General features: G+C 46.2%; 41 protein-coding genes and 1 riboswitch (1 of these 42 running past the window's edge). Of the genes, 35 read left to right on the top strand and 6 right to left on the bottom strand.

The genetic code is table 11. The features are described 5' to 3' along the window. The 12 genes from putA to E2I14_RS16885 all read left to right on the top strand — a co-directional run. A protein-coding gene (putA, locus tag E2I14_RS16835) for a trifunctional transcriptional regulator/proline dehydrogenase/L-glutamate gamma-semialdehyde dehydrogenase (RefSeq protein WP_133330675.1) crosses the window boundary here: on the top strand, positions 1-2,644 show its 3' portion. It extends 986 nt beyond the left edge of the window; the window shows 2,644 of its 3,630 coding nt (coding positions 987-3,630); its start codon lies beyond the left edge, outside the window; it ends in the stop codon at positions 2,642-2,644. A 313-nt stretch (positions 2,645-2,957) separates the two neighbouring features. Beyond that, a complete protein-coding gene (locus E2I14_RS16840) occupies positions 2,958-4,223 on the top strand; it encodes a hypothetical protein (RefSeq protein WP_133330677.1) in 1,266 nt (421 codons plus the stop codon). 50 nt (positions 4,224-4,273) lie between these two features. Continuing rightward, positions 4,274-5,599 (top strand): cytochrome P450, encoded by a 1,326-nt coding sequence (locus E2I14_RS16845; RefSeq protein WP_227544773.1) that lies wholly within the window; start codon positions 4,274-4,276, stop codon positions 5,597-5,599. 48 nt (positions 5,600-5,647) lie between these two features. Further along, positions 5,648-5,992 carry a hypothetical protein gene (locus E2I14_RS19360; RefSeq protein ID WP_165967875.1) on the top strand — a complete coding sequence of 115 codons (345 nt, stop codon included), beginning with the start codon at positions 5,648-5,650 and terminating at the stop codon, positions 5,990-5,992. A gap of 219 nt (positions 5,993-6,211) precedes the next feature. Then, complete coding sequence (locus E2I14_RS16850) at positions 6,212-7,108, top strand: DMT family transporter (RefSeq protein WP_133330679.1); 897 nt, start codon at positions 6,212-6,214, stop codon at positions 7,106-7,108. 503 nt (positions 7,109-7,611) lie between these two features. Continuing rightward, positions 7,612-9,027, top strand: coding sequence for a mannose-1-phosphate guanylyltransferase/mannose-6-phosphate isomerase (locus tag E2I14_RS16855; protein WP_133330750.1), 1,416 nt, complete (start codon positions 7,612-7,614; stop codon positions 9,025-9,027). 248 nt (positions 9,028-9,275) lie between these two features. Further along, positions 9,276-10,250: a hypothetical protein gene (locus E2I14_RS16860; protein WP_133330681.1), complete on the top strand. Its 975-nt coding sequence runs from the start codon at positions 9,276-9,278 to the stop codon at positions 10,248-10,250. Positions 10,251-10,256: 6 nt separating this feature from the next. Further along, the gene (locus E2I14_RS16865) at positions 10,257-11,051 is read left to right on the top strand and encodes an ABC transporter permease (protein ID WP_133330683.1); all 795 of its coding nucleotides are present in this window, start codon (positions 10,257-10,259) and stop codon (positions 11,049-11,051) included. Continuing rightward, complete coding sequence (locus tag E2I14_RS16870) at positions 11,048-11,698, top strand: ABC transporter ATP-binding protein (protein ID WP_133330685.1); 651 nt, start codon at positions 11,048-11,050, stop codon at positions 11,696-11,698. Before E2I14_RS16865 ends, E2I14_RS16870 begins: the two co-directional genes overlap by 4 nt. 686 nt (positions 11,699-12,384) lie before the next feature. After that, complete coding sequence (locus tag E2I14_RS19515) at positions 12,385-13,344, top strand: glycosyltransferase family 4 protein (RefSeq protein ID WP_206105667.1); 960 nt, start codon at positions 12,385-12,387, stop codon at positions 13,342-13,344. Between the two features lie 26 nt (positions 13,345-13,370). Then, a complete protein-coding gene (locus E2I14_RS16880; protein ID WP_133330689.1) occupies positions 13,371-14,354 on the top strand; it encodes a glycosyltransferase family protein in 984 nt (327 codons plus the stop codon). Positions 14,355-14,434: 80 nt separating this feature from the next. Beyond that, positions 14,435-15,490 carry a tetratricopeptide repeat protein gene (locus tag E2I14_RS16885; protein WP_133330690.1) on the top strand — a complete coding sequence of 352 codons (1,056 nt, stop codon included), beginning with the start codon at positions 14,435-14,437 and terminating at the stop codon, positions 15,488-15,490. A 214-nt stretch (positions 15,491-15,704) separates the two neighbouring features. Here the strand turns inward: E2I14_RS16885 and E2I14_RS16890 are convergent, their stop codons facing one another. Both E2I14_RS16890 and E2I14_RS16895 read right to left on the bottom strand, forming a co-directional pair. Further along, positions 15,705-16,982 carry a hypothetical protein gene (locus tag E2I14_RS16890; protein ID WP_133330692.1) on the bottom strand — a complete coding sequence of 426 codons (1,278 nt, stop codon included), beginning with the start codon at positions 16,980-16,982 and terminating at the stop codon, positions 15,705-15,707. Positions 16,983-17,242: 260 nt separating this feature from the next. Beyond that, a complete protein-coding gene (locus E2I14_RS16895) occupies positions 17,243-17,554 on the bottom strand; it encodes a hypothetical protein (RefSeq protein WP_133330694.1) in 312 nt (103 codons plus the stop codon). 73 nt (positions 17,555-17,627) lie between these two features. Continuing rightward, a riboswitch (cyclic di-GMP riboswitch) is annotated at positions 17,628-17,726 on the bottom strand. 818 nt (positions 17,727-18,544) lie between these two features. On the opposite strand from E2I14_RS16895, the gene E2I14_RS16900 reads away from it, so the two are divergent. The 5 genes from E2I14_RS16900 to E2I14_RS16920 all read left to right on the top strand — a co-directional run bounded on the left by E2I14_RS16900 (position 18,545) and on the right by E2I14_RS16920 (position 23,660). Next, entirely contained in the window at positions 18,545-18,820 is a 276-nt protein-coding gene (locus tag E2I14_RS16900) for a hypothetical protein (protein WP_165967876.1), read from the top strand. 177 nt (positions 18,821-18,997) lie between these two features. Continuing rightward, the gene (locus E2I14_RS16905) at positions 18,998-20,194 is read left to right on the top strand and encodes a polysaccharide biosynthesis/export family protein (RefSeq protein WP_133330698.1); all 1,197 of its coding nucleotides are present in this window, start codon (positions 18,998-19,000) and stop codon (positions 20,192-20,194) included. A 28-nt stretch (positions 20,195-20,222) separates the two neighbouring features. Next, entirely contained in the window at positions 20,223-21,389 is a 1,167-nt protein-coding gene (locus E2I14_RS16910) for a glycosyltransferase family 4 protein (RefSeq protein ID WP_227544774.1), read from the top strand. After that, entirely contained in the window at positions 21,379-22,452 is a 1,074-nt protein-coding gene (locus E2I14_RS16915) for a capsular polysaccharide export protein, LipB/KpsS family (protein WP_133330700.1), read from the top strand. The genes E2I14_RS16910 and E2I14_RS16915 overlap by 11 nt, the downstream gene beginning before the upstream one ends. Beyond that, positions 22,449-23,660, top strand: a complete 1,212-nt coding sequence (locus E2I14_RS16920; protein ID WP_133330702.1) for a capsule biosynthesis protein — start codon at positions 22,449-22,451, stop codon at positions 23,658-23,660. The genes E2I14_RS16915 and E2I14_RS16920 overlap by 4 nt, the downstream gene beginning before the upstream one ends. Before the next feature lie 110 nt (positions 23,661-23,770). Here E2I14_RS16920 and E2I14_RS16925 read toward each other — a convergent pair whose 3' ends face one another. Further along, the gene (locus tag E2I14_RS16925; RefSeq protein WP_165967877.1) at positions 23,771-25,960 is read right to left on the bottom strand and encodes a xanthine dehydrogenase family protein molybdopterin-binding subunit; all 2,190 of its coding nucleotides are present in this window, start codon (positions 25,958-25,960) and stop codon (positions 23,771-23,773) included. Positions 25,961-25,971: 11 nt separating this feature from the next. Then, the gene (locus E2I14_RS16930) at positions 25,972-26,421 is read right to left on the bottom strand and encodes a (2Fe-2S)-binding protein (RefSeq protein ID WP_133330705.1); all 450 of its coding nucleotides are present in this window, start codon (positions 26,419-26,421) and stop codon (positions 25,972-25,974) included. 922 nt (positions 26,422-27,343) lie between these two features. On the opposite strand from E2I14_RS16930, the gene E2I14_RS16935 reads away from it, so the two are divergent. From E2I14_RS16935 to E2I14_RS17005, 15 genes are all read left to right on the top strand, one after another. Beyond that, positions 27,344-28,105 (top strand): sulfite exporter TauE/SafE family protein, encoded by a 762-nt coding sequence (locus tag E2I14_RS16935; RefSeq protein WP_133330754.1) that lies wholly within the window; start codon positions 27,344-27,346, stop codon positions 28,103-28,105. Between the two features lie 133 nt (positions 28,106-28,238). Then, a complete protein-coding gene (mnmG, locus tag E2I14_RS16940; RefSeq protein WP_133330707.1) occupies positions 28,239-30,182 on the top strand; it encodes a tRNA uridine-5-carboxymethylaminomethyl(34) synthesis enzyme MnmG in 1,944 nt (647 codons plus the stop codon). A gap of 2 nt (positions 30,183-30,184) precedes the next feature. Then, entirely contained in the window at positions 30,185-30,832 is a 648-nt protein-coding gene (gene rsmG, locus E2I14_RS16945) for a 16S rRNA (guanine(527)-N(7))-methyltransferase RsmG (RefSeq protein ID WP_133330709.1), read from the top strand. A gap of 58 nt (positions 30,833-30,890) precedes the next feature. Beyond that, on the top strand, positions 30,891-31,664 hold the full coding sequence (locus tag E2I14_RS16950) for a ParA family protein (protein WP_133330711.1): 774 nt from the start codon (positions 30,891-30,893) through the stop codon (positions 31,662-31,664). Positions 31,665-31,718: 54 nt separating this feature from the next. Next, positions 31,719-32,603: a ParB/RepB/Spo0J family partition protein gene (locus E2I14_RS16955; protein WP_133330713.1), complete on the top strand. Its 885-nt coding sequence runs from the start codon at positions 31,719-31,721 to the stop codon at positions 32,601-32,603. A gap of 510 nt (positions 32,604-33,113) precedes the next feature. Then, positions 33,114-33,452: an ATP synthase subunit I gene (locus E2I14_RS16960; protein ID WP_133330714.1), complete on the top strand. Its 339-nt coding sequence runs from the start codon at positions 33,114-33,116 to the stop codon at positions 33,450-33,452. A gap of 4 nt (positions 33,453-33,456) precedes the next feature. Beyond that, positions 33,457-34,278: a F0F1 ATP synthase subunit A gene (atpB, locus tag E2I14_RS16965; protein ID WP_133330716.1), complete on the top strand. Its 822-nt coding sequence runs from the start codon at positions 33,457-33,459 to the stop codon at positions 34,276-34,278. A 115-nt stretch (positions 34,279-34,393) separates the two neighbouring features. Continuing rightward, a complete protein-coding gene (gene atpE / locus E2I14_RS16970; RefSeq protein ID WP_133330718.1) occupies positions 34,394-34,633 on the top strand; it encodes a F0F1 ATP synthase subunit C in 240 nt (79 codons plus the stop codon). A 62-nt stretch (positions 34,634-34,695) separates the two neighbouring features. Then, the gene (locus E2I14_RS16975; RefSeq protein WP_133330720.1) at positions 34,696-35,166 is read left to right on the top strand and encodes a F0F1 ATP synthase subunit B; all 471 of its coding nucleotides are present in this window, start codon (positions 34,696-34,698) and stop codon (positions 35,164-35,166) included. Between the two features lie 2 nt (positions 35,167-35,168). Then, the gene (locus E2I14_RS16980; protein WP_133330722.1) at positions 35,169-35,702 is read left to right on the top strand and encodes a F0F1 ATP synthase subunit delta; all 534 of its coding nucleotides are present in this window, start codon (positions 35,169-35,171) and stop codon (positions 35,700-35,702) included. A 57-nt stretch (positions 35,703-35,759) separates the two neighbouring features. Next, positions 35,760-37,301: a F0F1 ATP synthase subunit alpha gene (atpA, locus tag E2I14_RS16985; RefSeq protein ID WP_133330724.1), complete on the top strand. Its 1,542-nt coding sequence runs from the start codon at positions 35,760-35,762 to the stop codon at positions 37,299-37,301. Positions 37,302-37,347: 46 nt separating this feature from the next. Beyond that, complete coding sequence (gene atpG / locus E2I14_RS16990) at positions 37,348-38,217, top strand: F0F1 ATP synthase subunit gamma (RefSeq protein WP_133330726.1); 870 nt, start codon at positions 37,348-37,350, stop codon at positions 38,215-38,217. Positions 38,218-38,293: 76 nt separating this feature from the next. Then, on the top strand, positions 38,294-39,679 hold the full coding sequence (atpD, locus tag E2I14_RS16995; protein ID WP_133330728.1) for a F0F1 ATP synthase subunit beta: 1,386 nt from the start codon (positions 38,294-38,296) through the stop codon (positions 39,677-39,679). Positions 39,680-39,757: 78 nt separating this feature from the next. Then, the gene (locus E2I14_RS17000; RefSeq protein ID WP_133330730.1) at positions 39,758-40,180 is read left to right on the top strand and encodes a F0F1 ATP synthase subunit epsilon; all 423 of its coding nucleotides are present in this window, start codon (positions 39,758-39,760) and stop codon (positions 40,178-40,180) included. Between the two features lie 243 nt (positions 40,181-40,423). Continuing rightward, a complete protein-coding gene (locus tag E2I14_RS17005) occupies positions 40,424-40,678 on the top strand; it encodes a hypothetical protein (RefSeq protein WP_133330732.1) in 255 nt (84 codons plus the stop codon). A 253-nt stretch (positions 40,679-40,931) separates the two neighbouring features. On the opposite strand, the gene E2I14_RS17010 is transcribed toward E2I14_RS17005, so the two are convergent. Beyond that, positions 40,932-41,195, bottom strand: a complete 264-nt coding sequence (locus E2I14_RS17010; RefSeq protein WP_133330734.1) for a hypothetical protein — start codon at positions 41,193-41,195, stop codon at positions 40,932-40,934. Beyond that, the gene (gene nhaR, locus E2I14_RS17015; protein WP_133330736.1) at positions 41,182-42,084 is read right to left on the bottom strand and encodes a transcriptional activator NhaR; all 903 of its coding nucleotides are present in this window, start codon (positions 42,082-42,084) and stop codon (positions 41,182-41,184) included. The genes E2I14_RS17010 and nhaR overlap by 14 nt, the downstream gene beginning before the upstream one ends. 141 nt (positions 42,085-42,225) lie before the next feature. Between nhaR and E2I14_RS17020 the strand changes: the two genes are divergently transcribed. The 3 genes from E2I14_RS17020 (at position 42,226) to metH (ending at position 47,455) form a co-directional block, all read left to right on the top strand. Continuing rightward, on the top strand, positions 42,226-42,414 hold the full coding sequence (locus tag E2I14_RS17020; RefSeq protein ID WP_133330738.1) for a hypothetical protein: 189 nt from the start codon (positions 42,226-42,228) through the stop codon (positions 42,412-42,414). A 2-nt stretch (positions 42,415-42,416) separates the two neighbouring features. Further along, entirely contained in the window at positions 42,417-43,373 is a 957-nt protein-coding gene (locus tag E2I14_RS17025; RefSeq protein ID WP_133330740.1) for a TerC family protein, read from the top strand. Between the two features lie 368 nt (positions 43,374-43,741). Continuing rightward, positions 43,742-47,455, top strand: coding sequence for a methionine synthase (gene metH / locus E2I14_RS17030; RefSeq protein ID WP_133330756.1), 3,714 nt, complete (start codon positions 43,742-43,744; stop codon positions 47,453-47,455). Positions 47,456-47,884 lie beyond the last annotated feature (429 nt).

Below are 47,884 nucleotides of genomic sequence, written 5' to 3' on the forward strand. Positions count from 1 at the left end.
TCAAAAGCGCTGCCCCTATGTGATCGATTATTTGATCGATTTGGCGCGCCGCAGTCAGCAAAAATTTATGATTCGTTTGGTCAAAGGCGCGTATTGGGATTCCGAAATCAAACGCGCACAAGTCGATGGTTTGTCCGATTATCCGGTCTATACGCGCAAGGTGTACACCGACGTTTCTTATCTGTTCTGCGCGAAAAAATTACTCGCCGCCACCGACGTTATTTATCCTCAATTTGCCACCCATAATGCGCTGACTTTATCGGCTATTTATACATGGGCGCAAGAGCAAAACATCACTGATTATGAATTCCAATGTCTACACGGTATGGGCGAAACCTTGTACGACAAAGTGGTTGGCGCAGATCAATTAAATCGTCCATGTCGTATCTATGCGCCGGTTGGCTCGCACGAAACATTGCTGGCTTATTTGGTGCGTCGCCTATTAGAAAACGGCGCCAATTCATCCTTCGTCAATCAAATTGTGGACGAATCGATTTCGCTCGATTCTTTAGTCGAAAATCCGGTTTCTATTGCCGAAAAATTAGCCGGGCTGCCGCATTTTGGCATTAGCTTACCGAGCGCTTTGTTCGGCCACGAGCGTAAAAATTCGGCTGGATTTGATTTCTCTAACGAGCAAGTCCTACGCGAGTTGTCGCGTGATATTACTCAATTTTCAGCGCACAAATGGCATGCCAAGCCACTGCTGCACGGAATCGCTAGCGCACATGTTAGCGAAGTCGTTACCAATCCTGCGGTGCATACCGACATCGTCGGTCATGTGATTGAAGCCACTAGTCACGACGTAGAAACAGCCTTGGTTGCTGCTGAAACTCACGCCTCCGAATGGGCCGCTGTAAGTACTGCTGAGCGTGCTAAGTGTTTGAACAAAGCAGCAGATTTGCTTGAAACTAATCGCATTGAATTTATCGCCTTAGCCATTCGCGAAGCGGGAAAATCGTTCCCCAATGCAGTTGCCGAAGTACGCGAAGCGGTTGATTTTTTACGCTATTACGCCGCGCAAATTATCTCGACAGAATTGTCCGCCGCTTTGGGTCCCGTCGTTTGTATTAGCCCTTGGAATTTCCCGCTCGCGATTTTCTTGGGCGAAGTATCCGCCTCGTTAGCTGTGGGTAATGTGGTGCTCGCCAAACCGGCTGAACAAACGCCGTTAATCGCTTTCCGTGCGGTGCAGATATTGCATAAAGCGGGCGTGCCAACTTCGGCGCTGCAATTCTTACCGGGTCGCGGCGAAACAGTTGGCGCTAAATTGGTGGCTGATTCACGTTGCAAAGGCGTGATTTTTACCGGCTCAACCGAAGTCGCACAAATCATTAATCAAACTTTAGCTAAACGTTCTGCCGCGGAAAAACAAGACATCCCATTGATCGCTGAAACTGGCGGACAAAACGCCTTAATCGTCGATAGCAGCGCGTTACCAGAGCAAGTCGTTATCGACGTATTGAACTCCGCCTTTGATAGCGCTGGGCAGCGTTGTTCAGCACTGCGCGTGCTGTGCTTGCAAAACGATATCTTTGATAAAACGATGCAAATGCTGCAGGGCGCGATGCAAGAACTGCGGATCGGTAATCCAGATCGCTTATCGGTGGACATTGGCCCAGTGATTGATTTAGAAGCTAAAAATAAATTATTAGCGCACATCGCCAATTTAAAAACGCAAGCTAATTCGTTCCATCAATTAGCGTTGTCGGAAGAATGCAATCTTGGTCATTTCGTCGCGCCCACCGTGATAGAAATTCCTTCCATCGCTGCGCTCAAGCACGAAGTCTTTGGCCCTGTTTTGCACGTTGTCCGTTATAAACGCGATGAGCTACCGCAATTGATCGAGCAAATTAATCAAACCGGTTATGGCTTAACCTTGGGCGTTCATTCACGTATTGATGAAACGATTCAGTTTGTGATTGATCATGCGCACGTGGGTAATATTTACGTCAACCGCAATATCGTGGGCGCAGTCGTGGGTGTACAGCCGTTTGGTGGCGAAGGCAAATCAGGCACGGGGCCAAAAGCTGGTGGCCCGCTTTACCTCAAACGCCTGCAACGCAACAGCACGGACCAAATCGGCGGTCACTCGGTGTTCGAGCGTTCCGCCCCTGCGTTGTTGAACGATTTAATGGTTTGGTTTAAAACCCACGGTCACGATAAAAATGCCGCATTGGCGGAACAATATGCCTTATCGTCGCCACGTAAAATGTCCTTGGTCTTGCCAGGGCCAACCGGTGAGCGCAACACTTTATCGTTTGCACCGCGCGGCAATATTTACTGCGCTGCACCCGATGTGACGACGTTGCTCAACCAATTGGCAGCAGTGCTGGCTACCGAAAATTGTCCGGTGATGTCGAAAGCCACATTCGGATTAATTCCCGCGAGTTTGCCGGCATCGATCAAATCGCTAATTAAAATCAATGAAGTCGATAACGTGCATTCTCAAATCGCGTTACTCGATAAATCGTTGTCGAACTCACTCAAAACGATCATCGCGTTTCAAGACGAGTTCATCACCAGCATCATCGAGACTTCCGAGAACGAACCAATCCCGCTCTGGCGCTTGCTAGCAGAACGCGCCGTTTGTATTAACACGACTGCCGCCGGTGGTAACGCTAGTCTGATGACATTGGATAGTTGATTAGTTTCTGGTCGAATTAAACCCTCAAAAATAAACGCCCTAAGGTCGCATGCTCGTGCTGATCTTGGGGCGTTTTTTGTCAATTTAAAACTCACTGTACAAAATAAAGTGCAAGCTGCTCGCGTTTAAATTGCAAACGAAATTAACTCCATCAAAAGTCGATTTAACAGATGTTGGGAAAGTGGTCTCACCACCAAACTAAAACATCACTTCATCCCAAAATTTATTCTTTAGTCCGCCAATTTAGCGTTTAATTTAAACGACTCGCCTGTCCACGCACCAAGAACATCTTCCACGCCGCTAGGAGCTTATCTTGACCGTCAAGCATCGCCAAATCTATTTCATGAGCGGCTTTGATCCGCGCGGGGTGTCGCACTATTACCGACTTTACCGCGACCAAGCAATGCAGCAGCAGAAGGCGGGCGGGCTGCGCTTATCGGTCGGTCCATTGCAGCGCAATTTAGATCGTTTTGTCAGTCATTGGGAAATACGGGATTTGTCTATAAACCATATGGCAAGCGATACTGCAAATCACGAAGAGAAAGAGCATGCAAATGGTAACGCAATTGAGTGGACGACCATCAGTACTTACCATTTTTTGCACTGGGATGACATCGTCCGCAAGCATTGGCTGCGCGATGACCTCACGGTGGCACTGAACTATTTACATACATTTTGGGTGTATTTATCTACAGGCACGCTTAGTCAAATTGCCAGACTCGCGTGGCCGCCTTTCATCACCGCCATCGCACCGCTGATCATGTTATTGATGCTATTGATTTTCGGCTTAGCGTCGATTTCATGGGTAAGTCCGACCGTACCAAACGTTTGGCTAATAATTTCGATCAGGGGAATATTGGTGCTAGTTTTTTTAGTCTTTACACATAAAATTATTCAACAACTCAACCTACGATATAAAATTTTTTGGCTGCTGCGGATCTACTATTTTGCAGCCCAGCAAGCTCACGAAAGGGTGACCGAACTAGCACAACGCTTGGACTATTTTGCGCGATACATTGTGGAGCATGCAGAACCGACGACAGATGAAATTCTCATCGTTGGCCATAGCATTGGCAGCATTATGGTGACCGATTTAATCGGATGTATCTTGCAACAGCAGGTCAACTTTTGTGCCAGCGGGATGCCACGACTTAGTTTGATGACCTTGGGTGAATGTATTCCGATTGTGAGCCTCATTCCCAGCGCAAAAAGATACCGTGATAATTTAGTTCGTATTCGCGATTGCCAGCAACTTGAATGGATTGATTTTACTGCCCCGACCGATGGCATCTGCTTTGCATTAACTGATCCACTTAGCGCATCGGGATTGAAGCAAAGTCAGCCGAATCACCCCAAACCAAAATTGCTTTCCCCGCGTTATGCCCAATTATTTACAGCACATACCTACTCAAGCATTCGGCGCAATTGGTATCGGAATCATTTCCAATATTTGATGGCAAGTGAAGTACCGGGTACCTATGATTATTTCGCTATCACCGCAGGCAAATTAACGCTAAGGCAGCGCTTTATTGATATCCCATCTGTGACTGGCTATAAGACGCCGGTTCCATTGTTATGACGCGCTTTTGTCCTGTCTATCCGACGCCAAAAGCAAGGCGTGCATCCTTATTGAAGCTGTTTTTTAGCGCACGCTATTCATGGCTAGATAGCCTGTTTGAGCGCAGCTATACGATGCATTTGGGCGAAGTGCATTTACCAAGCCTAGATTTATATATGGTTAATGAGCCAGCACTGGTGCATCGAGTGTTGATTGAAGAAGTTCATCATTTCCCCAAAAGCGCCTTGTTGGATGCCGCCTTAAAACCTTTACTCGGGGACAGCATCTTTACGACTAATGGCGCGCAATGGGAGCGACAACGCCGCATGATGGAGCCATCATTTGAGCAGGCTAGGCTTAAGTCAGTCTTCGCATCGATGTCAGCGGCAGCACATGTCATGCAAATGCGACTACAACAACTCCTTGACCGCGCTAACGTCGACGTTGAACAAGAAATGACATTGGTCACTGCTGATATTATTTTTAGGACGATTCTTTCGACCTCGTTAAATGAGGGTGACGCTGGCCAGATTTTTAACGCGTTTAAGCAATTTCAACGGCACGTACCGAAATTAATCAGCCATCGGATTTTTGGGATTCCCAGCGTATTCAGTCCACTCCTAACCAAGCATCGCGCCGGCATTTTTGCACAGCAAATACGCAGCTTACTGGGGCAAGCGATCGCACCGCGATTTGCGGCCTTTCACGCTGGTATGCCAGATCCGCATCAGGATATTCTTAGCGAACTCTTAAAGGCCAGAGATCAAGCTACCGGACAGAGTTTTAGTTCGGATGAGCTGCTCGATCAAGTGACTATGCTTTTTTTGGCGGGCCACGAAACCTCTGCCAGCGCGTTGTCGTGGGCGTTGTATTTGTTAGCCAATAGCACTGAGGTACAAGCGCGTTGCTATGACGAGGTGATTGCAATGCAAGTCAACGACCAACTTACTTATGCAACTATTCGCAAACTTCAACTCGTCCGCAATGTAGTCCGCGAAACTCTCAGGCTATATCCGCCAGTAGGCTTTTTTGCGCGGCAATCACAGGTAACGACAATGATGCGCGATAAGGTTGTGCGGCGCGACGCGGCCATCGTAGTCGCTCCTTGGCTCATCCATCGACATCGCACACTGTGGGATAAGCCCGATGAATTCAATCCTGATCGATTTGCCTGTAACGACGCGCGTGAATCGATCAAGAATGCATATCTCCCGTTCGGCTTAGGGCCACGGGTATGCATCGGTGCGTCGTTCGCGCTCCAAGAAGCTACCCTAATTTTGGCAACGCTTATCAAACATTTTCGCTTTGAGGCATTAGCCAACGTCCAACCCAAGCCGGTCGGAAGATTAACGATTCGATCCGATAACGGCATTCAATTGCGCGTTTGCCGACGTTAAGAAACTCGCTTGATCAGTTTCCGATTATTTATTAGAAGGACTAGTTTTGTGAAAGAAAGAGCTGCTGGATTTTTACTTATGTGCGGAATCGTTCCATTAGCTTTGCTCGGCTACCTAATCATTGTTGCCATTGGTTTTTGCGGACCAGTCAGCCGCGCCCGCGCTGGAGTTAGGGCGCTCGACCATTTCGTCAACGCATCAGTATTGAATGGCTACGCGTGGGAATCGGTGTCCTCGCATGCTTGGCGCGAGAGGGACAAATTATGGGCAAAGTTGATAATCCGCATCGCGGACTTAATTCAACAAGGACACTGTGAACGGGCTAACAAACGGGAGCAAGCGTTGGTGGATTTTGCGCTCGCTCGTGGATTGGAGCAGCCAACGATCAAATAAATATTTCATGTTGAACAAAGCTATCAACCTCAACTCCAACAGATCAACTTTTACAAAAACAATTAAGAAGCTACTTGTAAATCAATTAGCATTTATTTACTATCACCGCTCTGCTGTTATTGATGCACACCGCATCAACGACAAAATTTCACTCTACATAAAAGCAATGCTCTACCCGTCGCTAGAAAATCCACATCACCTTTAAATTAAGAGAATTACATGGCAACAAAAATTAGTAGCGGCGGCAAGCCAAACGGTGTTTGGCTGGCTGATTTGATGTTATTCGCGGTAGCCATCGTTTGGGGTACTAGTTATGGTGTCACCAAAGGCGTGGTGGCGTTCTATCCAGTTTTAGGATTTCTATCTGTCCGATTCATCTTAACGTTTGTTCTCTTGCTGCCCGTTTGGAAAAATAGTCAAAGCACACAGATCAAAGAAACCGTACAAATTGGTGTTCCCCTAGGACTAGTTTTACTGTCTGTTTTTGCCTGTGAAACTTTCGGAGTAGGGCTAACTACCGCCTCAAACGCCGCCTTCTTAATAAGCATGTGCGTAGTGTTCACGCCGTTTGTCGAGTGGCTCGTTTTACACGTGCGCCCGTCCTTGGCGAGTTGCATTGCTACGCTGATCTCTTTAATCGGTGCGTTGATTTTGACATCTGGAATTACGCTGTCATTTAATTTAGGCGACGCACTATTACTCGCTGCCGCAATGCTACGTGCCTACATGGTGACGCTAACGAAGAAGCGTACGTCCGGAAAGCAAATTAATTCCTTGGCATTGACTGCGGTTCAATGTGGCGTTGTAGGAATCGGCTGCCTAGTTCTCGCACTCCTTACTTCAAACGGGAGTATGCCGCCGCTACCGCTGCGAAATGAATTCTGGTTCGCCACAATCTACCTCGTATTGTTTTGCACCATCTTCGCTTTTTTTGCCCAGAACTATGCGGTACGCCAAACGTCTCCAACACGCGTGCATTTATTGATGGGAATGGAACCGGTTTTCGGTGCGCTGTTTGCCATGTATTGGTTAGGTGAACAACTCACACCATTTGCGTGGCTTGGAGGTCTGATGATTGTTGGGCCGTCGCTTTGGGCAACTTTACACAAACCGTAAAATTCTCAACTTATTTTTGGATGGATTTTTGTGCATCGGCTGAGCTTTTTTTGGTCGATTTTTTCATTCAACTTAAGACCTAAAATGAACCGTACTGTGTGATATTTTTTGGCAAGTCCGTTTGATCAAGATGCATATCCGATTAACCGCAAATCACAAATTCCCACCCCAATCTCTCGTTAACAAAGCTCACATTCTTTGAAAATAAAAGACAAACTTTGCGCTTCAGATGCGACACTTTTTAATTCTTCCGTGGTTTAAAACAAGATTTATTGACGATTACGTATCGCCATACTTATGATGAATTGACGACGCGATGCTGATTTAAAAAAACTTCAGCCTCCAAAAATAGTTCGAAAAATATGTCGCTCTGATCGGAAATAAGTAACATTAAATAACGCACGAAATCTCTGTGTGCACTAGGCAGTTTGGTCTACACCAACGCGTTAATTGGTTTGATCGCCAACGGAAGTAGTCATTGGTTTGGAAAGGGGTGTTTTATGGTGCAATTCGTACCTACCATCTTATGCGGCGGTGTCGGTTCGCGCCTTTGGCCGATCTCACGACAACATCATCCCAAACCATTTATACGCTTATCTGACGGCCAAAGCTTGCTGCAAAAAGCCATGCTGCGCGGTGCGAAATTAGACGGCGCTATTGAAGTATTAACTGTCTCTAACCGCGAACTGTTATTCAAACTCGAAGACGAATACCGCGAAGTTAATCACGCGCAGATTGACACCTCTTTCATCCTTGAACCGTTCGGCAAAAATACCGCTGCAGCAATTGCTTGTGCGGCATTGCATATTGCTGACGTACACGGGCCAGCTACGATATTGCTGATTCTACCCGCTGATCATTTAATCTCTAATCAAGCTGCTTTCGAACAGGCGACCAAGCAGGCAATTCACCTCGCCAATGACAATCGACTTGTCACCTTCGGCATCAAACCAGATTGTCCGCAGACTGCTTATGGTTACATTGAGGCGAGCAAAAATAACGTGCTGCGCTTTATTGAAAAACCTTCCAGAGAAAAAGCACAAGCCTACTTTGAATCAGGAAAGTTTCTCTGGAATTCGGGCATGTTCTGTTTTAAAGCCAGCACGATGATAACGGCCTTGCGCGAGCATTGTCCTGATATCTTGTCCGCAACCCAGCGCTGCATAGAACAATCACCGCTTGTTAAAGGACGTAGTTTTAGCCAGTTAGCACTCGATGCCGCTAGCTTCGATTTAATTCGGGATGAATCCATCGATTTTGCGGTGATGGAAAAAGCGTCCAACGTCGCCGTCGTTCCATGCGACATAGGCTGGAGCGACATCGGTTCGTGGGACGCATTTAGCGAGTTGCTCGATGGTGACGAAAACGGTAATCGAATTGACGGACATGCCATCACCCACCACAGCGCGAACTGCTACATCAAATCCGATAGCAGAATTGTCGGTGCCGTTGGGCTCAACGACTTGATCATCGTCGATACGCCTGACGCGCTTTTGGTCGCGGACAAAAATAGATCACAAGATGTGAAGCACATCTTTTCTGCCCTGAAATTACAAAATCACGATGTACACAAAAATCACACTACCGTACACCGGCCTTGGGGCACTTATACGATTTTGCAAGAAAGCGATAACTTCAAAATTAAACGTATCGAGGTCAAACCGGGCGCATCACTTTCATTACAAATGCACCATCACCGCAGCGAGCATTGGATAGTCGTTAGTGGCATGGCTAGGGTAGTCAACGGCAGCGAAGAGATTTTTGTACGGGTGAACGAATCGACTTATATCCCAGCGGGACATCAACATCGTTTAGAGAATCCTGGCTTACTCAATTTGGTGATGATCGAAGTACAAAGTGGTCAGTATTTGGGTGAGGACGATATCGTGCGATTTAGCGATGTGTACGGACGGGCTTAAGAAGCGTTGTGTTTTAAGTTGATCGATTAGCGATTTATTTCGAAGTAAAGGAAGTCAACTTGACGACTACTCTCAATCTCAGTAACAGCCAAAGACTTAGCCCTACAAACGCACCCAGAGTATGGCGGTCACGGTTAAAAAAAATTAATGGGCTATTTGTAGCGACTGTCGTTATTCCAACGTTATTGGCGATAATTTACTGGGGATTCATTGCGTCAGACGTGTACGTTTCGGAATCACGATTTACTGTGCAAGCGCCCAGACCTAAGCAAAGCAGCACAGGCATTGGGGCCATCTTGCAAAGCGCGGGCGCAGGACATGGGCAAGAAGATAGTAACGACGTAGAGAGTTTCATCCTGTCACGCGACGCCTTGCAGCAATTATCGAAACAAATGCCAGTCCAGCATGCGTACGCCGATCATCATATCGATCTATTTAGCCGGTTTGCTGCGCTGGATGGCGACACGAGTTTTGAAGCTCTGTACCGCTATTACTTAAAGCGGATTGAAATCGACCTCGATCCTGTTTCGGGTATTCCCTCGCTCAAGGTGTCCGCTTATAGCGCCGAAGACGCATACCAAATCAACGAAAAGCTGCTGCGTTTGGCTGAAGAAATGGTTAACAAAATGAGCGCTCGGGCACGAACAGAAACGATAGGCTTCGCCCAAGCCGCGGTCGACGAAGCGCAAGATAAAGTAAAAAAAACAGGCGCGGCATTGTCGGCATTTCGGCAAAAAAAATCGTTGTTCGACCCAGAACATCAATCCACAGCCCAGCTAGCAATTATTACCAAAATCGAAGAAAGCATTATCACGACCAAGTCGCAGCTAGAACAGTTCACCACATTCGCACCGAGCAATCCGCAAGTTCCATCGCTAAAAAAACAGCTCGCTAGTTTGCAGGCAGAAATGAAATTACAGATGGATAAGGTCGCTGGATTAAGTGCATCACTAACGACAGAATCGCCTGAATACGAGCGTCTAACGTTAGAAAAAGAATTCGCCGCCAAACAACTACAAGGCGCAGTGGCTTCACTAGAAGAAGCGCGGATCGAGGCCGCGCGCAAACAGCTTTACTTAGAACGCATCGTCGAACCCATCACGCCCGACATGGCAATGGAACCTCGACGCAGCCGCAATATTATCGCGACTTTATTACTTGGCTTAGTGGCTTGGGGCGTCTTGAGTATGCTGTTAGCGAGTGTTAGGGAACATCAGGATTGAGCGCGTATGAACGATACGACCACCTTTAAGCAATCACTCACGATTAATCTGCGCGTCATCGGAGCACTGTTGATGCGCGAGATAATTACCCGCTATGGCAGACACAATCTGGGCTTTTTATGGCTATTTCTCGAACCGATGATGTTCACCTTGGGCGTGACAGCAATTTGGTCATACACGCATGCGAATCACCTTGGTTCAACTTTGCCCATCGCCGCTTTTACGCTCACCGGATACTCGACCATCCTTTTGTGGCGCAACATGCCAACCAGATGTGTGAGCGCTGTCATTCCCAATTTAGGGTTGATGTACCACCGTAATGTTGTGTTACTCGATATTTTTGTTTCGCGCATTGTGCTTGAGGTCACGGCAGTTACCGCTTCATTCAGTACTCTGGGCATTCTGTTTTTTAGCAGTGGTTTAATGAAAGCCCCGGAGGACATTGTTCCTGTGTTGATCGGCTGGATGATGTTGGCGTGGTTCGGCGCCTCTATGTCTCTGTTCGTAGGCGCGTTGGGAGCTCGCTCTGAGGTGATCGAAAAAATTTGGCACCCGATTTCTTACCTCACATTTCCCTTATCTGGTGCGGCATTCATGCTGGAATGGTTGCCTGCTCCGGCTAGAGCAGTTTTGATTTGGATGCCTACGGTGAACTGCTGCGAAATTATCCGACAGGGTTTTTTTGGTCCCATGGTGCATGCCCATTACGACATGAGCTACGTAGCAATTTTCAATACTTGCTTGATGTTGCTGGGCTTAGCTCAAGTGCGCTTAGTCGCAGAAAGAATCGCTCCACAATGATTACGCTTGACCAATTAGTGAAGCAGTATCCCACCAGACAAGGATTAAACACCGTGCTTAATGGCATCAACCTAAACATTATGGCAGGTGAAAAAATCGGTATTTTGGGTCGCAACGGTGCGGGGAAATCAACACTGATTCGCTTAATTAGTGGCGCAGAGCATCCTACCCGCGGTCATGTGCGCCGCACCATGAGCGTATCTTGGCCGTTGGCCTTTACAGGCGCGTTTCAGGGTTCACTCTCTGGCCTAGATAACCTGCGCTTCATCTGCCGCATTTACGGTAAAGACTGGAAAGAACGTGTGGGCTATGTAGAAGACTTTGCCGAGCTAGGTAGATATCTGCGCGAACCGCTAAAAAACTATTCGGCTGGCATGACCGCCAGATTGGCCTTTGCAATTTCTATGTCAATTGAATTCGATTGCTTTCTGATCGACGAAACCATCTCCGTCGGTGATCGCCGCTTCCAGGATAAATGTCATACCGAACTATTTGAAAAACGCAAGGACCGCGCCTTAATCATGGTCTCGCACGAAGCACACAACATCCGTGATCACTGCCGCCGCGGCTGCGTAATCAACAACGGCAAGCTGCATGAGTTTGACGAGGTGGATTCGGCTTACGCTTATTACAATGAAAATTGCTGAAATGGAGATGTTTGGCTATGTTTAAGAAAAACAATAAGGTTAAAGTGCTGCTCGAAATGCGGCCAGCGTTTGAGGGCTTTGCCGGGATACCACAAGAAGTCCGATTACTTTTCCGTGGATTGCGCAAAATTGATTCAGTCGAGGTCGAAGGAATGCTGCAAACATCGCGACGAAGGCTCGCGCGAGGAACCATTAATAAAGAAAATTTTTTTTCCAGAAGATTATCTAGTGCGCGTCGTTTCGCCCGTTATTCCAACGTCATTATTTCGCTGATAGAAAAACCTCAACGTAATTTACTCGACTCCCTTACGGAATATTTCAGCCAAAGAGCTGAGCTGCTCGCTCTCCAACTGTCGCTGCTAGTTGGATTTGGATCAATCAAGCTGTCTTCTTTTAAATCACAATCGTTTGAGGATTTCACTTGGCGCACCCTGTTTTCTAAAACTCTGCCAGCATCTGATTTTAAATTGGTCGCCACCGCAAATCACAAAATTTGCTCGATTTCGTGGCACACACTTCATATGGTTGGACTAGGCACCCTGACGTGGCGACTGAGCAGTAAGGCCAAATACCCCAAGATTGACACATCCGGATTTGATATCTTTATTGGACAAACTCCTTATCCTGGACGAGTGACAGGCCGAACACAGCTAATCATTCGGTACCACGATGCGATTCCAATCTTCATGCCACATACCATCTCGGATAAGTCGATACACCAAGCCACGCACTTCTATGCCTTACTCGATAACGTCGATCAACGCGCATGGTTTGCATGTGTATCCGAAGCCACCCGCCAAGACTTGATTCGCGTTTTTCCTGCCGCAGAGAGCAGGTCCGTGACGATTCATAATATGGTTTCGCATCACTATTTCAACGAGGATTCCTCACCAGCTTTGGTAGCAGGAATCATCAGAGCGCGGCTTTACGGCAATGACCAAGACGGCAAATACGACAATGATAAAAATCTGATTGGACTAGAGCCTAATTTTCTAACCCTTAGGGAACAAGAAAATTTTTACACCAAACATTTATCCTCTAAGCCGCTCAAGTATTTATTAATAGTCTCCACCATAGAACCACGCAAAAATCACATTCGACTGTTAGCCGCTTGGGAAATCATCAAAGCCGATATTGATCGTGATCTGAAATTGGTCATCGTCGGCACACTTGGATGGGACTACAAGCAAATTTTTAGTGGCTTTAAAAGTTGGATTGATCGCGGAGAGATATTCATGCTCAATGCCGTTCCGGCACCCGATTTACGGGTGTTATACCGGCACGCAGCCGCAACAGTTTGCCCTAGCGTGGGCGAGGGCTTCGACTTCTCTGGTGTTGAATCTATGGCCTGCGGAGGCCTCACGGTTGCGTCCGATATTGCCGTGCACGTTGAAATTTACGACGATGCCGCTGAATATTTTGACCCTTATTCCACTCTGAGCTTAGTGACTGCACTCAAAAAAGTTTTATACGATGAGACATCGCAAGTGCGGGAAGTTCAGCTACGAGAAAAAGGGAAAGAAGTTTCAGCGCGCTACTTGCCGGAAAAAATTTTGCCGCAATGGAAACAGTTTCTTGGTCGCGTTGTTGGGGTGAAAAGCTTAGAGAATTTTCAGGAACAAACGCACAGCACATCTAATTTTTAAACAAACTCCACTGTTGAATTTGGAAAATGAAAAAAGCACTAGCTCTCCTTTGTTTTAACCGACCCACCTACTTTCAGCTGTGCTGGCCATCGATAATTTGTCAGCAAATTAAGGGAAAGCCAATACAGGAGTGCTACGATATTTTTGTCTTTCAAGATGGATTAGGGGATGAAAATAAGGAAACTAACCGAACCCCACATGGCAGTGTATGCGAACTCATAGGTCGATTACCGTCCGATATAAAAATCCTCGCGCAAGCTACCAATCTTGGCATTGCAATGCATTTTGATTTCGTCGAAAAATTTCTTTTTGTGGAACACGACTATGACTTTGTTACTTTTTGTGAGGACGATTTGATCTTGGCCCCAGGTTACATGTCCGCGATTGATTTGATGTGCGACAAATTTCGCGACGATCCTAGAATTGGGATGGTTTCAGCCCATCCGTCTCATCCAGGGATTGCACTTGGAACGCAGCGTTTCAACAAACACAGGTACGCGCGGATGGGTCATAACTGGGGCTTTGGCGTATTCCGCGAATTTTGGAAAAAGCGCCAATCGTTCGTCGAATCCTATTTGGAGCTGGTAAAACATAGGCCCTATCGAGAGCGATCCAATGCCGAAATTTGCCGGTGGTTGGAACTCGTTGGATTCAGGGGTGAACGCTCAAGTCAGGACTATATAAAACAATGCGCCACCTGTGCACTAGGTGGCGTTCGAATATCAACTTTTGCCAATTTTGGCCTTCCGATCGGCCGATCAGGTCAGCATTGCACTCCCGATCTTTTTAAATCAATGGGACTCGATCAGGTCGTTGTCTTTAACGATGAATTAAGTCATTTGAACGACTTGGATCAGCAGAAGTACTTCAAGATTCATAAAGGCGACCGCGACCAAATTCTGCTCCATCCCCAACCACTAACGCTAGACAATATGGTGGACGATCAACAGCATTGGTTAGCTAAATTCACATCTGGCGAATTGCACCCAGCCACTCTGTTAACTAGGTAGGCCATTTAATTCCGGTTGCCTCAGCTTTTGCAAATAGCCCTGTCAACAATTGTTGGAAACGGAATTTAGGGAGGACGATAATGGACAATCAGAACAGTTTTTACGAGGAAGCGCTGCCGATTTTGACACTGATTCAAACTACTATCTTGAGTCATCCTAGATGGTCGCTGAGCCTATTGGAGGCAACAACTAATCAACTCGTAACCAATTTGCGTCAGCAACGTATTGACAGCGATGATGATTTAAAAACTGTCGAAGAAGTTTGCCAAGACGTTTTTTATCGCCATGTCGATGAAGCAAATCTTTTTTTTCGGATAGCAGAAAAGTATGCCGTTGAAAGGCAGCTAGAACAATCACTGATCTGGATTAGTCGTGCAATTGGAATAAAAGAGACTGAATGTGAGTTCCATCGCTTTCGTGCCGACGTATTAACAAGACTTGGTCGATTGGAGGAAGCGGAAACGTCACTTCAAAATGCCTTAAAAATATCTCCGCTAGATATTTCAATTCAACATGAACTTAGCCAACTAAAGACGCAAATTTTAGAACAGTTAAGGCGTGAAAGAAATGCTTCAAGCAATGTACTGGCTGCGATTTCCAAAGGCAAAGAGGTGCTGAGTCGCTCACAGGATAGCAGCGACTATGCCGAATTAGCCCACCTGCTTGCTAACGACAATCAGCTTGCAGAGGCGCTCAAGTATATAAATTTAGCCATCGCCCAGGATCCAAATCAATCCGAGCACCTCCGGTTACAAGCCAGCCTGTTTGCGCGGCAAGAAAGCTTTTATGAGGCTGAAAATGCGATCAATCAGGCGATCAATCTATCTCCTACCAATCCAGATCTGCACCAAGACAAATTCAACATTGAACAAAAAATCATTGCCCAACTAAAAATCGATCGAACCTGCGTTACCGACTTAACACAAGCTATTTTGATCGAATCGACGCTCGCTCAGCGCTGCCCAGACGATGCACAAACCAACTACAACGTAGCTTACTTATTAACCGAAGGGAGAATCATCGATTCATCGCTAGAGTATATAGAGCGCGCTATTGCGCTCGATGCGAGCCAAGCTGAATTTCATCGCTTACGTGCCCTTGTTTTAGAACACAAAGGTAGATTGGCGCGCGCTTAAGCTACGATCAAACTCGGCATCAAATGAAGGTGCAGTTCCTTGGATTATCCGTGCAGGTCGAAGCAACAAAAGTCCATTTTACCGAGCCCGGAAAAAGCTAACTATTCAAGTTATTCCAGTACGTAAATAACCAAGTATCTGCAAAGGTCAATTACGCTTCATGTTCAGAAGCTGCGGAAATTAAAACCTGCCAAAACTATAAAATCGGAATCGACTAATTCGGCCAAAACCCATTATCCGTATTCGGAAACGCAACCAAAACATCGGTACGATTAACCTGCTTCCATATGGCTAAATTTGGCACCGGATTATTCTCAGAATAACCGTTGGCCGGTGTTTGATAAAAATGCCCAAGATACCAACGGGACCCGTCCGGACCTTGGATGGGCGTAACATATTCTTGTCCATTTGTGGGATACGCTAAGCCGTTTGATTTAGTCCCAAGATTAAAGGCATGGAACAAGAGCGGATTGCCTGCTTTGGATAACATCATACGAAAGCACCCTTTGGTGGTTCCGTTCGGTGCTACACAACCGCTGCCACCGACACTAGCTAGCGCAACGACAGAGTGACCACTGGCCCAAACATGCCTAGCGTCAACGCTGGTGTTACTCATACTGTCGATTGGATCGGGCGCCCATACTTCTGTCGTCAGGTTGGCTTGTGTGGAGGTGACTAATTTACTGCCACTGCCCGCCACGATGAAGGTGCTGCCTGATTTGTTCAATTGCGCACCGCGCATGGCAATGCTGACAAACTGGTTATTTTGAATCGCTAATGCCGACCAATATATATATAGATTATTTTCCAGCACCGCTAGTGTCGGCACGGACGCGGCATATTGCATACCGGTAGGGGGGAACTGACCGCTAATGATGACCTGTGTTTGGCTCATATCTAATGTCTTGGTCGTTGGATTGTAGATACTGATACACGATGATGTGCCTTGGACTCCAAAGCTCGGCGCTTTTTCACTCAGCACGCATTCAAAGCTAACGATGTATTGACCGTTGTAGAGCACGATGCTGGGATCATAGGCTGATTTGATTACCGCGCCTTTTTGCGGACCGCCGGTAAGAACTGCCTTGCTTAAATTAGCGGAATTATTGTTCGAGGTATCTAGCAATGGCTTAACTAGCGTGAATTGTTTGGTGGTCCAATTTAAATACACCAAAGTTAAACCCCATTGCTTACCGCCGCTGCAATCATTCGGGCCAGAGATGCCTGCCATGCCGCCCGTGCTAGTTATGCGAGCGCGCGCGATAAATAAATTGTTCGTTCCGGGTATTTGAGCAAACGAAGCAGCATTGCAGGTTGGGAAGCCTAATACGACCGCATTATTTTTACCTAAGTAAGCATTCGCCTTCGACGTTGCTGTTTGCGCGAAGGCTTGGGTAACTGAGGCTATTGGCATTAGCAACAACGTTAGGGATAATATTTTCCAAATCCAGTTTGCTGTACCAAAACGTAGTTGCTCAAAAATCGCATTCATTATTCCCCCGTTGTTTGCTTGCTTCCCGCGCTATCAAATTTCAAAAGCCGGCTATTTGCTCATAACGTGTGCGCCGAACCAAAGAAACCTATTCCTTCAGCTTGGACTACCCACTAGACCAATGTAGTACAAGTCAACTGAGTTTTAAGTAAATTCTTAACGAACCAATCGTTAATCTAATCAACGTAAATTGCTCAAAAAAATAATTAAATAATTCGTTCTCATGTAGGCCGTTTTTTCTTCACCTACGCTACGCGTAGCTAGCCGCGAGAACTGTTGTCGTTGTTGTTTTCGGATTGATCTAGCGCCTGATTTTGCTGAGCTTCTAGTTGCTCATCTACGGCATTTATTTGCTGAGTCAATACGGAATTCAACCGGGTGCTTTCGTATTGCATTGGCCGATATTGGCCAAGGTTAGCCGCTATCACAATTGCGGTGCTATCGTCGAGCGCGCTGGCTAAATTGGGGTCCACGTTGATTTGTCCACCGCAGGCGCACAGCATCGAAGCCGCGCTCATAGCAGCGATCAATCCGCGAATGGATACTAAATTTAAGACTGGGGATGATTTCATGTCTCGCTCCGAATGAGCGAGGGCCACGCTAGAACAATCAACACGCACCAACGAAACCGTTAGTACCTTGGAGATTGGCAACCCCGCTACCGTGGCGCTGACGTTGTTCTGTCGCGCTGTTAGGCCGGAGGCTTTGCGTCCCCACCTTTCGATGGGTTTGCCCTCATTGATAAATTACAACCAAAATTCTGGCTGTTTCTTGCTTGCCGCCAACCGATGCGGCACCGGAATAATATGAGAAATATTTCCCGATAAAAAGCTTTATTTATGGAAACTTTAAAAAACTTTTTAATCCATTTTTTCGACTTGATTGGGAAAACTGATGCTGTTAAATCGGGCGAATTTTTTGCGCCGAAATACGTAACGCATCTAACGTTTTAGCGGTTGATATTTACCGTAAATTTTAAAGAAAGTTTGCATTGATTTAGCGCGACATTTTTAGACTTATACAAACTTAAAAAGAACAAATTCAACAGTCGACCGACACATGCTTTAGTCAATTATTCATAGTTACGTAAGCGCAAAATTAAAACTAAACAATCTAGGCTTGACCGGTTTTATTTCTGAAAAATTTACTGACTAAATTTATGGCGAAATGCCCAAAAATCAGGTTGTACCACTAAGTTTGTTTTCACAGTTGTGAACACCAAAGTGCCTAAAAAGTGAAGATGTATAGATGTGGTTTTTTGCAGCAGCTTTCGCGCTGATATGGCGCTTTGACAATTGAAATTGACTAGGTCGTGCGATAGCATAATTTTCATCAAGTGCTCTAATCATAGCGATAGTGATCAAGTGATTTTTAAAATTTGAACTCTGCTGATTAACCCTGACTGTGTACTAAGGAGTGCAACAATGGACCTGATATTTCGCGCAATAAGGGCAGCGGTATTTGCCCTTATTATGTTTTTTTCTCTCACGTATATGGGTATCCCGTTGTCCGTTGCATTCACAATAAGTCTTATCCCATTAGTGTTAGGCCAGGTAAACGTGATGACTGGTTTTGCAGTATCGCTAACCGCGTTAGTGTTTGTGGTAGCGTGCTTTTCATCCTTAGTGGCTAGTTTTAATATACCGTTTGCCGAGATAACGACACTGGCTGCTAATGCCATTAACAAAGCCAAATCAACGGCCACCGCAGCGGCCAACACAAATGCAAACCGCCCTGACCAACACACTAAGCCTTCTGGCTTAGCTTCCACATCAACAGCAAAGCAAGCAATTAAGAACACGCCACCAACGCCATCTCAGAGCAGCACATCACCTTGATGCTTTTGCTCGTATAAGCAGCTTAATGATGATTGAGTAGCGCTGCACATTGAACCTACCGATATCACTGACCAAAGCTAATCAATTACTGTTGGAACGATGATTTGTTCGCTTGCTTCATTCGGTAGGGCTATTTTTTTGCATCAATTTTTTACCATCACGGTTAGTCAGGAAGCCATGAATTATTTAACGCAAACCTACTGTCAAATACTATTAAAAAAGTTGTTGCTCATTTTTGTGCTGAGCCTTTCTGGTTGTGCTACCTACCCGGATTTCATTCCATCTTCGGGACCGTTACGCGAGCAAGTTGAGGACGCAAAGGATTCTGCCAATAAATTAGGGATTCGGCTAATTGATGTAAGCGATACAGTCACTCGCCAAATTATCGCCAGCCAACAGCAAAATACTTTTGCTGATTTATGGGACGGGAAGACACCGAATAACTTTATTGCGAAGCCGGGCGATGTGGTGGAAGTCTCAATCTGGGAAGCTCCACCAGCAATGCTATTTTCATCAGGCACGGCTGCAGCAAGCGTGACTACAGTTGGTGCGACGTCGAGCATTACCGTGTTACCTACGCAAATGGTGAATGAACAAGGCTACATTACGATTCCGTTTGCTGGCTTAATTAGCGTGGTCAATAAATCCCCAAACCAAATAGAAAAAGACATCGCACTGCATTTAAAAGGCAAAGCTAATCAACCGCAAATATTGGTACGCATCACCCAAAATAATTCCGCTAATGTGACCGTGGTAGGGGACGTAAACACCAGTATTCGAATGCCATTAACACCACATGGTGAACGCTTATTGGATGCGTTGGCGGCAGCTGGTGGGGTGAAAGATCCCATCAACAAAATGACCTTGCAATTAACCCGTGGTGATGTGGTGCGATCGCTACCGCTTGATACCGTGATTCATGACCCACGCCAGAATATTTTGTTGCAATCAGGGGACGTGGTGACGTCGCTATTTCAATCGAATTTTGTCACCGTGTTGGGCGCTACTGGAACTAATTCAGAAATGAATTTTGAAGCGCAAGGCATTTCGCTCGCGCAGGCCTTAGCGCGATCAGGCGGATTAAATGATGCGCGCGCTGATGCGCGTGGCATATTTATTTTTAGGTTTGAGTCGCTAGGAGCATTGCTAGGCGCTAATACTCAAGTCACCACTACATCGGAAGGCCGCGTCCCGGTAATTTATCACATTGACCTAAAAGACCCCGCGATTTTTTTTGTGGCGCAAAGCTTTCCGATGAAAAATAAAGATGTGATGTATGTATCCAATGCGTCGGGTGCAGAATTCCAAAAATTCCTAAATATTTTGGTGTCCACTGCTTACCCAATAGCCAATGTAATCAATACTATTAAGTAAGCGCAGCATTGTCGATTTAAGGCGGTAAATGATGACTGAAATACTGATCGATGTAACGCGCTTGCTAGATCGCCGTTGGAGCGATAACGTCCCAACAGGCATTGATCGTGTTGGCTTGGAATATGTTCGGCATTATGCGCATCGGGCATCGGCATTAGTGCGTTACAGTGGACGAAATTTACTCGTCACTCCCAACCATTCACGGGTTTTATTTAAAGAAATTCTCAACCCAACACGGCATTTTAAACGTCGCGTAAGCTGGATATTGTTGTATGCCGGATGTCAGATTCAGCACGAATTCGGTCGCAAAAATGCGATTCTCTTCAACACCGGACATAGTGGATTAGAGAATCCTACTTATTTGTCGAAATTGATGCGGCAACAATTAAAGCCTATTTTTTTTGTGCACGATTTAATTCCGCTGCATTACCCCGAATACTGTCGTGCTGGTGAAGATCAACATCACAGCAAACGCATTCATGCTGCCTTAAATCAAGCACATGCAATCGTTACCAATTCTCAAGTAACGATGCAGCATTTAAGCCAATATGCACAGCAATACCAACTTCCCCTTCCTCGCGTGATTATGGCACCGATCGCCCCAGCGAAATTGCCGGGGCCTATGAAGGAGCGTCCGATAGAGCAAAACTATTTTGTAATGCTGGGCACGATTGAATCGCGCAAAAATCACTTACTTATTCTTCAAATTTGGCAACGGCTTAATCGGCTAATGGGTAATGATGCACCGAAATTGGTGTTAATCGGCAAACGGGGCTGGGAGTGCGAACAGGTACTCGATTTATTAGATCGTTGCGAGCAATTACGCCAACATGTTATTGAGCTGGCTAAATGTTGTGACCAAGAAGTAGCTAACTATTTGCATCATGCACAGGCCTTATTATTCCCTTCCTTTGCAGAAGGTTACGGCATGCCACTGATAGAGGCGATGTCATTGAAAGTCCCAGTAATTGCGAGTGATTTACCCGTCTTTAGAGAAGTTGCCAAAGACCTCCCTTGTTATTTAGATCCGATCGATGCTTCAGGTTGGTTGAAAACGATTATCGAATTTAACCAAGCCAATTCGACTACACGAACCGAACAATTGGATAAGTTGGAGAAGTTCAAATTACCAACTTGGCAGGAGCATTTTGCGCTAGTTGATCAAATGCTGATCGGGTTGGGCAATGAACGGTGAGGCCTTAACTTCTCCAGCGCGGAATGCTGATTTTGGCGATGACGCATTACCGCCATTGATTTATGCCTATGGAATGTCACTGCGTAAGCTGCGGATTCTACGTGCCTTTGTCGCTCCTATCCAAGTTAGTTATCTACGCGGCATCACGAGCCTACCGAGTAAATCAATATTACTGGTGTGGGGCAGTAAAAACTTAACTGCGAGGGGCGACGTCTCGGTAGTTCGCGTGGAAGATGGCTTTATTCGTTCTATCGGCTTGGGAGCTGACTTAATTTGGCCGATTTCGTGGGTGTTTGACCAGCGCGGTATGTATTACGATGCTAGGCAAGAATCGGATTTAGAACATTTGCTACAGAACACCCAGTTCGATGGCGACTTGCTTTATCGCGCGCGGCAACTTCGTAAGAAAATCGTGGCGCATGGGTTAAGTAAATATAATTTATCAGCAGCGAATTGGAATAGACCGCCTTCCATTGAGAAGGTGGTGTTAGTGGTTGGACAGGTCGAGAGCGATGCATCGATTCAATGCGGCTCAGCTAACATTAAAACTAATTTGGATTTGCTCAAAGCGGTGCGGTTAGCTAATCCTAAGGCTTATATCGTCTATAAGTCGCATCCCGATGTTGTTGCTGGGTTGAGAGCTTCTGATCAACATCGTGAACAACTAAACCATTACTACGATGAAGGCATTGAGCATGTTTCGATTCAGTCGGTGCTTGATAATGTAGATGCTGTCTATGTAATTACCTCCCTTACCGGATTTGAAGCCCTGATACGACACATTCCCGTGTTTTGTTATGGACATCCTTTTTATGCTGGTTGGGGTTTAACTAGCGATTTAGCGCCACCTATCCCACGACGCTCGCGTGTGTTAACCCTTGATGAATTGGTCGCTGCCAGTTTAATTCTCTATCCGCGCTACATGAGTCTAAGTTCTAGAAAACCACTCTCAGTTGAACAGGCGCTAGATGAACTGATTACGTTACGCAATCAACAATTACCAACGCCTTGGTGGCGCAAATTACTAAGAACTGTATTGCAACAATTTGGTAAAAATCGATGATTGCTTCTGACCTGGGCTTTTTTACAGGCCGACGAATTATGATGTTGCAAGGACCCATGGGACCATTTTTTAATCGGTTGAAGCACGACTTATTATCGGTAGCAACATCGGTCATCAAAATTGATTTTAATGGCGGCGATTACTTGTTCTCCGATAAAAGCGCCGTTCAATTCCGAGGAACTAAGTCCGAATGGCCTCAATTTCTTGAACAAATTATTCATTCCCATCAAATCGATACTTTATTATTTTTTGGTGACTGCCGTCGCTACCACGTTCAGGCAAAACAGATCGCAGAGAAGTGCGGAATTACCGTAGGTGTTTTTGAAGAAGGCTATGTGCGACCGGATTACATCACTTTTGAGCTGGTTGGCGTGAATGCGAATTCAACCATTTCTCGCTGCCCTGAAGATTATCTAGCGCTACAACGTTTGGAAATACCGAAAGTCATTTATTGCGAAAATCCTTTGTGGCACGCAATCGTTTGGAGCACGTTATATTACAGTGTAGCGATTTTACTTGGCTTTTTATATCCGAACTACGAACATCACCGTCCCCTAACAATAGCCGAATCATGGCCTTGGATTAGAAGCTACTTTCGTAAGGTGTGGTATGGATTTTTAGAGCGGGGTGTACAAGCAGAACTGATTAATAAACTTTCTGGAAAATACTTTCTAGTCCCATTGCAGGTTCATAACGATTCGCAATTAGCGGTACATTCTAATTTTTCTTGTGTCCAAAACTTTATCTACGTCGTAGTGCAATCGTTCGCTCGATCAGCGCCGCAGGACAGCTACCTTATTCTGAAGCAGCACCCTCTTGATCGTGGCTACAATAATCATCGCTCGTGGATCACTGAACTCACAAAAGTATTAAAGGTGGATCAGCGAGTTAAATACATACACGACCAACATTTACCAACGTTGCTACAACACAGTGCTGGCGTCGTGGTTGTAAATAGCACGGTTGGTTTATCGGCTTTACATCACAACAAGCCAACTAAGGTTTTAGGCAAAGCCATTTTTGATCTTGCTGGACTGACGTATCAAGGACAATTAGACGATTTTTGGTGTGCATCATCATCGTTCATTGTTAACCGCGGGTTGTATGAAAAATTTATCAACTTCGTCATTTTACGAACACAAATCAATGGTAATTTTTATCGACGTTTGCGCGACATGAACAATAAATCTGGCGTAGTTTGGACTTAATATGGTTTGTACAATTTAGTCCCGTATCAATTTGTTGATTCTCTAAACATCCCTAGAGGCGTCCCAACTTTTATCGAGACGCCTTTTTTATATGAAGCGAAAATTAAATGCTAAGCCAATGTATATCCATGTTTAGACAAGGGCAGGGAGCGCAGGCGTTCACCGGTTGCATTGGCAATGGCATTGGTTAAAGCAGGGGTTAGCGCGGCAAATGGCGGCTCACCCATGCCACCCCAATCTTTACCGCCAGTTGGCACTAAAATCGGCGTGATCGTGGGTGAATTGCGCAGCAAGGTTATCGGATAATCACCAAAATTATTTTGCTGTACGCGACCGTCTTTAATCGTAATTTCGCTCAAAAATGCCGCGGTAAAGCAATACGCGACGTTACCTTCAATTTGGGCTTTGGCTGAATCAGAATTGGCGACATAACCTGAATCGACCGCGATATAAACGTGATGAACTTTAACTGATTTGTCCGGACCGACCGACAGTTCAACCACTGCCGCACCGAAGGACGCATAAGCATCTTGCACCGCCAATCCACGGAAATGCCCCTTTGGTAATGGGCTACCCCAGTTGGCCGCTTTGGCAACGGCTTGCAAAATTATATAATCGCGTCCGTCTTTAGGAAGCAGACTCAACCTAAATTCCAGCGGATCAAAATTTCCGGCTTTACAAATCTCATCGATAAACGATTCGCGCACATAAGGGTTTTGCGAATGAAATACTGAGCGCCAAAATCCGACTGGTACATTTATTTTGCACATGCCATGACGCACGTCGATATTTTTGATTTGGTAGGGAATATCGTGAAAGGAATCGCCAGCTTGGTAATCCTGTCCATTTCTAAGCGCAGCGGGTCGGACTTTTTCTAAAATGGATTGCGATGCACAGTTGATTTCTAAGGCCTCTAATTGGCCGTCGGTGGCGAAAGCAGCACGCAGCTTATACAGCGCAGCCGGACGGTGATAACAATGCTGCATGTCCTCTTCACGACTCCACAGTAGCTTTACTGGAATGCCGGGTAGTTCTTTGGCGATTAGTACAGATTGGGTAACGAAGTCTTGGTATGCGCCACGGCGACCAAAACCACCGCCTAAATACGGACGGTTACAGGTGACATTAATTTCTGGAATGCCCAACACTTTAGCGGCTGCAGTAACGCTGGCTTCGGCGTTTTGCGTGGGAACCCAAATTTCGACCTTGTCGCCGTCAACTTTGGCGGTGCAATTTTGCGGCTCTAATGTGGCGTGATTCAAATACGGGGTGAAATATTCTGCCTCGATTATTTTGGAGCTGCGCTCAAAGACCGACGCCACATTTCCCACTTGCTTCAACGGCTTTGCATCAGTGATGCCTTGTTTAAGAATCGCCATCACACCGGCATCATCTAATTTGTCGCCACCTTTGTAATCCCAGGTAATTTTTAAGGCTTTGGTCGCTTGCTGAGCGCGCCACCAGTTATCCGCAATCACCGCTACAAAATCGGGACCGGTGACAACTTTCTTGATTCCACGTCGATTCTTCACCGCTGAATCATCAACGGCGATTGGTATTCCGCCAAATACTGGACATTGCACGATAGCCGCGTGCAGCATGCCACGCACTTTTATATCAATTCCAAACACCGCACCGCCATTGGTCTTGGAAGGAATATCTAAGCGAGGAATTGGTTTACCAATTAAGGTCCATTCGGAGGGCGCTTTTAGTACAACGTTAGTTGGTGGCGGTAATTTAGCGGCTTGCTGAGCCAATGCGGCATAGGTCGCTGAACGTTTGGAGGCAGTGTGATAAATGTGACCGCCTTTAGCGCTGCATTCATTGATTGGTACATTCCATTGCTGAGCAGCGGCGGCTTTGAGCATTTCTCGCGCTGTTGCGCCGGCCTTACGCATCATCTCTTGCGATTCGCGTGTGCCACGGCTTCCGCCAGTGGAAAAACTGCCATAAATTTTATTACGCGCTAAATGTTCTTGAACCGAGGCGAATTCCATTTTGACGTCAGCCCAATTGCATTCCAATTCTTCCGCCAACATCATCGGTAACGAAGTGCTAGTGCCTTGCCCCATTTCTGCCCGAGCTACTTCGCAAATTACTTTGTTATCGGGCGTAATACGAATCCAGGAATTAATGTCAGTCATCGCTTCGAGCGATCCTGCTACCGGAGCCTGTGCTTCGGCAGGTAAGTGAAAACCAAATAAAACAGTCCCTGAGGCGGCAGCTGATAATTTTAAAAAGTTACGGCGCGAATTCAGTACGTCATCCGCTTTGATGTTGGACACAGTCGATGTAGTCATCATTAGCCCCTTTATGCTTTATGACCAAGTTTGGCAACTTGATGAATCGCTTCACGGATGCGCGGATAGGTTCCGCAGCGGCAGATATTAGTCATAGCGGCATCAATATCTTCATTGGTGGGATGCGGTTTGCGCGCTAGCAAAGCGGTGGCTGCCATCAACATGCCGGACTGGCAGTAGCCGCATTGCGGGACTTGTTGTTCGATCCATGCCTTTTGCAACGCTGATTTTCCGCTTAACCCTTCAATGGTAGTGATCTTTCTGCCGACCGCAGCAGAGGAGGGAATGGAACAGGAACGAACGGCTTGGCCATCTAATAAAACTGTGCATGCGCCACAAATAGCGACACCACATCCAAACTTAGTGCCTGTTAAGGCCGCTTCATCGCGAATTGCCCAAAGTAGTGGCATGTCCGGTTCTACGTCCAATTCGGTATTTTTGCCGTTAATGCTTAGTCTCATCGTGGTCTCCTGATTGCTGGCGCTGTTATTGATTGGCAATGCTGTGAGGAAAGTATAGGGTGAATTCAATTTTTATGTGAACTCGGAAACGTCATATTAACGGTTCAATTAATAAGTTTCTTTTAGTTAATTTTATTTACTTTGGGCAATTAATGTTCGTTGAAGCTAAGTTTTGTTAGCGGTATTTATAGTTTGGTGTTGTTGGGCGTTGGTTCTCCTAATTTGCTCTAAACAGGGCGTTTAACTGGTTTTATTTGAATTTGTTCAAACCGGTGCTCGTTTTGGTTTAAATCGATTTGAGAGCGTTTTAAAGGTTTAGGTGTTTGTCGGGCGTGGTTTTGTTTTTCGCTCTTTTATGTAGTTATTTAAGAAGTATATATATATGAATAGTAGTGATAGTAAACGAGGTTTTAATTGTGGATAACTAGCTTTTATCTTGATTTTTCAATGTGTTAGACGATTTATAAACAGGCTGATTTTCTGCGTATTATTTTGTTTGAAAAATTGGATAACTTTTGGTGATTAAAAATAGTGGGGTCTTTTCCACAAACTATTCTGGTTTATTTTGCTGAGTTATCCACAATTTGATTACGCTGATTGTTAGTTTTTATTTTTTAATTTGGTTTGTAGTACTAATGCTTTTGAACTTTATGTAAAAGAAATAGCTGTTCAGTTCTTTTTGATTTAAGGGATATATTTATTTAGTAGTGATTGTTAACGTAGGCTGGCTTTAGTGCATAAGTCACTTATTTCTTTTCAATTCAGGAAGTTAGCGTTGATAATAAGTTCGTTATAAAGCCCGTACTAAAACCCAACAATTGTTGGATAAAAATTGCGCTTTATAAACTTTACGAGTTTCACACAATCTGTTCAAAACTTATCCAAAGACTTATCCACCGCTGTTTTTTTCTATCATTCTAAGATGAGCGATTATTTGATATTGAGTTGTGCGGCATTTTGCGCGGGATTGATCGATGCGATTGTTGGCGGTGGCGGATTGATTACTGTGCCGGCAATTTTTTCGAGCTTTCCAAATGTGACGCCTGCCACTTTGTTAGGTACTAATAAACTAGGAGCAATTTTTGGAACGACATCTGCCGCGATAAATTATGCGCGAGTGGTGAAGATTAAATGGCGTGTTGCGTTGCCCGGAGCCATCGGGGCATTTTTGTTTTGCTTTTGTGGCGCTTATACAGTAATGCATGTTTCGGCAGATTTTCTTCGTAAAGCATTACCGTTTGTGTTGGTGCTGGTCGCTTTGTACACGTTTAAACGCAAGGATCTTGGGCAAGTGCATAAGCCGGTTTATTTTGGCAGAACCGAAATAGTGTTGGCCTTTGTATTTGGTGCCGGGATAGGATTTTATGATGGGTTTTTTGGGCCTGGTACAGGTAGTTTTTTAATTTTCATTTTTGTTCGATATTTTGGTTTTGATTTTTTAAGTTCATCCGCAATTTCCAAAATCATTAATGTTGCTACTAACGGTGCAGCCTTGTTACTGTTTGGGTTGAGCGGACATGTGTTTTGGCAGGTTGGATTATTGATGGCCTTTTTTGCCGTGTTAGGTTCGTTGATTGGTAGTCGGCTAGCGATCAAACACTGCAGCAGTTTTGTACGAGTTTTGTTTTTGGTTGTGGTTGGTGTACTGATATTGAAGACGTTTTACGATGCTTACTTGCGTTAGATTGTTTCACGTGAAACATAAGCGAAATCGGTTTTGCTGATGTTCCACGTGAAACAATGCATATCAATTACGGGTAAACAACTAAAAAAGATTTATAATCTCAACTTCGGAAGATTAGTGCTTTAAGGCTTGTATGTATTATCCAAAAGAATTTGATGTGATCGTTGTAGGTGGTGGGCACGCAGGGACAGAGGCCGCATTGGCTTCTGCTCGTATGGGTCAATCTACATTATTGCTAACCCATAATATCGAAACGCTTGGTCAGATGTCCTGTAATCCTTCCATCGGTGGGATCGGAAAAGGGCATTTGGTTAAAGAAGTTGATGCCATGGGTGGCGCAATGGCGATCGCTACGGATGAAGCGGGTATCCAGTTTCGCATATTAAATTCCTCGAAAGGGCCTGCAGTTCGTGCAACGCGGGCGCAGGCCGATCGCATCTTATACAAACAAGCTATTCGTAGCCGGCTAGAAAATCAGCCTAATCTTTGGATTTTTCAGCAAGCTGTTGATGACTTATTAGTTGAGTCAGACCGTGTTGTCGGTGCGGTGACTCAAGTAGGAATTAAGTTTAAATCCAAGTCGGTTGTACTTACTGCCGGAACATTTCTTGATGGAAAAATTCATGTTGGTCTGAATCAATACGCTGCCGGTCGAGCAGGTGATCCGCCAGCGATTTCCCTATCAGCTCGCCTGAAAGAATTATCCTTGCCTCAAGGGCGCTTAAAGACTGGAACTCCACCAAGGATAGATGGCCGCTCGATCGACTTCTCGGTGATGGAAGAACAGCCCGGCGACTTAGATCCTGTTCCCGTGTTCTCTGTCATGGGTAATACATCCATGCATCCACGCCAAGTGCCGTGCTGGATTACCCATACTAATCAACGTACTCACGACATCATTCGGTCTGGTTTGGATCGCAGTCCGATGTACACCGGTGTGATTGAGGGGGTTGGACCACGTTATTGCCCATCGATTGAAGATAAGATTCATCGCTTTTCGGGTAAAGAATCGCATCAGATATTCTTGGAACCAGAAGGCTTAACTACCAATGAATTCTATCCAAACGGGATTTCAACCAGTTTGCCATTCGATGTGCAATTGGATTTAGTGCGCTCAATGCGGGGCTTAGAAAACGCTTACATCTTGCGCCCCGGTTACGCAATTGAATATGATTACTTTGATCCTCGTGGGCTAAAAGCCAGTTTGGAAACTCGCCAGATTCAAGGCTTATTCTTCGCCGGACAAATTAACGGTACTACCGGCTACGAAGAAGCCGCCGCGCAAGGGATGTTAGCTGGATTAAATGCCGCACTATATACCCAAGAAAAAGACGCTTGGGTACCAAGCCGCTCCGAAGGATATTTAGGCGTCTTGGTGGATGATCTGATTACCAAAGGCGTACAAGAACCGTATCGCATGTTCACCAGCCGTGCTGAGTTCAGATTAAGTCTGCGCGAAGATAACGCCGATATGCGCTTAACCGAGATTGGTCGCAAACTCGGTTGTGTGGGCGATGCGCAATGGGATGCGTTCCAAATTAAACGCGAATCCGTCGCGCGCGAATTAGAGCGCTTACGCACAACTTGGGTTAATCCGCGTTTAGTGGACAACGCAGAAGCCGAGCGAGTAGTGGGCAAAGCATTGGAGCGCGAATATTCCTTAGCCGATTTATTGCGTCGCCCACAAGTTAATTACGATGCATTAATGACCTTGCGCGGTGTTGATGGACAAGACGTTGCTGGCCCGGCAGTCGATAGCGATATCGTCAAAGAGCAAATTGAAATTCATATTAAATATGCGGGCTATATTGATCGCCAAGCCAAAGAAGTGCAACGCCATGCCCATTTTGAAAACTTGCCCATGCCCGACAATTTCGACTACTTAGAAGTGTCCGGTTTATCGATCGAAGTGAAGCAAAAACTCAACAAACAGCGTCCAGAAACCTTAGGCCAATGCAGCCGAATTTCTGGTGTAACTCCAGCCGCTATTTCCTTGTTGCTGGTTCATTTAAAAAAACGTGGTTTTAAAGATTTCTCCCAAACACCGCTCGTTGAAGTGGAACAGGGAGAAGTTTGACGATGGCTGGTGTAAATGAAAAAGACGAATGCCGTCGGTTGTTGTTAGACGGCATCGCCGCGCTGCAGCTGGATTTAAGTCAGCAGCAATGCGATCAGTTAATCGCTTACCTTGATTTATTGATCAAGTGGAACAGCGTCTACAACCTAACTTCTATCCGCAACCCGCGTGACATGGTCAAGCAACATTTGCTTGATAGCCTAACTGCTGTGTCGGTATTTAATCAGGCAAAGTCGATTTTAGATGTGGGTTCTGGTGGCGGTTTGCCCGGTATTGTTTTGGCGATTGTGTATCCCACGACGAAGGTGGCGTTAATTGATACGGTCAATAAAAAGACGGCGTTTTTGCGCCAAGTCAAAGCCGAATTAGGTTTAAAAAACGTCACCGTTCATACCGGTAGAGTAGAGCAGTTATCCGATGTTGAATTGTTCGATGTAATCACCTCGCGTGCGTTTTCCGAACTTGTCAATTTCGTGAGTTGGGCTGGCCATTTACTGGCGCCAAACGGCGTAATGATTGCGCTAAAAGGCCAATTGCCCGAGCACGAAATTGAAGTTCTTCCCGCAGGTTGGAAGGTCAATGAAATTAGAGAAATCCACGTGCCAGGCTTAGAAGCGCAGCGGCATTTACTCTGGTTAGTTCGAAGTTAATTTTCAGAAAACATTATTAATTTAACTAAGTAAAAACACACTTTTTATTGAAAGAACTATGGCTAAAATTTTCTGCATCGCAAATCAAAAAGGTGGCGTTGGAAAAACCACAACTACGGTAAATTTAGCCGCCAGTCTCGCACAAATAAAACAGCGTGTTTTGTTGGTCGATTTGGATCCACAGGGAAACGCCACCATGGGATCGGGCGTCAACAAATCGAGTTTAAAGGCCACGATTTATCAAGTATTACTGGGCATGTCGGATGTCAAAACGGTGCGCCAGCGTTCGGCTTGTGAAACGTTTGATGTGCTGCCAGCCAACCGCGAATTAGCTGGTGCCGAAGTTGAAATGGTCGAACTGGATAACCGTGAAAACCGCCTACGTTTAGCCTTACAAGAAGTCAACAGCGAATACGATTTCATCTTAATTGATTGCCCACCAGCGCTGTCTATGCTGACCCTCAACGGCTTATGTTCAGCCCACGGCGTTATTATTCCTATGCAATGCGAATACTACGCTCTCGAAGGGTTGTCTGACTTAGCTAACACCATCAAAAAGGTGCATTTAAATCTCAATCCAGATTTAGAAATTATCGGCTTATTGCGCGTCATGTTCGACCCGCGCATGACCTTATCGCAGCAAGTGTCCGATCAGCTTGAACAGCATTTCGGCGACAAAGTATTTAAAACGGTTATTCCGCGTAATGTGCGCCTTGCCGAAGCGCCGTCTTATGGCATGCCGGGGGTAACTTTTGATCCCACCGCCAAGGGTGCGGTCGCCTATTTAGCTTTCGCGGCCGAAATGGTTGAGCGAATTAAGCAACTTAGCTAATTCGACCACCACAAACACATACACAAAAATTCACAACGAAAAGAGTACATAGTAATGGTCACAAAGAAATCTAAAGGTTTGGGTCGTGGTTTGGATGCATTATTGGGTGGAGCGGCCGATTTTGCCGACGCGGTTCCAAATTTAGAAGGTTTTCCGAATGTGTTGTCCTTGGACGTTATGCAAGCCGGTAAATACCAACCGCGTACCCGCATGGACGAAGGTGCACTGGCTGAATTAGCCGCATCGATCAAAGCCCAAGGCATTATGCAGCCCATTTTGGTGCGCCCCATTGGTGTGCATGGTGGTGTGACCAAGTACGAAATTATCGCCGGCGAGCGCCGTTTTAGAGCTTCCCAGTTGGCTGGATTAAAAGAAGTCCCGGTTTTAGTCAAAGATGTCGATGATCAAGCCGCCGCCGCCATGGCCTTGATTGAAAATATCCAACGCGAAGACCTAAATCCATTGGAAGAAGCGCAAGGCTTGCAACGTCTCATCAACGACTTTCACTTTACCCACGAGCAAACAGCGCAGGCAGTCGGTCGCTCGCGCAGCGCCGTCTCTAATTTATTACGCTTGCTGAACTTGGCAAGTCCATTACAAACCATGCTAATGGCCGGCGATATCGACATGGGCCACGCCCGCGCCTTGCTGGCGGTGGATGCCGCAACTCAGATTCAATTGGCTAACCAAGTCGTCGCGAAGCGTTTATCGGTGCGCGATACCGAAAAACTAGTCACTAATGAGACCGCCGAAGCGAAAGTCCGCACGCCAAAAACCGCCGACAAATCGCGCGACATTTTGCGCCTTGAAGAAGAATTGTCCGACCTTTTTGCCACCCAAGTGCAATTGAAAATGGGCAAAAAAGGCAGCGGCCAATTGATTGTTGATTTTGCGACTTTGGATAGTTTAGATGTTGTTTTGGAGAAACTTCGGAGCTAATAGCATGACCAAATTGACCCGAAAACGATGGCAGACAAATTAAAGCGTTAGAAATAACATCTAAACATTGTTTTCAGGCAGCGACAAACTAAGATTTTAGAAACGTAGTTGGCTAGCGAATTTGTATCAAAATTAAACAACAGATTACTCGCCTAGTTGCCAAACAATCATTGGCGAAACCCGCTAAAAGTTTGACGTTATTACGTTGGAACACGTATAATTCCGGGGCTTTGGTCAGACGGCACAAAAAACCGGTCAATCAAATAATGCTGATCTTTCTTAATTCAAGGAAATGAGCGCGTTATTTTGTAAATTAGTTTATACAAAGGGCACAGCATTTAACGATGCCCATCTCGGTAGTAAATAAACGAGTAAATAAATGAGTAAAACTAACTAGTTGCTCGAGCGCATCGGTTTTGCGCACCAGTGCGGTGATTTGTTATCGCCGCAAGTAGTCAGGAAGTTGCCATCAAGGCGGTTGCAGCACAGAAATTTGGAACAGGAAAGCACATGGTACGCATAGTAATGTTGCAAATTGGTGCAGCATTCGTCGTCGCAGTGATTGCGGCGTTAATAGGTGGATATGCTGTCGGAATATCTGCCCTGTTGGGCGGATTATGTTGCGCGATTCCAAATGCCATGTTTGCGCTGCGACTATATGTAGGAACCTTGAAGCCCGATGGAGCGAGCCCCGTGACATTTTTTGTGGGGGAGTTCATCAAGATTGCATTAACTATCGCGTTGCTTGGGGCGGTAGTTTGGTTTTACCGCGAAGTGCATTGGCTCGGATTTTTAGCCGGCTTTATCGTGGTACTTAAAAGTTATTTTATTTTACTATTTAGAAGCTAATCCTATGAACGCACCTGATCACGCACCAACCGCGTCGGAATACATTGTCCACCATCTAGGGCATTTATCTAACAAAACGCAAGTCAACATCGTTGACATGTCCATCATCAATCTTGATACCGTATTTTGGTCTATCTTAGCTGGCGTTATCGGCTGCGCTATTTTGTACATGGCAGCCCGCAAAGCAACCTCTGGCGTGCCAGGACGTTTCCAATCCGCGGTTGAGTTGCTGGTTGAAATGGTGGAAGAACAGTCCAAAAGCATTATCCACGGCGACCGTACCTTCATCGCTCCATTAGCATTAACTGTATTTGTTTGGGTTGCGTTGATGAACTCACTCGACTTTTTACCGGTCGATTTGTTTGCGCGCTTCTTCCATTACTTCGGTTTAGAAGAAACCTTTGAACACCACCGCGTAGTACCAACCGCCGATTTAAATGGCACATTGGGCATCGCGATCGGCGTGTTGTTCTTGATGCTGTACTACAACGTAAAGATTAAAGGCGTTGGCGGCTTCGTGCATGAATTATTTGCTGCACCGTTTGGTATTTACTTCGCACCGTTTAATTTGTTATTGAACATCATCGAATTCGCGGCAAAAACAGTATCACTGGGCATGCGGTTGTTCGGCAACATGTTTGCCGGCGAATTGATTTTCTTGTTGATCGCTTTGTTGGGTTCAACACTGACTGTGTTCGGTATTTTTGGTCAAATTCTGGCTGGCTCAATCTGGGCAATCTTCCATATTTTGATCGTGTTCTTGCAAGCATTTATTTTCATGATGTTGACCTTGGTGTACTTAGGTCAAGCTCACGAAGGTCACTAAGATAGCGGTTTTTGCCTAGCGATTTGTGCCTAGGCAAAGCTACTAGAAGAAGTTTTAGTATTTGTTTTTGTTTTTGGTATTTTAATTTTTGTTTTTTAACTTTAAAGGAATTGTCATGACTGACCTCTCTTTCGTTGCTTTGGCTTGTGGTTTGATTATCGGTTTGGGTGCTATCGGTGCATGTATCGGTATCGCTTTGATGGGTGGTAAATATTTGGAAGCGTCTGCTCGTCAACCAGAATTGATGAACCAATTGCAAACTAAGATGTTCTTGTTGGCTGGTCTGATCGATGCTGCGTTCCTGATCGGTGTTGGTATTGCAATGATGTTTGCTTTCGCTAACCCATTCAAATAATAAGTCATTCCTTTGCTGCAAACTTCGGTTTGCGGATAGAACTATTTAACTAAGGAATTGCTATGAACTTGAATTCAACTTTTATTGTTCAGTTTGTGGTTTTCTTCATTTTGGCTGGCTTCACGATGAAATTCATCTGGCCGCCATTAATGAAAGCGCTCGATGAGCGTGCACAGAAAATCGCGGACGGCTTGGCTGCCGCAGAACGCAGCAAGTCAGAAATGAAAGCAGCGGAAAAACGTGTGCAAGCAGAATTGGCTAGCGCGCACGATGAAGGACAAAAGCGTATTAATGACGCAGAAAAACGCGCTCAATTAATCGTTGACGAAGCGAAGAACACAGCATCTGAAGAAGCCGCTCGCATTTTAGCGAACGCTAAAGCCGACGCTGAACAGCAAGTAACTAAGGCTCGTGATGAATTGCGCAACCAAGTCGCCGTGTTAGCGGTAAAAGGTGCTGAGCAAATTCTGAAACGCGAAATCAACGCCTCAGCTCACGCTGAATTGTTGACTCACTTAAAAGCAGAGCTGTAATCATGGCTGAACTCGCAACGATCGCTCGTCCTTATGCTGAGGCATTATTTCGTGTGGCTAAATCTTCTAACCTAGCAGCTTGGGCTGAATTGGTTAGTGAAATGTCGCAAGCAGCGCAGAACGCAGATGTAAAAGCATTGGTGCAGAATCCAAAAGTTCCCGCAGCAATGGTTGCGGAAACCTTCATCTCTGTACTGAAATCGCCCGTGAATCAAGAAGCGAAAAATTTCATTACAACATTGGCCGGTTATCACCGGCTTTTATTGTTACCTGAAATCGCCGCTCAGTTTCACGACTTGAAAAACGCCCACGAAGGTTCTGCTGATGCCAGCATCAGTAGCGCGTTTGAGCTAACAGCAGCGCAAGTCTCCGATTTGTGCGCAACGCTGGAAGCCAAATTTGGACGCAAACTCAATCCGAGCGTCACAGTAGACCCAGCCCTAATCGGCGGTGTGCGTGTCGTGGTCGGCGATGAAGTGTTAGATACATCGGTACGTGCCAAGCTGCAGCAGATGCAACTAGCCTTGACCGCTTAAGTCGTCTTTGGATAGTCAACGACCACCTAAGCACTAGAAAAAACATTAGGAGTTAATATGCAACTCAACCCATCAGAAATCAGCGAGTTGATCAAAGGCCGTATTGAAGGCCTTGGCAACAGTGCTGAAGTTCGTAACGAAGGTACGGTTATTTCCGTTACCGACGGTATCTGCCGCGTGCACGGTTTATCCGATGCGATGCAAGGCGAGATGCTGGAATTCCCAGGCAACACTTTTGGTTTGGCGCTGAACTTAGAGCGTGACTCCGTTGGTGTGGTTATTTTGGGTGATTACGAGCACATCTCCGAAGGCGATACAGTGAAATGTACTGGTCGTATTTTGGAAGTGCCAATTGGCCCAGAATTACGCGGCCGCGTTGTTAATGCACTTGGTCAGCCTATCGATGGTAAAGGTCCGATCAATGCAAAAATGACCGCGCCAATCGAAAAAATTGCACCTGGCGTTATTGCGCGTCAATCTGTTTCTGAACCTCTGCAAACTGGCTTGAAATCAATCGATTCCATGGTTCCAGTTGGTCGTGGTCAGCGTGAATTGATCATTGGTGATCGTCAAACTGGTAAAACAGCCGTTGCGATCGACACCGTGATCAACCAAAAAGGTCAAAACGTGACATGTATCTATGTCGCGATTGGTCAAAAAGCATCGTCGATCAAAAACGTGGTACGTGCTTTAGAAGCACACGGCGCGATGGAATACACCATTGTGGTTGCCGCTTCCGCCTCTGAATCAGCAGCAATGCAATACGTTTCTGCTTACTCTGGTTGCGCAATGGGTGAATACTTCCGCGATCGTGGTCAAGATGCGTTGATCATTTACGATGATTTGTCCAAACAAGCTGTGGCTTACCGTCAAGTTTCCCTGTTGTTACGCCGTCCACCAGGACGTGAAGCGTACCCAGGTGACGTGTTCTACCTTCACTCCCGTTTGTTAGAGCGCGCAGCTCGCGTGAACCCTGACTACGTTGAGAAATTCACGAACGGTGAAGTCAAAGGTAAAACAGGTTCATTGACAGCATTGCCTATCATTGAAACACAAGCTGGTGACGTTTCTGCTTTCGTTCCAACCAACGTAATTTCGATTACTGACGGTCAGATCTTCTTGGAAACTTCCTTGTTTAACTCTGGCGTTCGTCCAGCGATTAACGCGGGTATTTCAGTGTCGCGCGTTGGTGGTGCTGCACAAACTAAAGTTATCAAGAACTTGTCCGGTGGTATTCGTACCGACTTAGCTCAGTACCGTGAATTGGCCGCGTTTGCTCAGTTCGCTTCTGACTTGGACGAAGCAACTCGCAAGCAATTGGATCGCGGTGCGCGTGTTACTGAATTGTTGAAACAAGCTCAGTACGCACCATTGCCGATTTCCTTGATGGCAGTAACGTTGTTCTCCGTGAACAAAGGTTTCTTGGATGATGTACCAGTGAAGAAAGTATTGGCTTTCGAAGCAGGCGTGCACGATTTCATGAAAACAAGTCACGCAGCCTTGTTACAAAAGATTGAAGAAACCAAGCAACTCGACAAAGACGGCGAAGCAGTGTTGTCTGCAGCGATTGCTGATTTCAAAAAATCCGGCGCTTATTAACACTCATACTTTTGCAACCATGCGTTGCAATTACAAGGGGGCTTAAATGGCTGTCGGTAAAGAGATACGAGGCAAGATCAAAAGCGTAGAAAATACGAAAAAGATCACTAAAGCGATGGAAATGGTTGCCGCGTCCAAAATGCGTAAAGCGCAAGACCGGATGCGTGCAGCTCGTCCTTATAGTGAAAAAATTCGTGTCATCGCTGCGAACTTGTCTGAGGCAAATCCTGAGTACACCCATCCGTTCTTAGTTACTAAAGAAAAATTCAAGCACATTGGATTGATCGTGGTAACGACAGATAAAGGTTTGTGCGGCGGCTTGAATACCAACGTTTTGCGTTTGGTAACCAACAAACTGCGTGAAGCCGAAGGACAGGGATGCAAGGTCGAGACCGTGGCAATCGGCAATAAAGGCTTAGGCTTTTTAAACCGTATTGGCGCCAAGGTATCAGCGCAAGTGGTACAACTAGGTGATACACCGCATTTGGATAAATTGATCGGCCCAGTCAAAGTCTTGCTGGACGCTTATCAAGACGGAAGATTAGATGCGGTCTACCTGTGTTATACCAAGTTCATTAACACCATGAAGCAAGAGCCAAAAGTGGAGCAATTGTTGCCACTGACGGCCGACAAACTGGAAGTCAAAAAGGGTGACCATTCGTGGGATTACCTGTACGAACCAGATGCCCAAACGGTGATTGATGAATTGCTAGTTCGTTATGTTGAAGCACAAATCTACCAAGGTGTAGCGGAAAACATGGCGTCAGAACAATCGGCCCGTATGGTGGCGATGAAATCTGCTAGCGATAATGCAGGTAACGTGATTGGTGAGCTGAAGTTAATTTATAACAAAACTCGTCAAGCTGCGATTACCAAAGAGCTTTCCGAAATTGTGGCTGGTGCGGCGGCGGTTTAATCAACATCGATTAAACACGTGATTTGCCGAAACGGTAAAGATAATTAAGTAACTATTAATAATAGAAGGAACGAACATGGCTGATGGCAAAATCGTTCAGTGTATCGGCGCTGTTGTGGACGTTGAGTTTCCACGCAATGCGATGCCTAAGGTATACGATGCCTTGAAAATGGAAGGCTCCGAGTTGACATTAGAAGTTCAACAGCAATTGGGTGACGGTATCGTCCGTACCATTGCGTTGGGTACTTCCGATGGTCTGCGTCGTGGCATGGTAATTCAAAACACAGGTAAGCCAATTACCGTTCCAACTGGTGCGGCAACATTGGGCCGTATCATGGACGTCTTGGGTAACCCAATTGACGAAGCAGGTCCAGTTACAACGGACACACACGCTCCAATTCACCGTAAAGCGCCCGCTTACGACGAACTGTCTCCATCACAAGATCTGTTAGAAACAGGTATTAAAGTGATTGACTTGGTTTGCCCGTTTGCTAAAGGCGGTAAAGTCGGTTTGTTCGGCGGTGCCGGTGTTGGTAAGACCGTTAACATGATGGAATTGATCAACAACATCGCTAAAGAACACTCAGGTTTGTCCGTGTTTGCTGGTGTTGGTGAGCGTACTCGTGAAGGTAATGACTTCTACCACGAGATGAAAGATTCCAACGTGTTGGACAAAGTTGCGATGGTGTATGGTCAGATGAATGAACCACCAGGAAACCGTTTGCGCGTTGCCTTGACTGGTTTGACTATCGCTGAAGGTTTCCGTGACGAAGGTAAAGACGTGTTGTTCTTCGTCGATAACATCTATCGTTACACATTGGCTGGTACCGAAGTTTCTGCGTTGTTAGGCCGTATGCCTTCCGCCGTGGGTTACCAACCAACGTTGGCCGAAGAAATGGGTAAGTTGCAAGAGCGTATTACTTCAACTAAAACTGGTTCGATTACATCGATTCAAGCGGTTTATGTTCCAGCCGATGACTTGACCGATCCATCTCCAGCAACCACATTTGCTCACTTGGATTCCACCGTCGTTTTGTCCCGTGATATCGCATCGTTAGGTATTTACCCAGCGGTTGATCCACTCGACTCAACATCACGCCAGTTAGATCCACAGGTCGTTGGTCAAGAGCACTACGAAACAGCACGCGCTGTTCAAGGTACTTTGCAACGCTACAAAGAATTGCGCGACATTATCGCCATTTTGGGTATGGATGAATTGGCGCCAGAAGATAAGTTGCTCGTTGCTCGCGCACGTAAAATGCAACGTTTCTTGTCGCAGCCATTCCACGTTGCTGAAGTATTTACCGGCTCTCCAGGTAAATATGTTTCGTTGAAAGACACCATCAAGGGCTTCAAAATGATTGCCTCTGGTGAACTCGATCACTTACCGGAACAAGCGTTTTACATGGTTGGCACAATTGACGAAGCAATCGAAAAAGCGAAGAAAATGGCAGCAGCGTAATGCTGTTGTGTGAGTCGCCCTGCGTTTAATGCGCGGCGACTCATCTTTGTTTGACGATGTTTTTAATAAGGTTCCAACATGGCACACACTATTCAAGTTGATGTGGTTTCTGCAGAAGAGTCGATCTTCTCTGGTATTGCTGAATTTGTCGCATTGCCAGGTGAAGCGGGTGAGTTGGGGATTTATCCACAACATACTCCGCTCATCACACGCATTAAACCAGGTTCCGTTCGTATCAAGGTTCCTGGTCAAGCAGAAGAGTTGTTGGTTTTTGTTGCTGGTGGTTTGCTGGAAGTTCAACCACACAATGTCATCGTTCTGGCCGATTCCGCGATTCGCGGCAAAGACTTAGACGAAGCCAAAGCAACAGAAGCGAAAAAACTCGCAGAAAACAAACTGGCTAATCGCGATGCAAAAATCGATTTTGCGCAAGCACAATCCGAATTAGCAACAGCGATTGCGCAATTGGCGGCAATCGAAAAATTACGTCAAAAGCGTTAATGCACTCAAACTCGTTGAAAAACAGTTTTCTAAAAAGCAGCTTCGGCTGCTTTTTTTATTGCCATCGCCATTTCCTTACACGCGATTCAAGTTGCGTGCGCAGCACAAGCCATAAGAATCAGTAACACATAAAAAATATCTAGCCTTTTTATTCGCGACTGGAACACAAGTTCTCGATACCACCCGTTGAATTAATTTCTCATAGATAGGTCGACTAAGCTCTGCCATATTAAGGAGAAAATCATGTTTAAACAAATCGGTATCGTTCTAATTACTACGGCTCTGGCATTTCCTCACGTAGCAAACGCCAACGATGAAAAACCAAAACTGCGTGGAACGGTTTGCGATGGCACACTATTTAAATTGACATGCGGATATATTGGGGAAGTGACAGTTCCCGAAATTTATGAAAAAGGTTGGCGCATTATTGCTGTTGTTCAAAGCGGTAGCGGTCGCAGTGTTAGCGTCATTATTGAAGAACAGGAGACAAAATCATGACCCAATTTCGGAAAGCACTCTTTTTTCTTCCTTTACTATTTGCGTATCTGCTCTGCGATAACACGCTCAAAAGTTTTATAGAGATGTCTATTGGTGGACTCATACTGTGGATTCCCTATTGGCTCGCATGGTGGTTAAGTGATGGGTTCAGTAATGTGCAGCTTGCCAATCTAAATAACGACTTTGATGAAATTCTTTTTTCAACGAACTCAGAAGTTTATGTGTATACATTCGGTCCACAAGGCTTAGGGTATTACGATAACGGAATGCTTCTTTCTAATTGAAATCCAGGATTATCTTCACGTTTTTTATTCTCATTGAGTTTCACGCCGCCTTTGATCAGATCTAATCCGTTTAAAAGAGTATCTTTCACATCGCGCTTTTCCATATCTTCAACACCACCCATCGGATTAGCGCGACCTTCGCCCGCTTTTTTATCAAAGCTTGCTCGGTCTTTAGATTTTTCTTTAAAGTCGGTGTGGCTTAGGGAGCTTGGCTCGGTATTAATGGTTTCCATTATCTGCTGTGATAGCCTCTTGAATCGCTAACACCGCCGGATGGCTAATCTTGCGCTCAGCCGAGATAACATAAAACTGCTCGACCACCTCGTTGCAAATCCCGATTTGTTGCACTTGGTATTGCTGTTCGATTAAATGTGCGATTGAGCGCGGCGCGGAGAAAAAGCCGACGCTGGCTTGCCCAAATGCCATCATCAACGCCCCATCATCAAACTCGCCGACAATGCTCGGCTTAATGTCGATATCGTTAAACCACTGCATCAACTTCAAGCGCACCGACGTATCAAGGCCCTGAATTAGCAGCGGTGCCTCATGTAGGCAAATCGGAAAAGGTTGAGCGAATTGCTCGCGCAGTTTTTGGGTTGCGAAAAACGCCAATTCGCTTTGCTCCAAAAAATGGCTGTAAGCACGCACGCCTAATGTCGGCGGCATCGGTGCGTCACTGATGACCACATCCAATTTGTGCGCGGCCAGCAATGCGAGCAGATCGGTAATTTTCCCTTCTTGGCAATTCAAGCGCACAGGTTGCTTAAGCTGCAATGTGGGCGCGAGCAACTTTTGTGCGATAGTTTTAGGCACAGCGTCCGAAATACCAACACGCAAAAACAAACTGCGCGCATTGGGATGCAACTGCAAGACTTCTTCAAGTTCTTGCCCCAGAGAAAAAATCTCCTCGGCATACGCCAACACCATGCGCCCGGATTCGCTCAATTCCAAGTTGCGCCCATTCTTTAAAAATAATTTCTCGCCATGTAATTCCTCAAACAGAGTAAGCTGAGCGCTAATGGTTTGCGGTGTGATATGTAAGTGCCTACTCGCCTCAATAATGCTGCCATGCTTAGCTACCGCCAAGAAGTAATGCAGATGTTTGTAATTAATCGCAGCCATTTCAACTCCTTAGCGTTAAAGCTATTATCAACTTTTTTCGATGTATTGAAGAATTTTAATCGACTTTTATTGATCGTTGCTTGCAGGTATTCTACTGACTTCTTACAATCAAGTTGAGTAACGGAAATGAAGGCTCAGAGAATGCACCAACGCTTTGCTAAGTTAGATGATGTTGAGACAGTTGCTTACCGTGAAGTCGGTGATAAATCCAAGGGGAAGCACGATGACTCGCCGAGCACAATTTTGCAAAAATTGCTTTGGACAGTATTTAGCGAACTAAACTGGTTATTACGCAAACACGTGGCTAGCCGCCCATTAAATAAAGGATAACGATGCACACGATTGCACAACCCTGGATGTGGGGCGCGTTTTTACTATTTGTGTTGGCCATGTTGGCGGTCGACATATTTGCCTGCGGTGGCAGCAAAGCTCAAAAGATGAGTGTGAAACAAGCCGCTTTTTGGTCGCTCATTTGGATTAGTTTGGCCTTGCTGTTTGCGCTGGGGATGTATTTCTACTTAACGCCGCAACTTGGTGCTGAGGCCGCGCAAGCCGATGCAATGGAATTCTTGGCTGGCTATGTGATCGAGAAATCCTTGTCGGTTGATAATATTTTCGTCTTTTTGCTGATCTTTAGTCACTTCTCGGTACCGGTCGAATACCAACGTAAAGTCCTGCTATACGGTGTGTTGGGCGCGATTGTGATGCGGATTGCCATGATCTTGGGCGGCGTTTGGGTCGTGGAGCAGTTTGACTGGGTGTTGTATGTGTTCGGCGTGTTTTTGGTCATTACTGGTATCAAAATGATTTTTTCAGCCGACCATGACCAGGATTTGAACGCTAACCCAGTGGTGCGTTACGCCAAAAAGCTCTTGCCCTTTACGTCTGATTTTCGAGGTGAAAAGTTTAGCGTGATCGAAAACGGTAAGCGCGTTTTTACGCCTTTGCTGTTAGTGCTGATCATGATTGAAGTATCGGACGTGGTGTTCGCTGTGGATTCGATACCCGCAATCTTTGCAGTGACCACCGACCCGTTTATTGTATTCACGTCAAACATTTTCGCCATCATGGGCTTACGGGCGCTGTATTTCCTGTTAGCGGATATGGCCGAGCGGTTCCATTTGCTTAAGTTTGGTCTCGCGCTGGTGCTGATGTTTGTTGGTATAAAAATGCTGATCGTCGATTGGGTGCATGTTCCAACGATGATTTCCTTGGCAGTCATTGCGGTGATTGTCGCCGGGTCAGTCATCTTGAGCCTAGTGCTAACGAAGCCGAAATCAGCGACATAACGTAACAGCAATTCCACCGGTTCAAATTAAGGCAAATGGCGTACCGCGCACACGGTGCGCCGTTTGCCTTTCTTGTAAGTAATCCGAATAAGTTTATAAATAAGATGACTAAGCGCGGCAAAGGGCGGCAAAGTTCTTTGACGTATAATGTCTGGTTTCCTATCATCAACAGATAGAAATTATGCAAATCAGCCAACGATTAGTTCAGATCAGGCTGCCCGCCGCCTCGATGTAACGGCTTTACGCGGCAACAATCAATTTGCATAGGCGACATTCCCAGCATTCCTGCATCTCTCTGGCGCAATCCAGAGCTAAAAATTTAAATGACTACCATGACCGCGATTTCAGCTAACAACGCCCAGCAAGCCATGTCCGCCACAGAAGTTCAATTACGCGAGCTAATGGCGCAGCGTATTTTGATTCTTGATGGCGCCATGGGAACAATGATTCAGCAATACAAGCTGACCGAGGCAGATTATCGTGGCGAGCGTTTTAAGGATTTTCAAGGCCCCGGACGCGAGTTGTTTGTAAAGGGCAATAACGAGCTACTGACCTTAACCCAGCCGCATATTATTTCGGAAGTGCATGAAAAGTATTTAGCCGCCGGTGCTGACTTAATCGAAACCAATACCTTTGGCGCAACCACAGTAGCGCAAGACGATTACCACATGGCGCACTTGGCTTACGAGATGAACGTGGCCGCCGCCAAATTAGCTCGCGCCGCATGCGATAAATACAGCACTCCCGATAAGCCGCGTTTCGTCGCGGGTGCCTTAGGCCCAACTCCAAAAACCGCGTCTATTTCACCCGACGTGAACGATCCGGCCGCGCGTAACGTCACCTTTGATCAACTAGTTGATGCCTATTTGGAACAAACACGTGGCTTGGTCGAAGGCGGCGCGGATGTTTTATTGGTCGAAACCATCTTTGATACCTTAAATTGCAAGGCCGCGTTATTTGCCATCGAGACATTTTTTGAGGGCGGCGGTAAGCGTTTGCCCGTGATGATTTCGGGTACCGTCACCGATGCATCGGGACGTATTTTGTCTGGCCAAACCGTGCCAGCTTTTTGGAACTCGATTCGCCACATTAAGCCGCTCACCGTCGGGTTAAATTGTGCTTTGGGTGCGACCTTGATGCGTCCTTATGCCGAAGAACTATCCAAGCTGGCTGACACCTTTGTATGTATTTATCCGAACGCTGGATTGCCCAACCCAATGAGCGATACTGGCTTCGATGAAACACCCGCCGTGACGTCGTCCTTAGTGCGCGAATTCGCCGAGAGCGGCTTCGTCAACATAGCCGGCGGTTGCTGCGGTACCACGCCAGCGCACATTCAAGCCATTGCCGAACAAGTACGCGACATCGCCCCGCGTAAAGTGCCAACCGTGCCACACTTTATGCGTTTGTCTGGATTAGAGCCATTTGTAATCGACGATCAATCGTTGTTCGTCAACGTGGGCGAGCGCACCAACGTAACGGGTTCCAAAGCCTTTGCACGTTTGATTTTGAATGAGCAATACGACGAAGCCTTAGCGGTCGCCCGTCAGCAAGTGGAAAACGGCGCACAAATTATAGACATTAACATGGACGAAGCGATGCTCGATTCAGTCGCTGCCATGACGCGCTTTTTAAATCTAATCGCCTCCGAACCGGACATTGCGCGCGTGCCGTTAATGATCGATTCCTCCAAATGGTCGGTCATCGAAGCTGGTCTGAAATGCGTGCAGGGCAAAGCCATCGTCAATTCCATTTCGATGAAAGAGGGTGAAGCAGAATTTCTGCGCCAAGCCAGCTTATGCAAACGTTATGGCGCCGCGGTAATCGTGATGGCCTTTGATGAAAAAGGGCAAGCCGACACATTCGAGCGCAAAATCGAAATCTGCCAACGCGCCTATAACCTGCTTGTCAGCAAGGTCGATTTCCCACCGGAAGACATTATTTTCGATCCCAATATTTTCGCGATCGCCACCGGGATCGAGGAGCACAATAATTACGCGGTTGATTTTATCAATGCCACACGCTGGATCAAAGATAATTTGCCGGGTGCAAAAATCAGCGGCGGTGTATCCAACGTAAGTTTTAGCTTCCGCGGCAACGACCCAGCGCGCGAAGCCATCCACACCGTATTTTTATATCACGCGATTCAGGCGGGGATGACCATGGGCATCGTCAACGCCGGCATGGTTGGAGTGTATAGCGAACTCGATCCCGCGCTGCGCGAAGCCGTCGAAGACGTCGTGTTAAACCGTCGCCCCGATTCCACCGAGCGCATGATCGACATGGCCGCGACCTTAAAGGCAGGCGACAAAAAAGCCGAAGCTACTTTGGAATGGCGTAACGAACCCGTCAATAAACGTCTAGCGCATGCCATGGTGCATGGCATCACACAATGGATTGTTGAAGATACCGAAGAAGCCCGTCAAGGTTTTGAATTCCCCATCCAAGTCATCGAAGGTCCGCTCATGGACGGGATGAATGTGGTCGGTGATTTATTCGGTCAGGGCAAAATGTTTTTACCGCAAGTGGTCAAATCCGCGCGCGTGATGAAGCAAGCAGTGGCGCATTTGCTGCCCTTTATCGAGGCCGAAAAGAAGCGCTCCGGCGACAACAAACCAAAAGGCAAAATCGTCATCGCCACCGTCAAAGGCGACGTGCATGACATTGGCAAAAACATCGTCTCGGTCGTGCTGCAATGTAATAACTTTGAAGTCGTCAACATGGGCGTGATGGTGCCGTGCTCAGAAATTCTCGCGGTCGCTAAAGCAGAAAATGCCGACATCATTGGCTTGTCCGGTTTGATTACACCATCCCTAGAAGAGATGGCCTATGTCGCCAAAGAAATGCAACGCGACCCGCATTTCCGCATGCTTAAAATTCCATTGATGATTGGTGGCGCAACCACAAGCCGTGCGCATACTGCCGTGAAAATTGCACCAAATTACGAAGGCCCAGTTGTCTATGTGCCCGATGCCTCGCGTTCGGTATCGGTAGCGCAATCGTTATTGACGGTCGATCAGCGCCAGCAATATGTTGACGAATTGGCCGCAGACTACGAACGCATCCGCGTCTTGCATGCCAACAAAAAAGCCACGCCGATGGTCAGTATCGCGGCGGCGCGCAAAAATAAAACAGCGCTCTCATTTGAAGGTCAATACGCGCCAGTCAAACCAAAATTCATTGGTCGTCGAATCTTAAAGAACATCGATTTGGCGACGATTGCTCAGTACATCGACTGGGGTCCGTTTTTCCAAACTTGGGATTTGGCCGGCCCGTACCCCGCAATTTTGACCGATGAAATCGTCGGAGAAGCCGCGACCAAAGTGTTTGCTGAAGGTCAGGCCATGCTCAAGAAAATTATCGAAGGTCGTTGGCTGACAGCCAATGGCGTCATCATGTTATTACCGGCCAACAGCGTCAACGACGACGACATCGAAATTTATACCGATGAAACGCGCAGCCAGGTTGCCTTGACGTATTACGGCCTGCGTCAGCAAACGGAAAAGCCCGTCATCGATGGCGTTGCGCGTCCGAATCAATGCTTAGCCGATTTCATCGCGCCGAAATCGAGTGGTGTCGAAGACTACATCGGCATCTTCGCGGTGACAGCAGGCTTGGGAATTGAAAAGCACGAGCAGCGCTTTGAAACTGCTCACGATGATTACAGCAGCATCATGCTCAAATCACTCGCCGATCGATTAGCCGAAGCCTTCGCTGAATATTTGCATGAACGTGTGCGTAAAGATTTCTGGGGTTACGCCGCGGATGAGCAGTTGAGCAATGCTGAGTTAATCAAAGAAACGTACAAAGGGATACGTCCAGCTCCGGGCTATCCAGCTTGCCCAGAACACACGGTCAAAGCCGAGGTGTTCAAACTGATGCAATGCGAAGAGATCGACATGTATATTACGGAATCCTTTGCGATGATCCCGGGCGCAGCGGTTTCCGGTTTCTACTTCGCTCATCCTGAGTCGAAGTATTTCAGCGTTGGCAAAATAGATTCAGATCAAGTGGACGATATGGCCAAGCGTCGCTCCATTAGCCGCGACCAAATCGAAAGCTGGTTAGCACCGAATCTCTAAACGGTTGAAATCAAAGCCAGATGAAAGGCGCGGCGCGAGCTGCGCCTTTTTCTTTGGTGTTCAACAAAGTCCACGCGGTTGTTTTTTTGGGGCCGTACAAATTATTTTCTAAAAGGTCTTGCGGAGTTCGGTTGGATTTTGCTATAGTTCGCCTCCCGCAGAAATCGCGGGGTAAAACGGGTTGATGGAGTGGCCCGAATTACGCGAGAAGTTGAAGTGGCCATGCCGGATTGAACGCAAAACGTCGTAAAAATAAGTGTTGACGGTTTGCTGGAATTGCCCCATAATCTCGTTTCTGTACCGCGAACAAACACAACGCTTTGTCCGCCTAAAGTACGACTTTCCCCGCTAAAGCGGCCAGTCAGAACACACAGCAGTCAGTAACTAAACTTATCTGACGTTCTTTAACAACATACAGTCAATAAATGT

The organism is Sapientia aquatica, assembly GCF_004358105.1.
Lineage (GTDB): Bacteria > Pseudomonadota > Gammaproteobacteria > Burkholderiales > Burkholderiaceae_D > Solimicrobium > Solimicrobium aquaticum.

Bases quoted from the DNA above. Each gene is read 5' to 3' on its own strand.
- E2I14_RS17020 (WP_133330738.1), top strand. From the start codon at position 42,226: ATGCACCAACGCTTTGCTAAGTTAGATGATGTTGAGACAGTTGCTTAC.
- E2I14_RS16960 (WP_133330714.1), top strand. From the start codon at position 33,114: ATGGTACGCATAGTAATGTTGCAAATTGGTGCAGCATTCGTCGTCGCA.
- mnmG (WP_133330707.1), top strand. From the start codon at position 28,239: ATGTATTATCCAAAAGAATTTGATGTGATCGTTGTAGGTGGTGGGCAC.
- E2I14_RS17000 (WP_133330730.1), top strand. From the start codon at position 39,758: ATGGCACACACTATTCAAGTTGATGTGGTTTCTGCAGAAGAGTCGATC.
- E2I14_RS16890 (WP_133330692.1), bottom strand. From the start codon at position 16,982: ATGAATGCGATTTTTGAGCAACTACGTTTTGGTACAGCAAACTGGATT.
- E2I14_RS16955 (WP_133330713.1), top strand. From the start codon at position 31,719: ATGGTCACAAAGAAATCTAAAGGTTTGGGTCGTGGTTTGGATGCATTA.
- E2I14_RS16935 (WP_133330754.1), top strand. From the start codon at position 27,344: ATGAGCGATTATTTGATATTGAGTTGTGCGGCATTTTGCGCGGGATTG.
- E2I14_RS16900 (WP_165967876.1), top strand. From the start codon at position 18,545: ATGACTGGTTTTGCAGTATCGCTAACCGCGTTAGTGTTTGTGGTAGCG.
- E2I14_RS16895 (WP_133330694.1), bottom strand. From the start codon at position 17,554: ATGAAATCATCCCCAGTCTTAAATTTAGTATCCATTCGCGGATTGATC.
- E2I14_RS16905 (WP_133330698.1), top strand. From the start codon at position 18,998: ATGAATTATTTAACGCAAACCTACTGTCAAATACTATTAAAAAAGTTG.
- atpE (WP_133330718.1), top strand. From the start codon at position 34,394: ATGACTGACCTCTCTTTCGTTGCTTTGGCTTGTGGTTTGATTATCGGT.
- E2I14_RS16870 (WP_133330685.1), top strand. From the start codon at position 11,048: ATGATTACGCTTGACCAATTAGTGAAGCAGTATCCCACCAGACAAGGA.
- E2I14_RS16885 (WP_133330690.1), top strand. From the start codon at position 14,435: ATGGACAATCAGAACAGTTTTTACGAGGAAGCGCTGCCGATTTTGACA.
- E2I14_RS16975 (WP_133330720.1), top strand. From the start codon at position 34,696: ATGAACTTGAATTCAACTTTTATTGTTCAGTTTGTGGTTTTCTTCATT.
- E2I14_RS17005 (WP_133330732.1), top strand. From the start codon at position 40,424: ATGTTTAAACAAATCGGTATCGTTCTAATTACTACGGCTCTGGCATTT.
- E2I14_RS16930 (WP_133330705.1), bottom strand. From the start codon at position 26,421: ATGAGACTAAGCATTAACGGCAAAAATACCGAATTGGACGTAGAACCG.
- rsmG (WP_133330709.1), top strand. From the start codon at position 30,185: ATGGCTGGTGTAAATGAAAAAGACGAATGCCGTCGGTTGTTGTTAGAC.
- atpD (WP_133330728.1), top strand. From the start codon at position 38,294: ATGGCTGATGGCAAAATCGTTCAGTGTATCGGCGCTGTTGTGGACGTT.
- E2I14_RS16865 (WP_133330683.1), top strand. From the start codon at position 10,257: ATGAACGATACGACCACCTTTAAGCAATCACTCACGATTAATCTGCGC.
- E2I14_RS17025 (WP_133330740.1), top strand. From the start codon at position 42,417: ATGCACACGATTGCACAACCCTGGATGTGGGGCGCGTTTTTACTATTT.
- E2I14_RS16920 (WP_133330702.1), top strand. From the start codon at position 22,449: ATGATTGCTTCTGACCTGGGCTTTTTTACAGGCCGACGAATTATGATG.
- atpB (WP_133330716.1), top strand. From the start codon at position 33,457: ATGAACGCACCTGATCACGCACCAACCGCGTCGGAATACATTGTCCAC.
- E2I14_RS16950 (WP_133330711.1), top strand. From the start codon at position 30,891: ATGGCTAAAATTTTCTGCATCGCAAATCAAAAAGGTGGCGTTGGAAAA.
- E2I14_RS16850 (WP_133330679.1), top strand. From the start codon at position 6,212: ATGGCAACAAAAATTAGTAGCGGCGGCAAGCCAAACGGTGTTTGGCTG.
- nhaR (WP_133330736.1), bottom strand. From the start codon at position 42,084: ATGGCTGCGATTAATTACAAACATCTGCATTACTTCTTGGCGGTAGCT.
- E2I14_RS16980 (WP_133330722.1), top strand. From the start codon at position 35,169: ATGGCTGAACTCGCAACGATCGCTCGTCCTTATGCTGAGGCATTATTT.
- atpG (WP_133330726.1), top strand. From the start codon at position 37,348: ATGGCTGTCGGTAAAGAGATACGAGGCAAGATCAAAAGCGTAGAAAAT.
- atpA (WP_133330724.1), top strand. From the start codon at position 35,760: ATGCAACTCAACCCATCAGAAATCAGCGAGTTGATCAAAGGCCGTATT.
- metH (WP_133330756.1), top strand. From the start codon at position 43,742: ATGTCCGCCACAGAAGTTCAATTACGCGAGCTAATGGCGCAGCGTATT.
- E2I14_RS16915 (WP_133330700.1), top strand. From the start codon at position 21,379: ATGAACGGTGAGGCCTTAACTTCTCCAGCGCGGAATGCTGATTTTGGC.
- E2I14_RS16880 (WP_133330689.1), top strand. From the start codon at position 13,371: ATGAAAAAAGCACTAGCTCTCCTTTGTTTTAACCGACCCACCTACTTT.
- E2I14_RS19515 (WP_206105667.1), top strand. From the start codon at position 12,385: ATGCCACATACCATCTCGGATAAGTCGATACACCAAGCCACGCACTTC.
- E2I14_RS16910 (WP_227544774.1), top strand. From the start codon at position 20,223: ATGATGACTGAAATACTGATCGATGTAACGCGCTTGCTAGATCGCCGT.
- E2I14_RS16925 (WP_165967877.1), bottom strand. From the start codon at position 25,960: ATGACTACATCGACTGTGTCCAACATCAAAGCGGATGACGTACTGAAT.
- E2I14_RS17010 (WP_133330734.1), bottom strand. From the start codon at position 41,195: ATGGAAACCATTAATACCGAGCCAAGCTCCCTAAGCCACACCGACTTT.